Source organism: Chloroflexota bacterium (assembly GCA_013152435.1).
Taxonomy (GTDB): Bacteria; Chloroflexota; Anaerolineae; order DUEN01; family DUEN01; genus DUEN01.
The window spans coordinates 1-57671 of sequence record JAADGJ010000074.1; the positions used below are offsets into that span (position 1 = coordinate 1).

Here is a 57671-nt window from a genome sequence, read left to right on the forward strand (position 1 = left end):
CAAGCGCATGGTATCAGTTCCCGGCCGGTTCATCGCAACGCGCTCATAGCCCCTCCTCCCTCCAGGGTGATCTCGAAGTCGCCGCAAGCCCATTCACCAATCCGCACTCAACCGTGGTAGGGCGACACATGCGTCGCCTTCCACAGTTCCATGCGGTACCACCGCCGCTGCCAGGCCTCAGAGATGCCGAAAAGGCCCAGTTTTTAACAGAGCGTGTTTGAAAATTTACCGGCAAGATGTCTGAGGGGTCTCCCTCAACGACCAGCTCCACAGGGGGGGAGTGGAGGGGACCTCCCCTCCACGGAAATCCCACTTTTCCGGCCTGTACCTGCCTTTCTCAGCCCTTCCCGAAGGACTCGGGCCGAGGCCAGGCAGGTCGAGGGCAAAAGAAAGGCTTCTTCCGGAGGGGCTCCGCCCCTCTGGGCCTCCCCACAGCAGAAGCAACGGCACTGTTCAGACACACCCTAACAGGGACACGACGGCGCCGTGTCCGCTACGATCGATGCTCCGCCGATGATGAATGCCCGGATGCTCTCTTACGGTTGAGGTTCGTCATCAATGAGGAGAAGCTCAGAATAGCCACCCAACTGCCATCATTGAGGTCTATCAGAGGGGTAAAGCCAACTCATCCTGATCGCTGGTTAAGGGTGGTGGCTGGAAGGAAGAGGTCAAACGTGGTCACCCGGCCGTCCGCGTTGGCATCCCCTGCCCGCAATACACTATTCCTGGCGTCCTCGACGCCTCTCTGCGGTTTTTGGGTTCTCCAGATGTCACTCGCCAGACCGGTCAGGCTGTGGGGACCGCGGACGAACACGGTGTAGGTAGTGAGGACAAGGTCGGGGAAGACGAACACGCCGTTCTCGTCGGCTGAACCCTCAGCCATGAACCTTAGTAAACCGACCACAAGACGTGCGTTTCCTCATAAAAATATACCACAGCATATCCACCAAGTCAATGTTGTCATCTGAAAAGCGATACGCCTTTTCGCGTGGGAGCGATCGCCGGGAGGCTTTTCGTGCATTCCCAACGAATTGCCCGGCGGTGTGGCCTCAAGTATAATTCAGTGAGCGAACGCCACAAAGAGCATTCTCCTAAAGGAGGCCAAAGCCCCCTAATGATGACGATCCTGAACCTCCCGCCCGCCACGTGGCGGCTGATCATCCACGGCGCGGCCGACGGCGCCACCAACATGGCCATCGACGAGGCCATCGCCCGGGCGGTGGCGCAGGGAGAGGCCCCGCCCACGCTGCGCTTTTACATGTGGGAGCCCCCCTGCATCTCCCTGGGGCGACACCAGAAGCTGCGAGACATCGATCTGGAAGCCTGCGCGGCGCGTGGGTATGACGTGGTGCGCCGCCCCACCGGCGGACGCGCCATCCTGCACACGGACGAGCTGACCTACTCCGTCGCCGCGCCGGACTCCGATCCGCGGGTGGCGGGCGCGGTCATGGACGCGTATCACCGGCTGAGCCAGGGGCTGGTGGCCGGGCTGCGCATCCTGGGCATCCCCGCCGACGAGGCGCCCGGCACCAACCGGGCGGGGGCGGACGTCTCCGCCGCTTGCTTCGAGATCCCATCAGCCTACGAGATCTGCGTGGACGGCCGCAAGATCATGGGAAGCGCCCAATACCGCTCCGGCCGCATGGTGCTGCAACACGGGTCGCTCCCCCTGTACGGGGATCTCACCCGCATCGTCGACTGCCTGGCCGTGCCCAGCGAGACCCGTCGCGAGGCGCTTCGCACCCTGCTCCGACGACGCGCCCTGACCGTGGAGGCCGTCCTGGGACGCACGCCCACCTTCCGGGAGGTGGCCCAGGCCCTGGCTCAGGGATTCGCTCAGGCGCTTCGCCTGCGCCTGGAGCCGGGGGACCTGCTTCCCCTGGAACGGGAGCTGGCGGCCGATCTGCGCGCCAGCCGATACGCCAATCCCGAATGGACCGGCCGCGTGGGAGCCCCTGAACGGCCGGCCGAGACGAGATGACGATGGTCATTGGAGTGCTCACCCTGGAGCTACGCCTGCCGGGGAACGGCTCGCTAAAGGGGAAACGCGGCATCCTGAAGCCGCTGATGGCCCGCCTGCGCCGGGACTTCAACGTCTCCGTGTCCGAAGTGGACGCACAGGACGTGTGGCAACGAGCCGTGGTGGGAGTGGCCTGCGTCTCGCCCAGCGCCGACTACGCCCACGGGCTGCTCACGGAGGTCGCCCAGGCGGTGGAGTCATGGCGCATGGATCTGGAGGTCGTGGACTTCTACATCGAGCTGATCCACTAGCGCGAGGAGGAACGCCCACGCCGGAAAGCGGAGAAGGCGCGGGCTCCCGGGGAACGGTTCAGGGATCTCCATCGAAAAGCGCTCACCCCGCCGCCGTGGCCTCCGGAGCGTACCGGGCGACCATCTCCGGGGTCAACGCGTTGGCCCGGGCGATCTCGCCGTAGAAACGGCCGCTGGGACGCACGCTCCCCGGTGGCCACATCCAGCTCGATCAGCCCGAAACGCAAACCCCATCCCTCCGCCCACTCGAAGTTATCCACCAGCGTCCAGTGGAAGTACCCGCGGATGTCGACGCCCTCGCGCAACGCGCGATGCATCTGCGGCAGATACGTGGCCAGCAAGAGAGGCCGCACGCGATCGGCGGCGTCGGGGATCCCATTCTCCGTCACATAGATGGGCTTGCCCAGCCGCGCCGCCCGCTTGAGCACACGATAGAATCCCCGAGGCGACAGCGCGGCATACGGCTCGCCATCCGCCTTGATGTCCGACAGTGGCGCGCCCGGAGGGAGCAGGTACCGGGCCAGCGCCTGAGTCGGCCGCCTCGGATCGAAGCGCACCCGATAGTGCACGTAGTAGTTGACGCCGATGAAGTCCTGGCTATCCACCAGAGGGCCATGGACCAGCCCGGTGCCGACCGGGAAGCGGATCTTCCCATCGTGTGGGGCATACAGGGAGACGGCGTTGAAGACGTGGTCCTGCAACGCGGTCATCGCCCGGTCCAGGGCGGAGCCCGGATCGGCGGGTTCGAAGAGGGCGATGTGATGCGCCAGGCCGACCTGAGCCCGGCCGTCCATCTGATGGATCACCCGATACGCGGCCGCGTGGGCGCGCAGCATGTGGTTCAGGACCCTCAGCCCCCGCAGAGGATCGTGGCGGCCGGGCGGGAACTCCCCCAGGAGATAGCCGAACGCGATGTAGATGTTGGGCTCGTTGATGGTGCACCACAGCCGCACCAGATCGCCCAGCTCCCCGACGACGTACCGAACATATCGCCGGAATCGATCGATGATGCGGGAATTCTCCCAGCCTCCGCTGCGGGCCACCCATAGGGGATCCGTGAAGTGATGGAGCGTGACCATCGGCTCCATCCCCCGGTCCCGCATGGCCTGCAGGATCTCCCGATAGCGGGCAACAGCCCGGCGGTCGTACGTCCCCTCGTCAGGCTCGATGCGGCTCCACTCGATGGACAGGCGATGGGCATTCTGCCCCATCTCGGCCGCCCGGTCCAGGTCCGCCTCCGCCCCACCGGGCTCCCACCAGCCGCACGCCCGGCCGGAGCGATCGCCGCGCCAGATACGACCGGGCTGCTCCTCCCACGCCCACCACTGATTGTTGCGGTTGTCCCCCTCCACCTGATGGGCCGCGGTGGCCGTGCCCCACAGGAAACCGTCCGGGAAGGAAAGCGTCTTCATGGAGGTCCCCTTCGCCCGTCACTCGGACGCCGGAGGATCTGCCGATCCCTCGACGCCCGCGTCCTCGATCTCCGGCCTCTTCGGCGGCGGCCACGGGAAGTGCTGCAATCCCACGCCCGCCTCCGCCAGAAATACCCGCGAGTACTCATCGGGATAGTTCCCTGCGTAGACGACGCGCACGATCCCCGCGTTGATGATCATCTTGGCGCAGGTCAGGCAGGGCTGATGGGTGACGTATATGGTGCCCCCCTTGACGCTGACGCCATGGAGCGCCGCCTGGATGATGGCGTTCTGCTCCGCGTGGAGGGTGCGCACGCAATGCCCATCGACCATCAGATGCCCCACGTCGTCGCAATGAGGCAGCCCTGCCGGGGCACCGTTGTACCCCGTCGTCAGGATCCGCCGATCCTTGACGATGATCGCGCCCACGTGCGCTCGATCGCACGTGCTCCGCTTTGCCACCTGAAAAGCGATCCCCATGAAATACTCATCCCAGGAAGGACGGAACATAAGCGACACTCCTTTCGACAGGCCCATCACCCGGCGATTCGCCGGCATGGACGACATGCGGGGAGGACGAGATCGTCTCGGCCCCGCCTGCCGCGGGGCCGCTCAACAAAAATAGGGGCGGCGTACCCATGGGACACCCACCCCTTGTCATGCGCTTCCTGACTCTTCCCCCGACGGACGCATTCGCGATCGCTCACAGCCTAGGTCGCGCCCACATATGCGGCGCAAGGCGCCCTCGCATCTTCCCTCTTACACCGCGCCAGGCGGTCGATAGAGCCCCCGCTTGATCAACTTCTCCACCTCGACCTGGCACTGGACGCAGAGGGTGGCGTCGGGCTTCACCTCCAGGCGTTCAGGGGGGATAGGCTGACCACATCGCTCACAGATGCCATACTGTCCTTTCTCGATCGCCCGCAACGCGGCCTCGATCGACTTCAGCTTGGCCTCCAACGCGGCCAACAGCGCCGCACTCTTCTCCCGTTCGATCAGGTCGGGGTCGCCCTCTTCGGCGTCGATATCCACCTCGCCCTTGAGCGACTCCTGCAGCATCTCGATATCTGCCAGCACCTGATCGCGTTCCGCCTCCAGCCGTTCTCTCTCTCGTTGTGTCACTTCCTCTCTGCTCGGCATCTTTCACCTCGCCGGCCCACCACCGGTTGGGTTCTTGCAGACGTCACGTCTGCAGGTATACCAATTTGGATCTGTTATCCACCATACATCAAACGGGGAAAACTCCCATCTCAACCCGATTTCGACCTTCGGATGCACACCCTTGAAATTGTACCCCCTTATACCAGCTTTTCTTTTGGAAGTCAAGACATTCTGCGCGATGCCAGCCCACAGACACAGATTTGACGAACATCCGCCCCGGCAGGATGCACGTCCCCTCCCATGAGCGTTTTTCCCTCCGCGCCCGCATCTGGTATAATGCCGTGGGGGAACAAATGAGCGAACGCATGATCTCACCGGATGCAAAGTCGGAGGAGCGGGCCCTGGACGCCGCGCTCCGCCCCAAACGGCTGGACGATCTGGAGGGCCAGGATCGCCTGCGGGATAACCTGCGCATCCTGATCGAGGCGGCGCGGGCCCGCGGCGAGGTCCTGGACCATATCCTGCTGTACGGGCCGCCGGGCCTGGGCAAGACGACGCTGGCGCACATCATCGCCAACGAGATGGGCACCAACATCAAGGTCACGGCCGGCCCCGCCATCGAGCGCGCCGGCGATCTGGCCGCCATCCTGACGAACCTGCGCCAGGGCGACATCCTCTTCATCGACGAGGTGCACCGGCTGGGCCGGGCGGTGGAGGAAGTCCTCTATCCCGCCATGGAGGACTTCGCCCTCGACATCGTGATCGGCAAGGGGCCCTCCGCCCGCTCCATCCGGCTGAAGCTGCCGCGCTTCACGGTCATCGGGGCGACGACGCGCCTGGCGCTGCTCACCGCCCCGCTGCGGGCGCGATTCGGCGCCGTGTATCGCTTCGACTTCTACGATCAGGCCGCGCTGGAGTCCATCGTGCGGCGGGCCGCCCGGCTGCTGGGCGTCCCCATCACCGACGACGGGGCGGCCGAGATCGCGCGACGCGCCCGGGGGACGCCGCGCGTGGCGCTGCGGCTGTTCCGCCGCGTGCGTGACTACGCGGAGGTACGGGCCGACGGAGAGGTCACCGCCGAGGTGGCCGATCAGGCGCTGCGCCTTCTGGAGGTGGATGAGCTGGGGCTGGACTTCCTGGACCACAAGGTGCTGGAGGCGCTGATCCACAAGTTCGGCGGGGGCCCGGTGGGGCTGGAGACGATCGCGGCCGCCATCAGCGAGGAGCCGGATACCATCATGGACGTGGTGGAGCCGTACCTGCTGCAACTGGGCTTCCTGGATCGAACCCCGCGCGGTCGCGTGGCAACTCGCCGGGCCTACGAGCATCTGGGTGTGCCGTTCCCGGAACGACCCGAACAGCCCAGCCTGTTCAACGAGGGGGACACACCGCCATGAGACCCAAGATCGGCGTCACCGCACGTTCCCTGGAGCCCGCCTCGCTGGAGCGGCTGCGCTGGTACATGGAGAGCGTCCGCCTGGCGGGCGGCGATCCGGTGGTGCTGGCCCCCGACGGCCCACACCCCCATCAGGAGGCGATCGACGGGCTGCTGCTGTCCGGCGGAGGCGACGTCCACCCACGATACTACGGCCAGCCCATGGCGGGCGCGGAGGCCGATGGCGTCGACGAGGCTCGGGACGAGATGGAGATCGAGCTCACCCGGGCGGCGCTGCGAGACGACCGGCCCATCCTCGCCATCTGCCGGGGGATCCAGCTCCTGAACGTCGCCATGGGCGGCGCGCTGATCCAGGACCTGGGCGAGGGGCACCGCACCCCCAAGGGCGCCTACAAACATCACCTGATCTGGGTAGAGCCGGGGACGCTCATGGCGGCGACGTTGGGGGCCTCCGGCCAGGTGGCCGTGAACACCTACCATCATCAGGGCATCCGGGCCGACATGCTGGCGCCGGGGCTGATCGCATCGGCCCGAGCCCTGCCCGAGGAATGGCTGATCGAGGGGGTGGAGAGCCCCGACCACCGTTTCGTCCTGGGCGTGCAATGGCACCCCGAGCGGCACCGGGAGGTGCCCCACCTCCATCGGCGCCTGTTTCAGGCGCTGGTACGAGCGGCAGCCGATCGGGCATCGAGATCCTGACGGGAACGCTATCCTGAAAGAACGAGGCGACACATGGGATCACTGTCCTTCCTGGGACCCTTCCTGATCAACCTGCCCCTCCTGCTGGCCTATCTGGTCGGCATGGGCGCAGGCGCTATCCTGATCTCCCGAGGCCGATTGGCGGCCGGCATACTGGCCCTGATCGGCTTCGCGCTGTTGGAGCTGCGCGCGCTGTTGGGAGCCATCATCGCTTTGTCGCCCATCTATCTCTCCCGCATGATGCCGGCCTTTCAGATCGGCCAATGGCTGGCCGGGATCACCTTCGTCACGAACCTGATGGCCGCGCTGGCGATCTGCCTCATCGCCGTGGCGCTGGTCCGCGCGGCCGAACGCTCTGAGACGTGAGAACCGCGGATTTCGATTACGAGCTACCGCCTGAGCTGATCGCACAGACGCCGGTAGAGCCCCGAGATAGCTCCCGCCTGCTGGTCGTGCACCGGGAGACGGGCGATCTCGAACACCGCATCTTCCGGGATCTGGTGGAGTACCTGCGGCCCGGCGATCTGCTGGTGTGCAACGAGAGCCGGGTGATCCCGGCCCGATTGCACGGACGCAAGCCCACCGGCGGCCGCGTCGAGGTCTTCCTGCTCACCCGCCGGGACGACCGCACATGGGAGACGCTGGTGCGCGGCAAGGGGCTGCGCCCGGGCACGCGCATTCACATCGAGGACGCGGCCGGGCGGGAGGCGGCCGTGGCGCATATCCTCGCCGAGACGGAGGACGGGGGGCGCGTCGTCGAGTTCGACCGCCCTGTCGACGCGCTGCTGCCGCAGGTCGGGGAGATCCCCCTGCCGCCCTACATCCACGAGCCGCTACAGGACCCCGAACGCTACCAGACGGTGTACGCCCGCATCGCCGGCTCCGTGGCCGCCCCCACGGCCGGGCTCCACTTCACGCCGGAGCTGATCGATCGCCTGCAGGCGAAAGGGGTCCGCTTCGCCTTCGTGACGTTGCACGTAGGACTGGGGACCTTCCGGCCGGTGAAGACGGAACACGTCGAGGAACACAAGATGCACGCCGAGTGGGGGCAGATCACAGCCGAAGTGGTGGAACAGGTGCGGGAGACGCGAGCGGCGGGCGGGCGATGCGTGGCCGTGGGGACGACGTCGGTGCGGATATTGGAGACGGCTGCTCGCGAGGGCGAGCTGGCCCCCTTCTCCGGATGGACCGACCTCTTCATCAAGCCGGGGTTCCCCTTTCGGGTCGTGGACGCCCTGATCACCAACTTCCACCTCCCCCGCTCCACGCTGCTCATGCTGGTGAGCGCCTTCGCCGGCCGGGAGCTCATCCTGCGGGCCTATCGGGAAGCCATCCGTCTGCGCTACCGCTTCTACTCGTTCGGCGACGCGATGTTGATCCTATGACGAAGAGAAAAGACAAGGGAACAGAGCCCCTTTATTCATCGTCGATCGTCCATCGCTTTTCATCGCTCGCCCTTCGTCAAAATGAGAGCTTTTAGCGTGACCCGTACCCGATCCAATCTCCAACTCCCGCACGGTCTCCTGCAACTCCCCGCCTTCCTGCCCGACGCCACCCAGGGCGTCGTCCGATCGGTGGACAGCACGGATCTGGAGCGATGCCAGGTCCAGGCCGTGGTGATGAACATCTTCCACCTGATGCAGCGCCCCGGCACCTCCACTATCCGGGCGTTGGGCGGGCTCCACGCCATGTCCGGATGGCGGCGCCCCATCGTGACCGACTCAGGCGGGTTCCAGGCGTACTCCATGATCCGACAGAACCCGAACTACGGCCGCCTGACGGACCAGGGGATCGTCTTCCGGCCCGAAGGCGCCTCCCGCCGGTTCCATCTCACGCCCGAGAAGAGCATCCAGCTGCAGCTCCGCTACGGCGCCGATGTGGTCATCTGCCTCGACGATTGCACCCATGTGGATGATCCGCCGGAGGCACAGCGGGAGTCGGTCCGGCGCACCATCGACTGGGCCCGGCGGTGCAAGGCCGAGTTCCAGCACCTGATCGAGCAGAAGGGGCTGAGCGAGGATCAGCGCCCCCTGATCTTCGCGGTGATCCAGGGGGGCGGCTCCCGGGAGCTGCGCAAGCGATGCGCCGAGGCGCTGTTGGAGATCGGCTTCGACGGGTTCGGCTACGGCGGCTGGCCCCTGGATGCGGAGGGAAACCTGTTGGTCGACCTGATCGGGTACACCCGGGAGCTGATCCCCTCCGACTTTCCCATGCACGCGCTGGGCGTGGGGCATCCCCCCAGCGTGGTGACGTGCGTCCGGCTGGGATACGACCTGTTCGACAGCGCCATGCCCACCCGGGACGCGCGCCACGGCCGGCTATACACCTTCGCGACCGACCCGGCCGCCGGGCTGACGGGCCCATGGTTCGCCTATCTCTACATCGGCGACAACAAGCACATCAAGAGCGCCGATCCCATCTCCCCATTCTGTGACTGCTTGTGTTGCACCCGATACTCCCGGGGATACCTGCATCACCTGTTCAAGATCAACGACAGCTCGTTCCTGCGGCTGGCGACGATCCACAACCTTCGCTTCATGACCCAGCTCATGGAACGCCTGCGCGTGGAGCAAGATGACCACGAATCCTGAGGAGACGCTGGATCGGCTGGTCGAGCGGGTGCTGGCCAGCGCCAGGTACAGGCAGATCGCGCCGGACTTCGTTCGCCACGTGGGCGCTCGTGAGCTGGCCCGGCGGCGCAATCTGAAGGAAGCGGTCAAGGCGACCAAGAGCAAGCTGCATCAGGTGGCCGGGGCCTATCTGGCGGGAACGCCTCACTACGACGAATGGCTGCGCACCTTGCGGACGGCCGCCGAAGCCGGGGAGGCGGCCCTGCGACGGGCCTGCGTGGAGATCATGCGACACCACGCGTCTACACGGGAGCGGCTGCCCATCCTGGACGAATTCTACGCGACCACGCTGGCCGAGATCGCCCCCGTCCGTTCCGTGCTGGATGTGGCCTGCGGGCTGAACCCTCTGGCGATCCCGTGGATGCCACTGGTCGAGGGCGCCACGTACATCGCCTACGACATCTACCGGGATATGGCCGACTTCCTGAACGAGTTCCTGACGATGATGCCTGTGAAGGGCCGAGCACACGCGGGCGACGTCCTGCAGGTCCCCCTCGATCGGCATGTGGACGTGGCCCTCGTGCTGAAGACCATCCCCTGCCTGGAGCAGGTGGATCGAGAGTCCGGGGCCAGGCTCCTGGAGGCGCTGGCCGCGGACCACATCCTGGTCTCGTTTCCGGTCCGCAGCCTGGGAGGGCGGGACAAGGGGATGCTCGATCACTATGAGGTCGCCTTCCGGGCGCTCACGGCCGGGAGGCCGTGGACTATCCGCCGGTTCGAGTTCGCCACCGAGCTGGCCTTCCTGATCTCTCGACGATGAGACGGCCGATGGAAGGAGCGATAGCCTCGACGCAGGCCAAAGCAGAGGCGATGCACATGGCAATGTTGAAATCCGTGAAACAGCCCAGGGAGGGCAGATATAGAAATCTGCCCTCCGCCCATCGGGCGGCTCGGCCTGGTTCAGGCACATAAGGCCGAGCGAGGCAGGTAAAGGGTTGCCGTAAGGGCGACCGGCCGGTCGCCCTTACGGGGCTGCGCCCCTCAAAGCCTCTCCATAGTAATCCACCGAGAAGGATACATTTACCGCGGGAAGGAGCCGTTTCGACGGGATCGGAGACTGTGGTAAAATGCTGCGGGGTTCCAGCATCCCCCTCGGACGATGCGTCGGATCGTTCCCCACCAGGAGGTAGCGATGCCCCTCTCACGCGATGGTCTGATCGCCGCGCTGCAGGAGGCGATGGGCCCTGATGCCGTGCTGCACCGACCCTACGACCTCATGCTCTACGAATACGACGGCTACGTCGAGCGGGCGACGCCGGACGTGGTCGTGCTTCCCAGGACGACGGAACAGGTGGTCACGGCCGTGCGCCTGGCCAACGAGGCGGGCATGCCCTTCGTGGCCCGCGGCGCCGGCACCGGGCTCTCCGGCGGCGCCATCCCCACCAGCGGCGGCATGGTCATCAGCCTGGCCCGCATGAAGAAGATCCTCCACATCGACCCGGTGAACATGCGCGCTGTGGTCCAGGCAGGCGTCGTCAACAGCGACCTCGGCGAGGCGGTGGCGCCCCACGGCCTCCAATACCTGCCCGATCCCTCCTCCCAGCGCGCCTGCACCATCGGCGGAAACGTGGCCGAGAACAGCGGCGGCCCCCATTGCCTGGCCTACGGGGTCACCCTGAACCACGTCCTCGGCGTGAAGATGGTGCTCCCCAACGGCGAGGTCGTCACCCTGGGCAGCGCCGCCCTGGACGCGCCCGGCTACGACCTGCTCGGCCTCGTCGTCGGCAGCGAGGGCACCCTGGGCATCGTCACCGAGGTTACCGTGCGGCTCGCCCCGCTACAGGAGGATGTGCGCACCCTGTTGGCCGTGTTCGACGACCTGCAATCGGCCTCGCGCGCCGTCTCCGCCATCATCGCCGCGGGCATCATCCCGGCCGCGCTGGAGATGATGGACCAGCTCGCCCTGCAGGCGATCGAGGCGTACGTCCACGTGGGCTACCCCCTCGACGCCGCGGCCGTGCTCCTGATCGAGGTGGAGGGGCTGAGCGAGGGCCTGGACGAGCAGGTGGAGCAGATCGAGGAGATCTGTCGAGCAGAGGGAGCGCGCAGCGTGCGTCGGGCCCAGACGGCCGAGGAGCGGGAGCTCCTGTGGAAGGGCCGCAAGAGCGCGTTCGGGGCCATCGGCCGCCTGTCCAAGTCCTACTTCACCCAGGACGGCGTGGTTCCCCGGACCCGGCTGCCCGACGTATTGAAGGAGGTGCAGGCCATCGGCCAACGGCTAGGGCTGCGCATCCTCAACGTGTTCCACGCCGGCGATGGCAACCTGCACCCTCTGATCCTCTTCGACCCCGATGATCCGGACGAGGTGGCCCGCACGTGGAAGGCCACCGACGAGATGATGGCCGCTTTCGTCAAGGCCGGCGGCTCCATCACCGGTGAGCACGGGATCGGCATGGAGAAACGGGACTATATGCCGATGCTGTTCAGCGAACGGGAGCTGGATCTGATGCAAGATCTGCGACATATCTTCGATCCGGCCGAGCGGAGCAACCCCGGCAAGGTGCTGCCGACCGGCCGGGCCATGACCGGAGAGGCCACCCCGCTGCACAAATCCCGCCCATGGAGCCCGACATCATGACGGACCTGTCCTGGCTGAAGGAGCGGCTGCCGAGCGAGGACGTCGGCGACACTCCGAATCTTCGCGCCGAGTACGCCCTCGACGATGCGACGCCAGCCGTGGTCGTCCGACCGGGTGAGGCGCAGGCCATCGCCGACACGCTGCGCTGGGCGTCCGACCAGCGGCTGGCGGTGGTGCCCTGGGGCGGAGGCACACAACAGGCCGCCATGCCCGCCCCCACGCGCTACGATGTGGCGCTATGCACCACCCGTCTGAATCGCGTGCTCGACTACGAGCCGGCCGAGCTGGTGATCACCGTGGAGGCCGGGATCACCCTGGCCGCGCTGTCCGAGGTGCTGGCGCCTCAGGGGCAATTCCTGCCCATCACGGTGGCCACGCCGGAGCGGGCCACCATCGGCGGGCTCATCGCCACCAACGCGGCCGGCCCCGAGCGGCTGCGCTACGGGTCCACCCGCGACATGGTGCTGGGCGTGACCGTGGCCCTGGCCGACGGCTCGCTGATTCGCGGGGGCGGGCGCGTTGTGAAGAACGTGGCCGGTTACGATCTCACCCGGCTGTTCAACGGCTCATGGGGAACGCTGGGGGTCATCACCGCCGCCTCGCTCCGACTCTACCCCATCCCCCCCGTCCGGCGGACGGTGGCGGTACGCTGCACCTCCTGGGCGGAGGCCCAAACGATCGCCCTCCGGCTTCACAGCTCACGGTTGGGCCCCCAGGGGCTCACCATCGCACCGATCGGCACGGAGGAGGCCGGCGTCCCTCCGGTGGACCTCTTCGTGCGCTTCGGTGGGCCACCGGCCACGGTCGAGCGTCAGATCGCCGAGACCCAGGCGATGGCATCCGCCGAGGGTGCTCAGGCGGATCGCATTCTGGAGGGCGATCAGGAGGAAACGCTCTGGAGACACCTGGCAGATCCCTCGCTCCACGCGCCGGGCGTCCACCTCCAGGCCAACGTCTTGCCCTCCCGCGTGGTCGAGGCGGTGCGTACGCTGACGACGGTGGCCGAGGTGCACGGCTGGCCGAGTCGCTCATGGGCTCACGTCGGCGCAGGCACAGTGCTGACGGTTTGGGACGCGCCGCCGGATCCATCCCTGGCTGGGGCGGTGCATTCGGCGCGTGAGCGGATCACGACGATGGGCGGCTGGCTCTTCGTCCGGCAGGCCCCGCGCCGATCGCCCTCCCTGGACTACTGGGGCACAACCACCGAGGGGGCGTTGCCGTTGATGCGAGGGATCAAAGCGAAGCTGGATCCCGCCGGCATCCTGAATCCCGGCCGATTCATCGTCTGAACCCGCATATCGCTTCTCATAACGCATCGCTGGATGGAGATCCTATGCCCGAGTCGCTCATGGCGTTAGGCAATTACCTGCCCGGAGAGGCGCCCAGCCTGGACGGGCTCGACAAATGCACTCACTGCGGCCTGTGCCTGAACCAGTGCCCGACCTATCGCGTGCTCAGCCTGGAGATGGACTCCCCGCGTGGCCGCATCTATCAGATGAAGGCCGTGGCCGATGGGCGCCTGACGATCTCGCCCGACTTCGCCCTGCACATCAACCAATGCCTGGACTGCCGAGCATGCACGACCGCCTGTCCATCCGGCGTGCCCTATGGCAGCCTGCTGGAGAGGGCCCGCGGCCAGGTGGAGCGGGCGCTGCCCCGCTCCCGATGGGAACGTGGGCTGCGTCGCCTGATCTTCGACCATCTCTTCCCCTACCCAACGCGTCTGAGGCTGGTGGCGACGGCGCTGCGGTTCTATCAACGCAGCGCCCTCTCCCGGCTGTTCCACTGGCTGGGCCAGCGCGGCCTGATCCCCCAGGCGCTGCTGTATGCGGAGAGCCTGGCGCCGACCCTCTCATCTCAATTCTTCAGCCCCAGGGAAGCCTCCCACACACCCGCCCAGGGGGAGCAGAAAAGGCGGGTCGCCCTCTTCTATGGGTGCGTCATGCCGCTGGTCTATCCGGATACCCACCGGGCGACCGTCCGCGTGCTCGCCCGCAACGGCTGCGCGGTGGAGGTGCCGGAGGGACAATGCTGCTGTGGCGCGTTACACATCCACGCCGGCGAGCGGGAGGCCGCCCGCCGGCTGGCCCGGCAGAACATCGCCGCCTTCGCCGACGCCGAGGTGATCGTCGTCAACGCGGCGGGATGTGGCGCGGCCATGAAGGAGTATCCGGAGCTGTTCGACGATCCCGCCGAGCGTGCCCAGGCCGAGGCGTTCGCGGCCAAGGTGCGAGACGTGACCGAGTTCCTGACGGAGATCTCGTTCGAGCCGCCGAAGGGCCGCGTGAAGGCCCGGGTCACATACCACGACCCCTGTCATCTGGTCCATGCCCAGGGCATCCGGGAGCAGCCACGGCAGATCCTGCGCAGCATCCCGGGCCTGGAGTTCGTGGAGATGCGGGCGTCCGATCGATGCTGCGGCAGTGCCGGGATCTACAACCTGACCCACCCGGAGCTATCGCAGCAGGTGTTGGCGGAGAAGCTGGAGACGATTCGGGAGGTCGAGCCGGAGGTGGTGGTCAGCGCGAACATCGGCTGTATGCTACAGATCGAGGCCGGGCTGCGCAAAGAGGGTGCCCCGATCCGGGTCATGCACGTCGTCGATCTCCTGGATGCGGCGTACGCCGCGTCGGATGGGCAGAAAGGCTGATCACGCCACCCCGCAGAGGGGATCCAGGGACACCAGGACAGTGGGGTCAAGGCAAGCAGACGAAGCCTTGCTCAACGAAGTGACGATCAAAAGCAAACGCGGTGCGAATTCCCAAACGGTGCATGAGTTCAAAACTGGTGCAATCCACCAGGCTAAAGCTACGTCGTCCGGCAGCAAGAAGCGTCCCGAGAGCGACCGCGTGGACCTCTGGGGGCACCCAATGGACGTCGAAAAGGGGAACGATCCCCCGCTGAAACTCCCGAACGGCAGACATCCCAAGCCGTCTCTGGATAAGCGCTATGCTCTCCAGTAGCACATAGTTAGAACAAATGAGACGAGTGGACTCCCGAAGTAGCCGGCCCCAAACGTCCTTAGCCTGTTCGTGATTCGCGTCATCGGCGTCGAGTAGAGCATACAGAGCGGACGTGTCTACAAAAACGGTCATTCGCTATAGGCCTCGGCCAAATACTCGTCATGCCGCTCGGAGACATCCGATTTTCCAGAATGGAACTTGCCGACAACGGCGAGAGCCCTCTGGCGTTGCTCTTCCATGGAAACCGGACCTACCGTCCGCAACCAGTAATCCACTGCCCGACGGATCAGTTCAGCCATCGACACGTTTTCCTTAAGGGCTAATTCCTTTAGTGCCCTCGATTGTTCCTCTGTCAACTGGACCTGAGTCCGAATCACCTTTCTCCTCCATGCACTCATGACATCACTTTTGACATCATGATAACACCACATCTTTCGACTGTCAATCTCTTCTGCCGGTGATATATTCCTCTCGTGTGGAAATAGGACAGGTACAAGGCGGAAAAGAGGATATCCTAGCGGAGGGAGATCCCTCCACATCTCCCCTGAGGGCTCGCGATAGGGCTGGCGAGATCTCCACCGTTTCGGATACACTACTGGGTCCTCAACAACAGATCCTCTAGCGCCCTGGTGACGGCTTGCGCCATTCGATCCGCCGTGAATCGCTCTTCCACCCGGGCCCGGGCGGCCTGGCCCATGACCTCCCGCCGTGTGGAGTCTTGCAGCAGGGCACCCGCCGCATCGGCCATACGCCCCTCGTCGCCCGGCGGGATCAGTATCCCCGTCTCGCCATCCGCCACGATCTCCGGCAACGCACCGTGGGCAAAGGCCACCACGGGCCTGCCCATCGCCATCGCCTCCAGATTCACCAGGCCAAACGGCTCCGGATCGCCCGGGTGCACGAACACGTCCATCGCCGCCAGAGCCGGACGCACGTCCTCCAAATGCCCAGTGAAGACGAGACGGTCCCGCAGATCCAGCTCGGCGGTCAGGCGCTCCAGACGCCTAGGATAGTCATCCTGCACTTCGAACGGGGAGCCGCCGACGATCACACCCCATACATCCGGCATATCCTGACGGATCCGGGCCAGCACGCGCAGAAACCGATCCTGTCCCTTCCAGGGGCGCAGCCTCCCCACCATGCCCACCAACGATGCGCTCAAGGGAATGCCATAGGCAGCTCGGAACGCCTCCCCGTCCAGACTGGGATCGAATCGTTCCACCTCGATCCCGTTGTACACGACCACGACCTTCCCCGGGCAGGGGAGATGAGCGGCGGTGGCACGAGAGTTGGCGATGACCCGGGTCGCCGTCGCGCAAAGCAGGCGCTTGCCCAGCCCATCGGCCCAGAGACGCCTGGGGCGGGATTCCGAGAGCCAGAAGTCACGCATGTGCCACACGAACGGGCACCGGGCCAGGCGAGCGGCGAGGGAGGCGTAGAGGGCGGAACGGACCGTGTTGGCGATGAGTAGAGCGGCGTCGATCTCCTGGGCCAGCCGGGCGATCGCCAGGGCGCCGATCAGCCAGTTCAACGGGGCGCGGGGGGAACGACGCAGACGGGGCATGGGAGCCTGATGCACCGGGACGCCCAAGGCGATGGCCTGTTCGGCCAAAGGGCCTCCGGCACAAGCCAGATGGGGCTTCCAGCGGGTACGATCCAGATGCTTGAGGAGGAGCAACAGGCTGCGCTCGGCGCCGCCCAGCGCGAGCGCATGGTCGAGGAAGAGCACTTTCAAGGTCACGAGGGTGTCTCCAATGCTCGGAGTATCCCCTTCGCCGCCCGATCCCAGTTCATCTCCTCCTCCACCCAGCGGCGGCCCGCCTGCCCCATCCGACGCCGCAGGGCCGCATCCCCCAGGAGATCTCGCAGAGTTCGCGTCAGCGCCTCAGGATCGTCCGGGGGCACCAGGAGGCCGGTCTCGCCCTCCCGAACGGCCTCCACAGCACCGCCGCTGCGCCCGGCCACCACGGGGAGTCCACTGGCGCTGGCCTCCAGATACACGATGCCGAACCCCTCCATGCTGGCCGCCTCTCGCTCCTCACGAGCGGGCATCACGAACACGTGGGCGCTGCGATACAGATCGGGCAGCCTCTCATCGGGGACGCGGCCGAGGAACTCCACCGCATGGGCCACGCCCAGATCACGCGCGATCCGCTCCAGGCGTGGGCGATCCGGGCCATCACCAGCCACACGATAGCGCAACCCCGGGAACTCGGCCAGCAGGGCGGGCAACACCCGCAATACCATGTCGATCCCTTTGCGCGGGACCAGACGCCCCACGGTCAGGAGGACGAAGGGGGACTCCGGGGGAGAGGGTGGGGGCCGGAAGCGGGTGGGATCGGTGCCGGGATACACCACCACCGGGCGGGGCAACCCCAATCGCCGCAAAAGCTCAGCATTGGCCCGGGTGATGGTGACCAGGGGGCGAGAGCGCCCCAACAGCCAGTTGAAGAGGGGACGATGCCAGCGGCGCTGCGCGGCCAGATAGTCGTTCCCGTACGCGATCGCCCCATACCGTCCCCGCGCCACGAGGGCGGCGGGCACGAGCAGCCGGGGATGGGCATGCCCCACCAGCACACGGTCGGGGCGCAGCGCGCCCAGGGAGCGGGCGAAGGCCCACGGGGTCGACGAGGGAAGGACTACCCTCCGAAAGGGCTCCTCCGCATCCGGAGACGCCCCCACCGGGGTCACCACGATCAGCTCGTGCCTCTTCGCCAGACGACAGGCGATCTCATAGAGATACGTCTGTACCCCGCCTACGCCCGGCGGGAAGTCCAACGTGAGCAGAGCGATGCGCATCGCAGTCACCCCAAATATCCCAGATCCCTCAACTGCCGCTCGATCTGCTCCATCTCCTCATCCGTATACGCCTGCTCCGCGCTCCGCCCGCCGAGGGTCGCCTCTCGCGCCACCGGCCTCCGCCGGGGTTCCGCATCCTCAGAGAAGAGATCCAGCAACACCCAGCCGTCCGCCTCCTCCGGCACCGGCGCCCCCAGCAGGTGCAACACCGTCGGGGCGATGTCCATCAGGCCCGCGTCCATCCGCTGCCCGGCCGGGATCCCTGGCCCCCGGGCGATGAACAGCCCATCGAGAGCGTGGGTGCCGCTGCGCACCGGGTCAGCGAAGGGCATCCCGGTCCCCATCTCGGCCATCACCTCCGTCCGATAGTCATCCATGACGACCGTAAGCTCCGGGGCATCCCGCAGGAAGGGGCCGCCATAGATCTCCTCCTTGCGGTACAATCGTACGGGCATCGGGTCCCCCGTCGTGGGATCGGAGATGTGGCGCAGTCCATCCTCGATCTCCGCCAGCAGACGTTCTGCCTCTTCCCCGGGCTCCACGATCCCCTCCGGATCACGCCCGCGCAGGTTCAGGTAGAGGCTGGCCTCGTCGGGGCAATAGGCCCGGGTGCGCCCCCAATCCACAGGGAGGTGGTTCAACCGCACCAGGCCACGCCGCTTTGCGCGCACGTACTCATCGCGCAGGAAGTTGGAGAGGGCGCGCTTCTTGAGCGGATCGGCCAGGCGACGGAAGGTGGGCGATGCCTGATTCAGCCAGAAGAGCGGGGCGGCGAGCTTCCCCATTAGACGCGTGCGCCAGCCCACTTTCCCCACCGGCTTCTCGCTCTTCAACACCAGGTATCCCCGCTCCCGCAGCCACTCGTTGAGATAGAAGACGCGATAGGCAGGGCCAAAGCCATGATCGGAGACGATGAACACCCAGTCATCGTGATCCAACAGATCCAACAGACGCCCCACCTGCTCATCCGCATCACGGTAGACCTGCAACAGGGCCTCGCCGAAGCGGGCGGCCAGGGCGGGATCGTGCCGGGGATGCTCAGGATCTATATGCCGCCAGAACTGATGGCTGGCCTGGTCCAGCGGAGTCAGCACCACCAGGGCCACCCGCCAGGTGTAGCGGTGGAGCAGATGGAAGGCCACGTCCCCATGCATACGGAGGAAGCGAAGCTGCCCCTCCAATATCTCGGCGTCATCGTCCTGGCCGAGGGGCTTGGAGCTGACGAACTCGAAGGGGCGCCCCAGGAAACGATCCACCTCCCGACTGAGCTCAGGAGGATGGGTATACACGAGATTCCCCCGGTTCAGCGGGGCAGGCCAGCCGGAGAGGAGGAAGCCCTCGACCGGGCGGGGAGGGAACGTGCCTGGCACGTGGACGATGCCCGTGGAAATCCCTCGCCGGCTCAGCAGTTCCCAAAAGGGAGGAGCCTGACAGTAGGAGAAATTAGCGAAGGTGTAGTCGTACGTCCCCGAGAGGCGCTGGCTGAAGCCGAAGACGCCGATCTTGGCCGGGTTCATCCCGGTGGCGAAGCAATACCAGGCGGGGACGGAACGCGGCGGGATCACGCTCCACAACGTCCCGCTGGTCCCCTCCTCCATCAATCGGGCCAGATGGGGGAGATGAGCACGCCAGCGATGCACCAAATGAGGCGACGCGCCATCCAAGCCGATGATCAGAACCCGCTCACCCATGTGCACTCCCTTGCAAGCCGTCTGCAAGTGCCCCGCGATAAAGCCGGGCGGCCCGAAGCTGGCCCAGCGCATCGGCCACGTCGCTGAGGACGATGACGCCAGCCACCGCCCCGGGCATCTGCAGCAGATGGGGGAAGAAGAGCAGCGTCCGTTTGATCAGACGCAACAGGATACGCCCCACGGTAGGCGCCCTCGCATGTTTGGCCTCGAAATAATACGCGCCGATGCCCCGTCGAACGGAGGCCCGCCATTGGGCGCGGAGCGTGTACTCCCGAAAGTGCTCCACCTTCAACGGCAGATACAGCAGGAGATGGCCGCGCTGAGCGACACGGAGCTTGAGATCCACATCCTCGCCGGCGGCCACCGGGAAGCGCTCGTCAAACCCGCCCACATCCAAGAGGACATCCCGGCGGTAGGCGACGTTGTTGGTCCCCAGCCCCGGCACATCGCGCCCGGCCTCCTCCCTCGCCGCCCGCGCCCCCCACCGTCGCAGTCGCCGCAGGTGCTCGGCGCGGGCGACCGCGTTGGTGCGGATCAACGCCTCGGGCGGGTCCTGGTATCCTCCCACGCCTGCCACGCCCGGGTGTCGCCGGAACCCGTCGTGCAGGCGCCGCAGCCAATCGGAGGGGACCACACAATCATCGTCGGTGAAGGCGACGACCTCTCCCGTGGCGACCTCGATCCCCCGATTCCGGGCCGCGGCCGGCCCCCGGTTCATCTCCCGGCGGATGTAGCGCACCTGAGGGAACTCTCGCCGCACCATCTCCGCCGTGTCATCGGTGGATCCGTCATCCACGACGATGACCTCGTGCTCCAGGCCGTCCTGCCGGATCACCGCGCTCAGGCAGCGCCGCAACGACTCACTTCGATTGTAGGTCGGGATCACAACGGAGAAGACAGGAGAACCTGCCACGGTTCCGCCACTCCCCTTCCAAAGCCCCTCAAGGGGCCGAATGTCCACTTCCTAATTTGAGGGATCGATAGAGGAGATGCCAGCCCGCCCTCAGCTGCTCCCGCTCCGTGAGCCAGAGCAGGCCGCCGTACAGGACGCTGACCGAGACGCATTTGAAGGCCAGCCGTCCCCACAGCGACCAATCCCTCCCCACGTCTACCCCCATCAAGGTCGCCGGGGCGATGAGCGCCACCGCCACCGTCGGCCATAGCCACATCGCCCTCCAGGAATAGTCCACCAGATGTCGGGTTTGGGCGAACAGCAGGACCAACCCCACCAGCACCATCAGGTCGGCGGCCAGCGCCACCCCCTCGATGCCCCACCATCTCCCTAACACGACGACCGCGGGGACGAAGACGGCGAGCTGCACGGCTCGCGCCCGGGTGACGCGACCCGGGTGCCCGGCCGCCACCAGCAGGTTGCCGGCCACCACCGTGAGCGGATCCGCCAGCGTATACACCAGCATGAGCTGGAAAGTGGTCAACATCGGCAACCATCGCTCCCCGATCAGCAGACGGATCAGCTCCGGAGCCGCCAGGATGAACATCAGGCCGAACCCAAACCCCGCCCGAATCATCAGACTGGTCACGCGAAAGAAAGCCTGGGACAGGCGAAGACGGTCGCTCTGCAATCGGGCGAAGGTCGGGAAGAAGACGGAGGCCAGGGGGTTGGCGATGATGCGCCGGGGATAGCGGGCGAACTCATAAGCCCGTGAGTAGTACCCCAGCGGCGTCTTCCCCAGCGCCGTGCCGATCCAGAAATCGTCAAAACGATCGAGCAGGTAGGAGAGATTGGTTCCCCACCAGACCCGGATGCCAAAGCGCCAGAACCAGCGGAGCGCCTCTCCATCCCAACCCAGCCGGGGCGTCGGCGCAACGGGAAGGATCCAGCACACCGCCGAGCGGGCGATCTGCCCACCGGCCTGCTCCAGGATCAGGCTCCAAGCCCCCCAGCCATACCATGCGGCGAGGGGGGCCGCGATCGTCATCGTGACGGAGCTCACCACATCGGCCAGGGCCAGCCGGCGAAAGTCCAGATCACGGCTCAGAAACGTCTCCTGATACGCGTTCAGCCCCTTAATGAGGCTGACGCCGACGAGCGCCCACAGGATATACACCAGCGACGGCATCCCGGGATAGGCACGGGCGAGCACGGGGGCCAGGGCCGCCAACGTCATCAGGCTCCCGAGCAGCAAAGCCATCTGCAGGGTGAAGTAGGTCGAGACGACCCGGTCATCCACCTCCCGGCGATGGATCATCGCCCGGCCGAGCCCCAGCGCCCGGAGCCTGTCGGCCAGCTGGACGTAGAACAGCGCCAGCGTCACGACGCCGAAATGTTCGGGCAGAAGCAGCCGGGCCAGGAGCACCGCCCGCGTGAGCCCCAGCGTCAACGTGATCGCGGACGCCCCGACGCTGTAAAACGACCCCCTCACGGCCCGAGCCGCGATCGATAAGCCCTCCGGCGGAGCGCCGCCCGGGGCGTCTACCCCATTACAAGCAGACATACTCCCCCATCCATTCCCCCAACGCGAGTATATACTCGCCGCCGCCATTTGTCACATCTGCTTCTTCCTATGACCGTTCAGCGCCATTCGCGGGGCCAGACGGCCGGCCACAGAACGATGCTCGAGTACACTACCTATCCGAAATTCCTTTGACTTCCCATTGGACTTGGGCTATAATCGCCTCTTGGGGGGATGACCAGCATGCATGAGGGAACACAACCATATGTCAGATCGCATCGGGAATGGGTTCATCCCGGCATGCAGGTCACACGTCGGACGGCGCCCCGATTTGAGGAAGTGGCCACGCTCGATCTCGGGCTGGCCGCATTGTTTGATCAGGCTCCGTCATCCTTGCACCTTCGACAACCGATCTTACAGCGTCAAATCGCCAAGGAGCGCGTGATTCACACGATCCCGTCCGGTCATGCCGCCACCGTCGACGCCATCCCGCGGCCGTGCCAGCAACATCCACGGCTCGCACGCGCGCCGATCGCCTGGTCCAACGGTGGGTACCGTGAGTGAGCATCACCATCACGGGGATGGGCCTAAGGTCGTCGCACTCGGCGGCGGGACAGGCCTATCCACCCTGCTGCGAGGATTGAAAGCGCACACGGACCACATCACGGCCATCGTAACCGTGGCCGATGACGGTGGAAGTTCCGGCCGCCTGCGAGAGGAATTGGGCGTATTGCCGCCGGGGGACTTCCGCAACTGCATCGCCGCCCTGGCCGACGATGAAGCGCTCATGACGAAGCTGTTCCAGTATCGCTTCGGCGAGGGCATGGGGCTCGGCGGGCACAGCTTTGGGAATCTGTTCATCGCCGCCATGACCGCGGTGACCGGCAGCTTCGACCGGGCCCTGTTGGAGTCCAGCCGGGTGTTGGCCGTGCGCGGGCGGGTGCTCCCATCCACGTTGAAAAGCGTGGTCCTGTGCGCAGATGTGCGTGAGGAGATCCCCGGCCAGGAGCCACGCTGGAGGCGGGTTTGGGGGGAGTCTCACATCCCCAAACAGGCCCATGGGCACATCATCGAACGTGTGTTCCTGCAGCCGGAGGATCCGCCCGCTTACCCGGAATCGGTACGGGCCATCCTGGAGGCCGACCTCATCGTGGCCGGGCCGGGAAGCCTGTTCACCAGCGTGCTGCCCAACCTGCTGGTCACGGACATCGCCCAGGCGATACGAGCCTCCCAGGCCGTCCGGGTATACGTTTGCAATGTGGCCACCCAACGCGGCGAGACGGATGGCTTCGACGTACATGAACACGTGCAGGCGCTGCAATCCCATGTCGGCCGGGACCTGTTCCCCCTGGTACTGGCGAACAACGACTTCGCCACATCGCGCTCCATCGGCAAGGGCGTGTCCTGGGTACGCCCGCCCTCCCAGGAGGACATGGCCGTCGGGGGATACCGCGTGGTAACGGCCAGCCTCATCGATCCAGAACGACCCTGGCGGCACCATCCCGGCAAGCTGGCGCAACATCTGCTGGCGCTCTACCGGGAAGAGACCGCCGCTAGAGAGGAGATGCCCCTGGACGCCGGAGACCTCTCCTCCTCGTCGTTCTTCCACTGAGCTAGCGAGGAGAAAGGACGCTCCAGGCGCACTCCCCTCTGCTACGACAAACTCGCTTCAATGCAATACGGTAAGGAGGTTCTTCCATGGCTGTCAAGGTAGGTATCAATGGGTTCGGCCGCATCGGGCGGCAGGTTACCAAGGCGCTATTTGAGAAGTACGAGGGGGAGCTGGAACTGGTCGCCGTCAACGATCTCTTTGACGTGGAGACCAACGCTCACCTGTTCAAGTACGACTCCAATTACGGGATCTTTCCCGGCACTGTCGAGACCAAGGACGGAAACCTGGTCATCAACGGCAAGGTCATCAAGAACCTGTCCGAGCGAGATCCCAGCAAGCTGCCCTGGGGCGAGCTGGGCGTCGACGTGGTGGTGGAGTCCACCGGCGTGTTCCGGAAGCGAGAGCAGGCGGCGATGCACCTGACCGCCGGCGCCAAGAAGGTCATCATCTCGGCTCCGGCCACCGAGCCCGATCTGACGGTCGTGCTGGGCGTGAACCAGGATGAGTACGATCCGGCCAAGCACAGCATCGTCTCCAACGCGTCCTGCACCACGAACTGTCTGGCGCCGGCCGCCAAGGTGCTGCAGGACCTGGCCGGGATCGAGAAGGCGCTGATGGTCACGGTTCACTCCTACACCAACGATCAGCGCATCCTGGACCTGCCGCACAAGGACATGCGCCGTGCTCGCGCGGCCGCCCTCAACATCATCCCGACGACCACCGGCGCTGCGCGTGCGGTGGCGCTGGTCATCCCCGAGCTGAAGGGCAAGTTCGACGGATACGCGCTGCGCGTGCCCACGCCGACCGTCTCCATTGTGGACTTCGTGGCCGTGACCAGCCGTGAGGTCACCCTAGAGGAGCTGAAGGAGGCCTACAAGGCCGCCGCGGCGGGCCCGATGAAGGGCATCCTGGGATACACGGAAGAGCCGCTCGTCTCCATGGACCTGAAGGGCGACGAGCGCTCCAGCGTCATCGACGGCCAGCTCCTGCAGGTGATCGGCGGCAACCTGGTCAAGGTCGTCTCCTGGTACGACAACGAGTGGGCTTACTCCGTGCGCGTGGCCGATCTGATCGCCCTCATGGCGAAGAAGGGGCTGTAATCACGAGCCCGTAATCGGCTCACCCGGGTAGGATACCGTGAGCTGGAAGCTGGGAGAAGATGCTGGTGTCCGGCCAGCCTCCAGCTTCCAGCTCTTTACGTTTCACAGATGAGAGAGGGTCCCATGAACAAGAAGACCGTACGCGATATCGACGTCAAGGGGAAACGAGTGCTGGTGCGAGTGGATTTTAACGTCCCGCTGTCGGACGGCAAGGTGGCCGACGACACACGCATCCGGGCCGCCCTTCCCACCATCCAGTACCTGATCGACCAGGGGGCCAAGGTCATCCTGATGTCCCACCTGGGCCGCCCCAAGGGCCAGGTGAAGCCGGAGTTCAGCCTGAAGCCCGTGGCCGAGCACCTGAGCCAGCTCCTGGGGAAGCCGGTGAAGATGGCCCCCGACTGCGTCGGCCCGGAGGTGGAGGCGATGGCGGCCGAGCTACAGCCGGGCGACGTGCTCCTGCTGGAGAACACCCGCTTCCATCCGGAGGAGCGGAAGAACGATCCCGCCTTCGCCCAGCAACTGGCCAAGCTCGGGGATATTTATGTCAACGACGCCTTCGGCAGCGCCCATCGCGCCCACGCGTCCACGGAGGGGGTCGCCCACTACCTGCCGGCCGTGGCAGGCTTCCTCATGGAGAAGGAGCTGAACTTCCTGGGCAAGGCGCTGGAGGCTCCGGAGCGACCGTTCATCGCCATCCTGGGCGGCGCCAAGATCTCCGATAAGATCGGCGTCATCCAGAACCTGTTGGGGAAGGTGGACGCCCTGCTGATCGGCGGGGGCATGGCCAACACCTTCCTGCAGGCCCAGGGGTATGACATGGCCGAATCCCTGGTGGAGGAGGACAGCCTGGACACGGCGAAGCAGCTCCTCCAGGAGGGCGAGGGGAAGATCTTCCTGCCCGTCGATCTCGTGGTGGCGGACGCCTTCGACGCGAACGCCAACCACAAGGTCGTGCCGGTGGACGAGGTCCCGGCCGGCTGGCGAGCGCTGGACATCGGGCCGGCCACCGTTGCCCACTTCAGCAACCGGCTGGCGGGCGCCAAGACCGTGGTCTGGAACGGCCCCATGGGCGTATTCGAGTTCCCGGCCTTCGCCAAGGGGACCGTCGCCATCGCCCAGGCGCTGGCCGATCTGAAGGACGCGGTGACCATCATCGGCGGCGGCGACTCGGTGGCTGCCGTCAAGCAGGCGGGGCTGGCCGATAAGATCACGCACATCTCCACCGGAGGCGGCGCCAGCCTGGAGTTCCTGGAGGGGAAGACGCTGCCGGGCGTGGCCGCCCTGCTGGATAAGTAGCCTGTCCACTCACGTGCGCAGGCCCTGACCGAGGATGGTCAGGGCCTGTTTCTATCTCGCAAGCAGGCCTTGGGAGCGGCAGAGGAGGCGAGGCAATGGGCATATTGACGGGCAAGACGGCGGTGATCACGGGCAGCACCCGGGGGCTGGGCCTGGCCATCGCCCGGGCCTACGCACGAGAGGGAGCGGCCGTGGTCATCTCCTCCCGCTCAGCCGAGGCGGTGGATCGAGCCGTCACGCGCCTGCGGGCGGAGGCCAGGCGGGTCACCGGCCTGCCATGCGACGTAGGGGACATGGAGCAGGTGCAGACGTTGGCCGCGCACGCCGAGGAGACCTTCGGCGGGTTTGACATCTGGGTGAACAACGCGGGCGTCGCCGCCCCATACGGTCCCACCGCCCACATCCCGTCTGAAGGCTTCCTGCGGGTCTACCAGACCAACATCCTCGGCGTCTACCACGGATCCATGGTCGCCATACGACGATTCCTGGCCCAGGGGCACGGGAAACTGATCAATGTGCTCGGGCGTGGAGCCCGTCGGCCGGTGCCCATGCAGAACGCGTACGCCGCCAGCAAAGCCTGGGTTCGAAGCTTCACGCTGGCCCTGGCTCGCGAGTACAGGGAGAGCGGCGTCGGCATCTACGCGTTCAGCCCAGGGCTCATGGACACCGACCTGTTGCGGCGCGTGGAGGCCGTCGCCGGATACGAGGGGCGCCTCCAGCCGCTAAAGACGGTGATGCGGCTATGGGCGAACCCACCGGAGGTACCCGCCCGCAAGGCGGTATGGCTGGCATCGGACGCCACCGACGGCCGCACGGGGCTGGAGGTCCGCATACTGGGCCCCGCAGGCATGGCCCGGGGCGTCGTTCGGGACCTTCTGCGCAGGCTCTTGCGCCGCCCGGCGCCGCCCTTCGATCTGGAGATCACGACGATTCCCCCGGCCATCCCTGAGATCGACCGGCCCGGTTGAGGCTTGGCCGGCAAGGGCATGGCTCACCGAAGAAGAGGAGTCCATATGGAGCGAGAAGACGCACGATCCGACGCCCCTCATTCGGAGCGGATCCCCCTGGGGCCCACCGATCTGCGCATCAGCCCTATCGGCATCGGCACCTGGGCCTGGGGCGATCGGATATGGTGGGGTTACGGACGCGGCTACACCGATGCGGACCTGCGAGCGGCGTTCCAAGCCAGCCTGGAGGCCGGGATCCACTTCTTCGACACCGCCGAAGTCTATGGACTCGGCCGCTCGGAGCGGCTCCTGGGGCGATTCATCCGGGAAGCCGGCCGCCCCGTCGTGGTGGCCACCAAGTTCTTCCCCTTCCCCTGGCGTCTGGGACGTCGTAGCCTGCTCCGGGCGCTGCGCGGCAGCCTGAAACGCCTGGGAATGCAGCAGGTCGACCTATACCAGATCCACTGGCCGTTTCCCCCCGTGCCCATCGAGACCTGGATGGACGCGCTGGCCGACGCGGTGGAGGCAGGGCTGGTGCGCGCCGTAGGCGTCTCCAATTACAGCGTGGAGCAGATGCAGAAGGCACACGAGGCGTTGGCCCGGCGCGGCGTGCCGCTCGCCTCGAACCAGGTGGAGTACAGCCTGTTGCAGCGAGGCCCGGAGCGCAACGGGCTGATGGCGCTCTGCCGGGAGCTGAAGGTCACGCTGATCGCCTACAGCCCGCTGGGGATGGGGCTGCTGACCGGGAAATACACGCCGGAGCGTCCACCGGCAGGGCTGCGCGGCCGCCGACTGGGGCGCCAACGGCTGATCCAGGCCCAGCCGCTCGTCGGCCTGCTGCGGGAGATCGGACAGGCGCATGGGGGCAAGACGCCAGCCCAGGTCGCCCTGAACTGGGTCATCTGCAAGGGGGCGGTGCCCATCCCCGGCGCCAAGAACGCCCGTCAGGCCGAAGACAACGCGGCGGCCGCCGGGTGGCGGCTGACGGAGGAGGAGATCGTCGCTCTGGACGAGGCCAGCGATCGGATCGCTGCCGGCCGATAGCCCCGGTGGCGCCCGGCTCAGGTCAACGCCTCGCCCAGCTTGACCGCCTGGAAGACCCGCAGCCGGGAGAGCAGCCCCACGACCACGCCGGTGGTCAGCGTCGAGACGGCGATCAGGGCGGCGACCGCATATCCCGTATCGCGCCAGGCGACGATGACGGCGAAAGGCGGGATCAGATCCGCCTCCGTGTGGCCGATCTGCAGGAAGGGGATGAAGAGATGGCTGGTCACCAGCCCCAACACGGCGCCGCCCAGGATGCCGAGGCTGGTGAGCAAGATCTGCTCCCCCGCCAGGGAGGCGGCCACCTGCCCCGCCGAAAGGCCGATGGCCCGCATGATGCCGAGTTGAATGAAACGCTGGCGATATACCAGGAAGGCGTGTAAGCCCAGCGCCAGCATGCTCAGGAGCGTCGTGATGACGAATCCCAGGGAGAGGAAGCCGAACAAGCCGATGCGCTCCGGACGCGCCCGCTCTTCGGCGATCTGCTGGCGAGCGTCATCCATCTCCAGGATCCGGAACCCGACCTCCTCCAGCTGCCCGACCAGCGTGGGCGCATCCACCCCCTGATCGACGGACAGCCAGACGTAGTACGGCACCGGCCCACCCAACTGATCGAAGATGTACTCCAGGTTGGCGATGAAAAACTCCCCCTCACCCGGGTAAGCCGTGGGGAACAGATCCACCACTCCCACGATCGTGAACAGGAGGGGCTGGTTGCTGCCAGCGATCAGCCCCCGCAAATGCAACGCGTCGCCGATACGCAACCCTGTTTGGGACAGGAACTCCGATCGCACCAGGATCCCCGACGGGTCCACAGCCAGCGCGTTCATCAAAGCACCCAGCGAGGTAGGGGCGAAATCCCGTCGGAAGTAGGCGACGCGAGGGAAGTCAAGGCGATCGATCCCGTACAAACGCCCGGTGACCATCTCCCCGCCCACGCGGGTGGTCGCCTTGAACACGCCCACCCGGGCGGCCGCCCGCACCGCGGGGGCGCGCAGATGCTCGGAGACGGGAAGGATGGCCCAACTCGGGAGCTCCTCCAATCCCCCCGCATCCGAGGCGGCTCCGGACGGGCCTCCCGAGGTCACGCTGACGCTCCGGCCGATCACTCCCGCCGCCTCCGCCAATGCGACGTCCGCCCCGACCTGATAGTACGTGCGGGCCACTAGATTCTCATCCAGCGTGCGGGCGACGGAGGCGGTGAACGTCCCCAGACCGACGGTCAGGACCAGCAGCATGATCAGGGCGGCGTAGTGCCGGCTGCTCCGGGCCAGATTGCGCACGGCCAGAAGCGTCGCCACGCCGGGCACCCGGGCGACCAGGATCCCCAATAGCCGCATGGCCGGCGGAAAGAGGCGTACATACACCCGCGCCCCGGCCAGGAGAAAGATCGCCGGGGCCAGGAAGAGGATCGGGTTCTCCCAGGGATCCCCACCCTCTCCAAACTGGAGCTGCGCGATGCGCCCCTGCCCCCGAAGCAGATAATATCCGTAGCCCGCCGCGGAGAGCAGCGCCAGGTCGCTCAGCACCTGCCACCACGAGGGCCGATCGTCTGATCGGCCGACCGCCTGCTTGGCGATGACGATGGTGAAGTGGGCAGCTCTCCACGCCGGCGTCATGGTGGCCCCCAGGGCCAAGACCAACGCTCCCACGGCGAACGTGAGGCTCTCCCGCGTCACGGCCACGACCAAGGGAACAGATCGCTCGAAGGCAAGGAATCCCCGCGTGCCCCCCACCGCCTGAGCCGCCCACCGTCCCAAGGGAAGCCCCAACAGCAACGCCAGAACCCCCAACGTGATGCCTTGAAGAAGGTACGTCACGACAATCTGAGCGCCGGTACTCCCCCGGCTCTTCAGGATGGAGATCTCCAACCGCTGGCGCTCCACCATGTTGTCCGCGATCAGCACGATAAAGAGGAGCACCAAACCCACAATGGGCAGGGTGAGCAGCAGGATCAACAGGGACTGCGTGGAAACCGCACGCTGATACCGTCGCAGCGCCGACACGGGCGAGAGGGTCAGCCGGGTGCCCGGGAGCAATGTGTCCACACGCGTCTCCACCGAAGCCACCCGCCGGAGAAAGGCCTCCACATCCTCCGCCCGCACGCTCCCGCCGTCGAGGACCTGGTACCAGCCCACGTCGAACAGGGGCTGGGGGATGCTCCCGCCCACCGAGCGGATGTACGCATCTCGGGAGACCAGCAACACACGGTCGAAGGACTCCGGTGGGATATACCAGAAGGGGGCATCGGGATCATAAGCCTGCCAGACGCCAGCGATCCGCACGGGGATCGTGATAGCGGAACGCTCCGAGCCGGAAGGGGAGATGCCGCCGGGATCGAAGAGCACGTACGTCTCCCCCACCTGAAGCCCCAGGTCCGTGGCCAGGGTGGGGCTGATCAGCACATCCAGATAACGCCCGGTGCCGTCGTCCTGCGGCTCCTGTCCCTCCGCCAGGACGAGATGCGGCCCCAGATCCGTGATGAAGCCCAAGGCGACGTGGCTCAGCGGTTGATCGCCGCGCGAATACGCCCCATCCTCTGAGGGGAAGAGCTGAAAGAGGTCACTCTTGACGTAGTGCATCCGGACCCGGACCGGAAGCTCGAGGTCCGAGGACAATCCCGTCTCCAGATATTGATCCAGTGCCCAATAGTGATCCCAGACAGGGAAGTCCTCTCGTTCACCCGTGTAGTGGAAGAAGAAGGCGAAAGCCGGCCGGCGCCCCGTCTGCACCGTCTGCAGCTCTCGCCGCAGCAGCGACTGATGGATCGCATCCGTGTACATGGGGATGGCGGAGACCAAAGCGACCGCCACCACCCATCCCAGCAACAGGGCAAACGCCAGGGCGGGCTCGTGCAGCAATCGCTGATGGGCCAGCTTCCACAATCCCAGGAGCCGTCGGATCGGATTCAGCAACGCGGTGAGATACCTCCGGGTACACGGCAACGTTCCACAACGGCACAGGCTGAGCGTGAAGGCTCAGCCCGTGACCGGATCGTCCAAGTCTGGCACAACGCCTCGCGTTACGCCTTGATCGCCCCCGATGTCAGGCCGGCGATGAAGTAGCGCATGGTGAACAGGAACAGGATGATCAGGGGGATCGACGCGATGACGAATCCGGCGAACATCGGCCCCCAACTCTCCAGCCCTCCGTAATGGCTGCTGAAGCTGACGATCCCCACAGAGATCGTCCAGCGGCGGCCGTCCGGGATCGTCACCAACGGCCAGACGTAGTCATTCCACGTGCCGAGGATGTTCATGATGGCGATCGTCACCAGGATAGGCTTCGATAGGGGCAGGACGATGTGCAGGAAGAGCTGCAACGTGGAAGCCCCATCCAGGCGGGCGGATTCGAAGAGCTCCTCCGGCAGTGAGGCGATGAAGCTGCGCAGGATGAAGATGGCGAAGATCTGGCCGCCGGAGATGTACGGCAGGATCAGGGCCCAGTACGTGTTCAACAATCCGAAGCTCTTGATCAGGAGAAAGGCGGGCACCAGCGTCAGCACGCCCGGGATCATCAACAGCGAGAGGATAGCGAAGAACAGGAACTCTCGCCCGGGGAAGGAGAACCGGGCGAACACAAAGGCGGAGATGCTGGAGATGGCCACCACACCGGCCACGGACACGCCCGAAACCAGGGTGCTATTGGCCAAGTACACGCTGATCCGGCCCCACGCATCCCGATAATTGGCCAGCGTCGGCGGCCAGGCAACCCCCCAGAAATTGTGAATGAATTGGGGCGACGTCTTGAAAGAGGTGATCACCATGAAGATGAACGGATAAAAGGTGAGAATGGCAAGGAACCCCAGGACGAGATGAATCGGCAGGTCATGCCTCAACGTGCGGCTCATGGACGCTCTCCTTGTAGGTTACACACCCGTGAACTCCACGCTCGACTTCAGGTATCGGGTATTCAGGTAGGTCAGGATCAGGGTCACGATGAACAGCATGGTGCCGATGGCACAGGCATATCCCATCTTATTATAGTACATGGCATTCCGATAAAGATACAGCCCTGGCACCATGGTGGACACTCCCGGGCCGCCGTTGGTCATCACCATGATGGTGGTGAATCCCTGAAACGATCCGATCACCGTCAGGATCACGATCAGCTTGACCTGGGACATCACGAGCGGCAGCTCCACGTGCCAGAAGCGCTTCCAGGTGGACGCGCCGTCGATGGCCGCCGCATCCAGCAACTCCATAGGGATAGCCTGGAATCCGGCCAGATAGATCAGCGTCGAGATGCCCGCCACCCACGGGAACCCGATGAACATGATCGCATAGAGGGCCAGATCGAAGTCCCCCAGCCACGGCCGGGCCAACGACCCCAGTCCGATCGATCTCAGGATCTGGTTCAGCAGGCCGATGTTGGGGTTGTAGATGAAGCGCCAGATCATCAGGGTGACCATGCCCGGCACCACCATGGGCACGACGAACAGCACGCGATAGAAATAAGCCAGCCGGAGATCACGCAGATGGAAGATCAACGCCCCAGCCATCAGTGGGAAGGTGAGGTTGATGGCCAGCGCCACCAATGTGAGCTTCACCATGTTGCCTAGGGACAACCAGATGGTTGGATCGTGGATCATCAGGTTGAAATTGCTCAGGCCGGAGAAGCGCTTGAAGTTCGCCCCATTCCAGTCGAAGAAGCTGTGGTACAGGGCCGACGCGGCGGGGTAATAATTGAAGAGCAAGATCAGCGTGAACGTGGGCAGTAGCAACAGATAGCATTCCTTGCACCGGGCCGCATGCCGCAGGGTGACCGCGATCTTCGACGGGGAAACGGCGGCGGGTCTTGCACGTTGGGCCGTCAACTGTGTCATCTCTCCTCTCCCATGATAGCGAGTCAGGGGGAGCCGGCTCCCCCTGACTCGTCTCATCGTGCAGGGTGCTAAGGATCAGCTTCCCTCTGCCCAGTCCGGATGCTCGGCCAGGAGCTGATCGGCTGCCCGCTCCATCTCCTGCTGCACCTGATCCGTCATCTGCTCGGCGTCGATCTGGTCCGCCAGGAACTGCTGCAGGAGGTTCCACAGCGTGTCCACAAACTCGCGGGTCAACATGCTGTCGAACGGCTCGATCCGCTCCGTGCCGTACTTGACCATCATGTCCGTGTACACGGAGAGCGTCGGATCGGCACCCGTGGTGTCCACCGTGCCGGGGGCGAATCCGCCATGATCGTTCAGCAGCGCGATCAGGTTCTTGGGAGCCGTGATGAAGCGCATCCAGTCGATGGTCTCATCCAGCACGCCGCGCTCCTCGGCCACGCTGGCGATGGCGTACTGGAAGACGCCACCCACGCCCGCCATGGCCGGGAAGTCCACGCCGCCGAACTCGGACGTCTCCTCGGTGATCTTGGGGATCTTGGGGAAGATGCCCCACTCGAACTCGATGAGCGGGTCGTTGCGGACCGGCTTGTTCATCCAGCTGCCCATCCAGGCCACGGCGGCCTCTCCGGTGGCCCACAGCCGGTACACATCATCGGGCGGTACGGCCCAGAACCCGTCAGGCCAGTAGTTGGACCACCCCTTGATGATCCGGAGCATCTCCTTCCATTCGGGATCCTTGGCGCCATAGCGTCCGGCCTTGATGGCACGCACCATCACCGGCGGAGGCAGGTTCTCACCGGGCTTCCAGGTTCGCGAGACGGTCTTGTTCGCCCCTTCCTCACCCCACTTAATATACCCCATCTTGCGATCATACATCACATCCTGGACCTCGCGAGTGCTCCAGCTCCCATAGAGCTGCACCCCACCCGCCAGATCCATGCTGATGGACATGGGGATATGACCCGCCTCCTTCAGGGCCTGCTGGACCTGCTCGTACTCGGCCCAGGTCTCCGGCACATCGGCGCCGATCTCCTCGAACATGTTCTTGTTGTAGAAGAAGCCCGTGCCGACGATGTCGCCTGTGATCATGTAGATGTGGCCATCGGGCGCCGTGCCGCTGGCGATGACGGGCGGCTGGAAGATATCGATCCAGCGCTTGTTGCCGTCGACGTAGGGATTCGGCTGTTCCAGATACGGATCGAGGTTGACGAACCACCCCTTCTGGTAGTCACGGGCGATGTACCCTCGCTGATACCAGACGATCTCGGGGGAGGTCCCGCCCGACATCTGGGTGACGAGCCACTCCTCATAGCCGGTGGGGATCTGCGGGATGAACTCGATATCGACGTCGGGGTGGGCCTCCTCGTAGGCCTTCTCCATGTCCCACATCTTCTGGGGCGGATCCCAGCGGTCCGTCTCCAACCGCTCGCGAGGCGTCAGGCCCTGCGCATACATACGAACCTTCTTCTTCGCCGTGGTCTGCTGGGGCGCTTCCGCGCCCGGGGCGGTGGAGGGCGCCATGGGCGCGCAGGCGGCCACCAGGGCCCCGGCGGCTCCTACACCCGCCGCCTTGAGGAACGCTCTACGAGACAAACGCTTTGCTTCCATCTCTCCACTCTCCTTGGAATAGAAGATTCTGAGAAATGAACACGGACACGCGCTTCAGGATAGGATCGCGTCCAGGCTATCACCTCCCCTCCTTGCTCACAGGATCCTCCACGACGAAACGGACCGTTGGTTGACCATCGACGTAATGGATACGCTCAGAATGGCACGATGAGGACCTATCAAGCGGACATGGTCAGCGGGAACCCATCTTCCTCCCGTTGACGAACAGAGGCGCTTCATGCCGCCCCAGTGGGAAAGAGGGCAATGCCGGCCACGCCGGATATCCACACTTCACTTGCGGATGGGCCGCCCCCCTTGTATACTTCACCGTGACGGCAGGTAAATCACGCAAAGAGGAATCGACCACGCACACAACGCGCGACACCCCATTCATGATACCATGCCGCCCACGAAAGGGGATACGATTTTGCCCAATACCGGCCAAAAACCGGCAAGGAACAGGACACCTTGAATCGGGAGCAGTTTACCGCCGCGTTGCGCACAGCGCTTATGCAACTCGATGATCTGCAAAGCCTGCGCCGCAGCCCTCTCCTCACGATCCTCGCGGGCGATCGCAACGCGGCCAATCCCGTGAGCCTGCAAAGACTCCTGTTCAAGGAGATCGAGTCCCTGAAGCACGCCCCCGGGGTCCGCCCATCTCGCATGTATGAGATCCTGTACTATCGCTACGTGGAGCAAATCAGCCAAAAAGAGGTGGCCTACCAGCTCGGGATCAGCGTGCGCCAGCTTCGTCGCGAACAGGCGAACGCGATCGAATACCTGGCAGACCACCTGTGGAATCGGTACAACCTGACTGAACGATCGTCTGAGGCTACACGAGAGGAAATCGCACCGTCGCCCTCCTCCGCCCAGGGGACGGGCTTGAACGAGGAGATCGCCTGGCTGCGCGACGGCTTTCGATCGGAGGCGAGTGTTCTCTCCGCCGAGCTGGCCGAAGCCCTCCGGGACGCCGCTATCCTGGCGAAACGATACGGGGTGACCCTGCGGCAAGCTCCGATCCCCGCCTTGCCCAAAGTGGCCGTGCCCCCCATGGCGCTGCGGCAGGCTCTGCTCACGGCTCTGACCGCCGTCATCCCCCCGACCACCGGGCTCTCCCTGGACATTCAGGTCGCATCATCGGAGACAGGGGCGACCATCACGCTTCAACAGGCGGCCATCCCCTCCAAGAGCCCCCCACAACCCAGCTACGATCTGGCATCCCTGGATGTCGTCTCCACGCTGATCGCCCCCTTCGGCGGCCACGTGATCGCATCCGACATCCCGCCGCTGCGTGTCCAGATCGTTGTCCCCAAGGTGGGCAGCATCCCCGTGCTGGTGGTCGACGATAACCCGGACGCCCGTCAGCTTCTGGAACGCTACGCAGCCAACTCCCGCTTTCGCGTGATCGCCACGGCGGATTGTGCGCAAGTGGTGGCCCTCGCCCGGAAATTCGGGGTGCACGCCATCGTCCTGGACGTGATGATGCCCGGGGTGGATGGATGGGACATCCTGGCCCAGCTGCGTCACCATCCGGACACCCAGAACATACCCATCATCGTCTGTACCATACTGCCGCAAGAGGAGCTGGCCAATCTGCTGGGAGCCACGGCCTTCATTCAGAAGCCCGTCAGCCAGCAGGCATTTCTGGAGGCTCTGGAGCGCGTGACGGCCACGCCGGAGCGAGGGAACGGCTGAGCCCCATCGCGCACATGAGGATATCCCGAGCGGACAATCCACCGGTCAGCTCGACCCGCAGACGACTCGCCACAACGGGTTCCCCCCACGGATCACGAGCGGACACGATCACCACCGGGATGTGTCGAATCCGAGGGTCGGCGTTCTTCTCCTCCAGGACCTGATAGCCATCCCGGTCGGGCAGCCCCAGATCCAGGAACACGGCATCCGGCTGGCGCTCCCGCATCAGCGCCAGCGCATTCGCCCCATCGCCGGCGCGCAACGTCCGATATCCCCGGCCGGCGGAGGCGAGCTGACGTGCGATCAGGCGCGCCATGGTCTGGTCGTCCTCGACGATCAGGATGCTGCCACGCATGGGCGCCACCCGCTCGGCCGCGGCCAGAAGAGCCGCCCGGGTGACCGGCTTGACCAGATAGTCGACCACGCTCAGACGCTCGCACGCCTCCATCTTCCCCGGTATGTAGCAACTCACGACCACCGTGCGGTCCGGCAGATCCACCAATCGCCGGATCAACCCCCGGGTCTCCATTACCCGGGCATCGTTGATCAGAAGCACTTCCGGCGGATCCTCCACCAGCTCTCGCTCCGCCTCCTCCAGATCCCGCACGGCGACGACATCCACTCCCTCGAAGAGGACGGGGGCCTGTCGGGAGAGCACCGGGTCCCGCTCCACGATCAGGAACCGGGGCTTCGGCTTGGGCAACTCCACCTGCGAACGCCGGAGGCGAGACTCATGAGCCGCATATGGGTTCACCCACCGTTTTGCCCCTGACAACACACGGCCGTTGGAGGGCTCATCTGGCCTCAATGGCAGGGAGAAGAAGAACGTGGTCCCCACCCCGGGCTCGCTCTCCAGCCACATCTTCCCGCCGTGCAGCTCCACCAGCCGTCTGCTGATGCTCAGCCCCAGACCGCTGCCGTCATGCGGCCTCTTGGTCGAGCCATCCAGTTGCTGGAAGGGCTCGAAGATGCGGTCCTGATCCTCCGGGCGGATCCCCGGTCCCGTATCCCGCACACGGATCACGACGTAGTCCTGATCCATCGTCACGCCGACGGTGACGCCGCCCGTCTCGGTGAAGCGCCCCGCGTTGCTGAGGAGGTTCAGGATCACCTGACGAGCGCGCAGTCGATCGCAATACACCGCCGGCAGGCTCGACGGCAGGTCCACATCGAGATAAAGCCCCTTTGCGCGATAGAGCGGCGCCACCGCCTGGGCAGCCTCATCGATGATGCAGGAGAGGTCCGTCCACTCCCGGCTCAAGCTGAAGCGCCCCGCCTCGATCTGGCTCAAATCCAGCACATCGTTGATCAATTGGGCCAGGTGCTGCGCGTTCCGATAGATCACCCCGATGTCCGACAGCAGGGCCTTGGGCAGCCGGGACCCATAAGTCGAAGGGGAATGGGCGATCATCTCGCTGAAGCCGATGATCATGTTGAGCGGGGTGCGCAGCTCATGGCTGACGTTGGCGACGAACTCCTCCTTGGCCCGTCGGGCCTCCTCGGCCTCCATCCGGCTGGCCCGCAGTAGCTCGTACAGGCGGCTCAGTTGGGCATACGCCTCGGCCAGGTCCTCGTTGGCCTGATTCAAGGCCAATCTGTGCTCGCGAGCCTCCTCCAACAGGGTGTGCGCCCGCTGATAGTACACGAACAGTCGCTCGAGGATCATCAACCGGGGGGCCTCGCTGATCCATCCCAACGCCCACGTGACCCCAATCAGAAAGATCACGGCCACACTTTCCGTTGTGACCACATGCAGCGGGACTCCCAGCGGCCGCAGCAGGAGGGCGGCGATCATGGGGATGCCCACCAGTACACCCGCCCGCCATCCCAGAGCAAAGGTCGCCAAACTGACCGGCAGGAGGAACAAAGTGGCAGCCCCCGGCCCCGGCCACCAGAGCGTCGCCAGCCAGGTGGCTATCGCGACGCCTGCAACCAGCCCCACGATGCCCAGGCGGACGTTGATGCGAGAGAAGCCATAGCCAGCGATCAGGGCAGCGAACAAGAGCAATGCGATCGGGGTCACCTGGTGGGGTTGTAAGAGCCAGCGATCCAGAGCGATGGGGAAGACTCCGCAGAGGGAGAGGAGCGCCCAAAGCCTCCAGAAGCTTTCATCCTTCAAATACTCCCACTCACGCTCTATCCGGCTGGCGGCATAACCATCGGAGGATCGAAACCATTTCATCGCCCCGCTCCATGAGCACGCCTGTTGATCGCCTGCAGCGATCTGAACCCTTCCCGCCTGAGAAGATTGTACCCAACCAGATGGCAATTGGGAAGTTCCCAAGTCCAGGGCCTTTTCAAAGTCCAGCATTCATACATATTAGCACACGTGACACTCACAGGGACAAGGATTGTCTCGCTCCATCTCGATTTCCACCGCTGACCTTGAAAGAGCCCTGTCTCCATCCCCCCGTCCACCTGAATCAGACCGGGGGAGAGGAGTGAGAAGCTGAGAGGAATTCCCCCCTCCTTTTGGACACACCACCACAGCGGCGATATATTTGACACCGCGGCCCGGTTGCATACAATGGAGTTGTGGAATTCGCGCGATGAGGCTCGTGCCAACGATTGCTCGGCGGTGGATAGCCTCTACCCACGAGAACGGCGAGTGGTAGGGGCTTTTTTGTTGTGGCCCCGCCATCTCTCATGGGCTTAAGGGAAGTGAAGGGATGTGTGCCTTGACGGATATCACGATGGTAGGAGAGATCGCCCGAGCTGTGCGGGAAAACGTCAACCGGGTGATCGTCGGCAAGGAAGATGTGATCGATTTGCTCCTGGTGGCGCTCTTCTGCGAGGGCCATGTGCTATTGGAGGACGTGCCCGGCATCGGGAAAACCACCCTGGCCAAGACCCTGGCTCGTTCGCTGGGATGCACCTTTCAGCGCATCCAGTTCACCCCCGACCTGCTCCCCTCCGACATCACCGGCGTAAGCGTTTTCAACCAGAAGACCGGTGAGTTCGAATACCGCCCGGGCCCCATCATGGCCCAGATCGTGCTGGCCGATGAGATCAACCGGGCCGGGCCGCGCACCCAGTCGGCGCTGCTGGAGGCCATGGAGGAACGCCAGGTAACGGTGGACGGCGTCACCCGCCCCCTGCCCCGCCCGTTCCTGGTGCTGGCCACCCAGAACCCCGTGGAGCTGGAGGGCACCTTCCCGTTGCCCGAGGCCCAGGTGGATCGATTCCTGCTGCGCGTGGCGCTGGGCTATCCGGAGCGAGAGGAGGAACGGCAGATCCTGCACCGTTTCCAGACGGACAACCCGCTGGATCACATCGAGCCGGTGGTATCGGCCGAACAGATCCAGGAGGCCGGCAGGTTATGTCGACAGGTCTACGTGCATCCCGCCCTGGAGGACTACCTGCTCGACCTGGTGCGCGCCTCCCGGACCGATCCCGCCATCACGCTGGGGGCAAGCCCGCGCGGCAGCCTGGCGCTCCATCGCACAAGCCAGGCGCTGGCCGCCATTCAGGGGCGCGACTACGTAATCCCCGATGACATCAAACGGCTGACGATCCCCGTATTGGCCCATCGATTGATCCTCAGCCCGGATGCCCGACTGCGCGGCCGATCGGCTCAGGAGATCATCGGCGAGTTGATCGAGCGCGTGCCCGTGCCGGTGGAGGAGATCTGGCAGGAGCAGGAGGAAACCGCCTCATGACCCGACGCCTTTCGGGGAGCGAAACGGAGCGCATCCCGCCGCCGAGCGCCACCTCGCGATCTCAACGTGGACAAGGCCTGGCATGAACTGGCGTCGCTGGCATTGGCTGAACGACATCACGTTGCCGCTCCTGACGGCGATCCTACGGCTCTGTTGGATGTGGCCGTGGCTGCAGCTCATCCAGCGCTGGCTGACACCATCGTATCAGGGGAACCTGCTATCGCCCTGGCAGATCATCGGGCTTCTGCTGGGCGGCATGGCGATGACGCGCTGGGTGCTGGGGCGATCCTGGAGCATCGCTCGGGCTCGCGCATGGATCGCCGGCACGGGGATCGGGATCATCTTCGGCCTGCTGTGGTGGCTGTTCGCTCGCGCAGGATACGCGCTCTGGGACGTGCGCTGGCTGATCGCGCTGGGGCGGATGCTAAGCCACTGGCAGGTGGAGGTGCCCCCACCCCTCATCACGCTGCTGGCAGCCGCGTACCTGTGGCTACGCGGCGTGCTGGACGGCCGGCTTCCCCCCACCCACGAGCGCGTGTGGGGTACGTTCGCCTCCGGCTTCCTGATCCTGGCGCTCCTCCTGCTGGTTGGCTCGTCTGATCCCAACGGATTGCCCGCCGGCACGGAACAATGGATGCTGGCCTTTTTCGCCGTGGGCATGGCCGCGCTGGCTCTCTCCAGCCTGGAAGTCGCGCGCCAGACCGGTCGAGGGGACGCCGAGAAGCAACCCCGCCTCAGCCGATATTGGCTGGTCAGCGTCCTCTCCGTCATCGTCGCGCTGCTGGGAGTCGGGCTGCTGTTGAGCGCCCTCGTCACACCGGAGGCCATCGCCCGGGCGTTCGGCTGGTCCTCCGCCCTGTTGCGGATCCTGGGGATGGTGCTGTACTACACCGTGTTCGCCGTCGCCTACGTGGTCTTCCTGGTCCTGACCCCGCTTATCCACTGGCTCCAGTCGCTGGTCAGTTCGGCCCCTCGCAACGAGCCATTACAGATGCCCGACTTTCAAAAGCAGCTGGAGGAGATCTCACGGAATCCAGGCCCTACCCTCCCACCTGCTATCGGCGAGACGGCGCGCTGGTTCGGCGTGATCGGGCTCATCGTGGCGATCGCCCTGGCCTTCGCTCTGGCCCTACGCCGCTTCTGGGGGAACGAGGCGGAGGAGGTCGAGGAAACGCGTGAACTGATCCTATCGCGGGATCTACTGGGAGAGCAGCTCTCCGCCCTGTGGAGAGGGTGGGTAGACCGCCTTCGCTGGGCACCCCGGAAGGCGCTGAGCCCATTTCTGCCCCTGGACGGCGAGCCCCAGACGCGCCGCGTGATCCGGGCGCTCTATCAGGCGCTGTTGATGGCCGCCAAGGAGCGCGGGCTCCCTCGCCTGCGGGGTCAGACACCCGTTGAATACGCGCAGGCGCTCAGCGCGGCGGTGCCGGACTCCGGAGAGCCGCTGAGCGTGATCACGCAGGGATACATCCAGGCCCGTTACGACCTGGAGCCGCCCTCCGCAGAGCGGGCGGAAGAGGTCCGGAGGGCCTGGGAGCGATTGCGAGCGACCCTGGAGGCATGGCACGATGGCACATCTCCAGAATCGGACGCATAGCGCTCCCCGCCCGGGCGGGACGCGGACACGATATGCGAAAGACCCCACGAGGATGTGGGGAAGGACATCACGCGAATAGCCCGACGGCTTCACCGGCCGGACGGAGACCCTGCCGGGGCCGTAAGTCGCCGGATACGCAGACCGATACGAGGAAGAGAGCATGGCAGCACTGCTGGTCATCGTACAGCTGATCTTTTTGGAGGGCATCCTCTCCCTGGACAACGCAGCCGTTCTGGGGGCGATGGCGGCCTCGCTACCGGCCGACCGCTCCGTCCCCTGGCCCAAATGGATGGCCCCGTTTGGCCATCGCCTGGACCGGCTGTTGGGCCCCCAGCGACAGGCAGCCCTGAGGGTGGGGCTGTTCGGAGCGTACGCCGGGCGGACCCTCATGCTGGTGCTGGCGGCGTGGGTGGTGCAGAACCCCTGGCTGAAGCTGGTTGGCGCCCTGTACCTGCTCAAGCTGGCAGCGGAACACCTGAGCCAGCCAAGCCATGAGTCCGAGTCCGGCGCCCCCCAGCCGAAGGACGGCCGCTTCTGGCGCGTCGTGCTGTCCATCGAGCTGGCCGATCTGGCCTTCAGCCTGGACAACGTGGTGGCGGCCGTGGCCCTGTCCCGCCATCTGGCCATCGTGATCCTGGGCGTGGCCATCGGCATCCTCACCATGCGCTTTGCCGCCGGCATCTTCGCCAACCTGGTCACCCGGGAGCCGATCCTGGCGCCGACGGCGTTCATCCTGATCCTGAACATCAGCGTCGAGCTGCTGTTGGAGGACTTCGCCGGAGCGCACTTTGGCGACCTCACCAAGTTCGCCATCTCCGCCGGTACCATCGCGCTGGCGCTGCTCTACGCGCACTGGTCGGTCATGCACGTCATCGATCCGCTACTGCGGGCGGCGAAGTGGGTGCTAGGCCTGGTGAACAAGATCATGGATGGGATCTTCTACCCGTTCAAGCTGGTGCTGATGGGGATCGCATCCCTCACATCCGGGACGGTCAGCCGCGTCCACCCGCCCGCCGGCTGACACCGAGCGCCGAGACACAGCCTGATCCATTCCAACGACCCCCAGGGCCCCGGAATCTGCGAGATCCCGGGGCCTGATCATGCACCCGACGTGGTGGAAGCCCCGCGGAACGGCCCATGATGCCCACTCCGCTGCGCCCCTCCATGCAGGTGATACACGGGAGCACCACCCGCCATGACATGGGAATCGCCGTGTCGATTCCGACCCGTTCGCATGCGACAGCGTTTCCACGGAAAGGGCCCGTTGCCAACGCCGCGCTTGCTTGCGCCCACCCACCGCCCTGCTATAATGCAGGCCGACGGCACATCTCCCGAGCACTGCCCGAGAAGATCCCCTTCCGGTGAAATGCCCTTCACCTCACAGGAGTGTGACGATGGACCCAACCATCGCCTTGCTTCAGGCTATCCGGTCGCTTTGGCCACAGCTCCCCGACCTCATCGGAGATGATTGGCCTCAATTCAGGAGCCAGCTGGAGGGATATCTGGAGCGGTTGGAGGCCGATCCGGCCCAGGAGTCCATCACCCGGGCGCTGATCCTGGATCACTTCAGCCAGTATCCCGAGGCACACCAGCGCCTCATCGGGGAGATGGTCGCCTTTCAGAGCCAGCAACTGCCCTCCACATATGGCACCTTAGAGCGCACCACGCCTGCTCTCACACGCCTGCTCCATCCCACCATCACCCGCTATGCCGAGGTCACCTGCCCGCGCCGGGTATGGGTCCAGACGCCGCGCGTCCCCGTCGTCGTCCGACTGACGATGCGCCCGCCGGGATACGGCGCAGACATCGTGGAGCTGGCCGCCTATACGGGGATGCCCGTACGCGTGCGCATAGACGCGCCCGCCTTCGATATCCTCAACTCGGCGGAGCAGGAGACGCTCATCCTACCCAATGCCGATAGCACGCCGGATCTGGCTTTCGATCTACGCCCGCGCGACACCGGCTGCACCCGCATCTACCTCGACTTCTTCCAGGCCGGGAACCCCATCGGGACGGTCAGCGTGCCTGTGGAAGTCACGGCTCACGAGATCAGCGCGCAGGAGGCGTCCAGGTTCGGGAGGGTGCTACGCGCCGAGCCCGATGCGCCCCCTCCTGATCGCATGCTCTACATCGCCTATGAACGATTCCAGGGGCAGCCAGCGCTGCGATTCGAGCTCAGGCGGGGAAGCGATGCCGGGAGAAGGTTCTACCCCACCCTGCTGGGAAGCGATCCGAAGACCTACATCGAACAGCTATACGAGAGGCTTCTCACGGCACACGCGATCGATCCCGCCCGCTCGGCCGGGCCGGAACGCCGACAGGTGCTGCCGCCGGAGGACCCGGAGCAAGTCCTCCGGACCCTGGGCCAGAACCTGTGGCGCGAGCTCATCCCGGAGGAGTTGAAACGCGCTTACGCGATCGAGCGCGGAAGCTGGCACGACGAGACCCTGCTCATCGTCTCCGACGAACCTCATATCCCGTGGGAGCTGATCTGGCCCTATGGACACGGCTGGCAGGACGATGGGCCCTGGTGCATCACCATGCGCCTGGCACGCTGGCTCCGCCGGGGGCCCCAAGGCGATGGGCACGAGGCCCCGCCCGTCCTCCTCCGCTTCGGCGCCCTGGCCTGTCTGGCCCCCACCGCCCCCGATCTGGCCGTCGCCCGGGAGGAACGGCGCCTTCTGGCCGAGCTGACGTCACGGTATGCCCTCTCCGACCTGAGCCCGGACCCGCCCACCTGGCCTCAAGTAATCGAGCTGCTGGAAGCGGGCGGGTACGATTGGATCCACGTGGCCGCCCAGGACCGCTTCCACCCCACCGCCCCCGATGCGGACTCGGCCGTCTGGCTCCAGGACGGAAGAGCGCTTACGCCGGAGGCCATCGTGGGATCGGACATCGAAGAACGGATCCGCGAACGCAGGCCCGGGTTCGTCTTCAACGCCTGCCACGGCGGACGACAGGGCTGGGCCTTGACGCGTCTGGGGGGCTGGGCCAACCGGCTCATCGGCAACGGCGCCGGACTCCTCCTGGCCCCCCTCTGGGAGGCCACCGATGACCGGGCACTGGACTTCATCCGAGCATTCTACCAGGGCTTGCTCGACGGCGAGACGGTGGCGGAGGCAACGCGCCAGGCCCGGCTGGCCGTGCGCCGCGCCGGCGATCCCACATGGCTGGCCTACAGCCTGTACGCCCATCCCAACGCGCGAGTGGTGCTCAGCAGCCAACAGGAAACCTGATGCGTTCCCGACATCCAAGGAGGATCACGATGCCATTCAGTTGCGATACGATGGTCGCGCTGCCGAACGCGACAAAGGGAGGACAGACCCTCTTCGCCAAGAACAGCGACCGCCCTCAGGAGGAGAGCCAGCCCCTCGTCCAGCGGGATCGAGAGGCCCATCCGGGCGGAACCTTCGTTCGATGCCAATTTCTGGAGATCCCCCAGGCGGCCGTCACCTACCGACACGTCGGCTCCAGACCTTACTGGTGCTGGGGCTACGAACACGGCTTCAACGAGCACCAGGTCGCCATCGGCAACGAGGCGTTGGCCTCCAAGATCCCCGTATTCGAGGAGCCGAAACTGCTGGGCATGGACCTGGTACGCCTCGGCCTGGAGCGCGGCCGGACCGCCGCCGAGGCGGTGGAGGTCATAACCGACCTGATCACCACATACGGACAGGGCCGCTTCCAGGGGGGCGCCGACGTGGGCACTTACGACAACGGATTCCTGGTGGCCGACCCGCATGAGGCATACGTGATCGAGACCGCAGGCCACGAGTGGGCGGTGAAGCGGGTCGAATCCACGCTCGGCATCAGCAACATCCACTCCATCGGGACGGACTGGGAGCGGCTGTCCCCCTCGGCCGAGCGCCACGCCATCGAGCAGGGCTGGTGGCAACTGGAGCAGGGACGGCTCCACTTCGCCGAGGCTTACTGCGACTTCTCCAGCAGGCAGTTCGGAGGCGGCCCCCAGCGCAGAGCCCGCTCCTGCGCGGTGCTGAAGAAGCACCGAGGAGAGATCGACGTCCGCACCATGATGGCCCTGCTGCGCGATCACTCCAACGGTGAGGATCCGGAGGAGCCCTTCCGAGAGGAGCCCCCTAACGGCATCTCCATCTGCTGGCACTACACCGAGGAGGTCGGCGTGAACACGGCCGCCAGCCTGGTGGCAGATCTCTGCGCCGACGGGTCCCGGTTGCCCGTCTACTGGTGCAGCTTCTACTCCCCCTGCCTGGGCGTGTTCCTCCCCGTCTTCATCCAGGGTCAGATCCCGGCAGCCCTGACCATTGGCGACGCGGAGCCCAGCGATAAGAGCCTGTGGTGGCTGTTCCGCAAGCTCGAACGCGCCGTGCGGCAGGACCCCAGCGGCGAGGCCGCCGCGGCTGTACGGGCCGTGTGGCGGGGCTTCCAGGACAAGCTGCTGGAGACCGCCTACCAGATCGCCGCGGAGGCCCGGCAGATGATCGATGCCGGCCGCGACGAAGAGGCCGCGCAGAAGCTGACCGACTACATGCACCGCAACGTACAGCAGGCACAGTCTACGCTGCAAGACATGCTCACCCGAGGTCCGCTGACGGTGGCTAACTCTCGGACCGGGCGATCCACGTGAGCTCCAAGCAGGGCGATCCTCCACATCCGCCAGCTCATCTGGCAAAAGCGCCCACTATTTTCTGAACCGTCCTCGATATCCATGGAAGCGTCATGAGAAAGCCGACGGAGACCGTCACGCTCCATTACTTTGGCCATTGCGCCTTTCTGTGGGACCTCCCCACCAGCGCGCGGCTCCTGATCGATCCCTTCCGGAACCCGGCGGACCGCACGTGGTTCCTGCGGCCGTCCCCCAAAATCGAATGCGACATCGTGATGGTCACTCACCCGCACTTTGACCACGACGCCATCGACGAGTTGCCGGGGCGGCCCACCATCCTCCGGCATCCCGTGGAGCTCCGGGGCGAGGGCTTCCGGATCCGCGGCGTCATGTGGCAGCACGCCCGACACTACGGACAGGAATTCAACCAGGAGAACCTCATCTTCGCCGTCGAAGCGGCCGGGCTGCGCTTCTGCCACCTGGGCGATGGCCGGCCGGATCCGCCTCCATCCCTCGTCCAGACGATCGGCCCCATCGACATCCTGATGATCCCGGTCGACGATTCGTGCCACCTTCTCTCCTTCGAGGAGGTGGATCGGCTCATCCGCCAACTGGATCCGGCCGTGGTGATCCCGACTCACTATCTGATCCCCGGGCTGACCGCCCCGGAATCCACGCTGAAGGGCATCGAGCGCTGGCTGGAAGGGCGGACCAACGTGCGCCGAATATCGTCCATCCGGCTGTCCAGAGCCGACCTTCCCGAAACACAGGAGATCTGGATCTTCGACGCGCACGTCACCGCTTCACCGCCCCCTGATTAGGGGACGTGCCCTGATCACCCAGAGGGGATACAACCCCTCCGAGGAAACCCCGCTTTGACGGATCGGGGATACGCATTTACAATACCGCCGCGGGAGATCGTCCAGAAATAGGGTAACGTTTTGCCCCTCGCGAGGCGGTTTGGAGTGACGCGAGCCACTCCCCTCTGGCAGCGATTTCCCAATCTCATTGGCCCAACGGAGCGAACACTGATGGCCCAACTGCGTATCCGACCGGGTAACCCGCTGCGCGGGCGGCTACGTGTACCCGGTGACAAATCCATCTCCAACCGATTCCTCATGCTGGCCGCGCTGGCCGAGGGAGAATCCCGTGCCCGCGGCTGGCTGGCTTCTGACGATACGTTGGCAACCCTGCGTTGTATGGTCGCCCTGGGAGCGGAGATCGAGCGCCCGGAGGAGAACGAGGTGGTCGTGTGGGGAGGCGGGCTGCATTCCTTGCGAGAGCCCACCGACATCCTCTACTGCGAGTCCTCGGGCACGACCATGCGGCTCCTGTCCGGTCTGGTGGCCGGACAGCCGTTCACGACCATCCTTCACGGCTCGGAGCAGCTGCGCCGCCGCCCGATGAAGCGTGTGGTCACCCCCCTACGCCAGATGGGCGCCACCATCCTGGGGCGAGACGACGGCAACTTCCCCCCGCTGGCGATCCACGGCGGCGATCTGTCGGCGATCGAATACGAGCTGCCGGTCGCCTCCGCCCAGGCGAAATCCGCCATTCTGCTGGCCGGGCTGTTCGCGGGCGGCACCACGACCGTGCACGAGCCCGCCCCCAGCCGGGATCACACCGAGCGCATGCTGCAGGCCATGGGCGTGTTCATCGCCCGGGACGGACAATCCGTGCGGATCACGCCGCCCACCACGCCGCTGGCGCCGCTGACGATGGCCGTCCCCGGCGACATCTCCTCGGCCGCCTTCCTGATCGCGGCGGCGCTGCTGGTCCCCGGCTCCGACATCACCCTGGAGAACGTCGGGGTGAACCCCACCCGGGCGGGACTGCTGGAGGTCTTACCCCCCATGGGCGCCGAAGTGGAGCGACTGGACGAGCGGATGTCCGGCGGGGGAGAGCCCGTCGCGGACCTGCGTGTGCGCGCCGCCGAAGGTATGGAGGGCGTCACCGTCGAGGGCGAGCGGGTGCCCCGCATGATCGACGAGTTCCCCATCCTGGCCGTGCTGGCCACCCAGGCGGAGGGGGAGACCATCGTCCGGGGCGCGTCCGAGCTGCGGGTGAAGGAGTCGGATCGGGTGGCCACGGTCGTGGAGGAGCTGCGCAAGATGGGGGCGCAGATCGACCCGGCCGAGGACGGGTTCACCGTGCGAGGCCCCACCCCGCTCCAGGGCGCCACGGTGGACGCGCACGAGGATCACCGGCTGGCGATGGCTCTAGCGGTGGCCGGGCTCATCGCCGAGGGGGAGACGGTGATCGAGGGGGCGGAGTGCATCGACAAATCGTTCCCGCAGTTCCCCGAATGTCTGGCCGCCCTGGGCGCCAGCGTGGTCGGATAAGCCGCGTGTGACGGGCGCCATGGGAGGCACGATGATCGACGGACGCACACGGCTGGTCGGCGTCATGGGCTGGCCGGTGGAGCACTCCCTCAGCCCCCCCATGCAGAACGCGGCGTTCCAGGCACTGGGGCTGAACTGGTGCTACGTGCCGCTGCCCGTCCCGCCGGATCAGATCGCGGCGGCGCTCCGGGGGCTGCGGGCCCTGGGCTTCGCCGGAGCCAACGTGACCGTGCCCCACAAACAGGCCGTCATCCCCCACCTGGCCGATCAAACGGACGCGGCGCGGGCGATCGGCGCGGTGAACACCATCTGGGTCGAGGAGGACGGGACGCTCCACGGGGATAACACGGACGCCTACGGGTTCCTGGCCGCCCTGCATGAGGTCGATTTCGCCATTCAGGGCTCGCACGCGGCCATCCTGGGCGCCGGGGGATCCGCCCGGGCCGTGGCCTATGCGCTGGGATCCGCCAAGGCCGAGCGGGTGGGCCTGTGGAATCGCACGCCGGAGCGAGCGGAGGCCATCGCCCGGGACATGAGCGCCCTCTTCCCCCAGACGAGGTACGAGGCCCACCGCCTCCCCGACGATCTGCACCTGATCCGAGAGCCCACACACCTCATCGTCAACTGCACGCCGGTGGGGATGTGGCCGCACACGGACGCATGTCCATGGCCGGAGGATCTGCCCTTCCCACGCCAGTGTCTGGTCATGGATCTGATCTATCGCCCGGAGGAGACCCGGCTGTTGGCCCGGGCGAGGGAGGCCGGCTGCACGACGCTCAACGGGATCAGCATGCTGGTCCACCAGGGGGCCGCCTCCTTCCGCCGCTGGACGGGCATCGAGCCGTCCGCGGAGGTCATGACCCGGGCACTGCTCGCCGCCCTGCGGCAATCCGCTCGAGAATAGCATGTCCCAGGCCAACGACCTGCCCCCCGATCCCAAGCGAGCCGTGGCCTCCGGCTACGACCGCATCGCGGAGCGCTACCTGCGCTGGACCCGGGAGCGCCCCGCCGCGGTCCGGCGGCGATACCTGGAGCTGCTGATGAGCCGGGTGCCCGCCGGGGGCCGCGTGCTGGACCTGGGCTGCGGCGCCGGCGATCCCATGACCCGGACGCTGGCGCAACGGTACGACGTCGTGGGTGTGGACATCTCCGCCCGGCAGCTCGCGCTGGCCCGTCGACGGGTTCCGACCGCCCATCTGGTGCGCGGGGACATCGCCTGGCCCTGTTTCTCCGCCTCCGCCTTCGACGCCGTCACCGCCTTCTATGCGATCATCCACGTGCCTCGCTCGGAACACCCAGAGCTGCTGGCGGACATCTTCCGCATCCTGCGTCCCGGGGGGATCTTCCTGGGCACCATGGGGGCACACGATCTGCAGGACCTCTACGAGCCGGACTGGCTCGGGGCGCCCACCTTCTTCAGCCACTTCGACGGCGAGACCAACCGACGCCTGGTGGAGGCGGCCGGGTTCCGGATCGAGGTCGCCCAGGTGGAAGGGGAGATGGAGGACGGAGATTATGTCGAATTCTTGTGGATCATGGCCCAAAAGCCGGCGGAGCCCTAGCGAAAGCGCCCTATCCGTAGGGAGCAACACACAACATATAGAGGTCTCCCACCGCATCAACCACAAGATAGCGGGTAGGCGATCCGCCTTACGCGCTGGCCGGTCCGACCCGATGAGCCCCCCTCCCGACGGTCGGCTTCCATCGCTCCCCTGATGCGCCATGAAAGCCCTCGCCACGCATCCGATGCTCCGCCCGTATCGCGCACTGGCCGCCCGGCTGAGCGCCAGGACCGCCCACTGGCGCTACGACGCCCGGGGCAGCCGGCGGGACCTGCGCCTGGATTTCCTGCGCGGCCTCTGCCTGGCCGTGATGGTCATCGATCATCTATGGCCCTCCGCACTGCACCTGGTCACCAAGGAGTTCATCGGCACGGTGACCGGGGCGGAGGGGTTCGTCTTCATCTCCGGCCTGGTGGCGGGGATCGTTTACACCCGCCGACTGCGGGAGCGGGGATGGGGGATGGTCATCCTCCGGCTGTGGCGACGCGCCGGGCAACTCTACCTGGCCCACCAGGGGTTCCTGTTGCTCTTCCTGGTCTACCTGACCGTGGCGGGGTTCTGGTCCCCGCGGGAGATGGGATCTCTGGGAACGGCCATCTGGGACCTCGTCACCCTGCGCTACCAGCCGGCCCTGTTCGACGTGCTCCCCATGTACATCGCGTTCCTGCTGGTCACGCCGGCCGTCCTGTGGCTGCTGGCCTCCGGCCGCGTCGTGTGGGTGGTGGCGGCCTCCGTCGCCGTTTACCTGTACCAGCTCCTGCACCCTTACGCGCTCTCCCTCCCCATCCTCCTGGGCGAGCGCGGCTCCGATCCCGTCTTCCCGTTCGCATCCTGGCAGCTCCTGTTCTTCCTGGGGCTGACCGCCGGCCATCACCGGGATCAGATCGGTCGGTGGTGGGCGAGGACGCCGCGCTGGCCGTTTTACGGACTCCTGCTCGGCGCCTTCGCCGTCTTCTTCGTCTACCGACAATTGCTCAACGTGGGCTACCTGTACCTGGACCGCCCTACCTATCGCTTCTGGTTCGACAAAAGCCTGCTGGGGCCTGGGCGGGTCGCCAACTTCCTGGTGGTCTTCCTGGTGGCGTTCCTGACGCTGGATCGCCTGTGGGAGCCGCTGGCCCGAACGGTGGGCCACGTGCTGATCCCGCTGGGCCAGCATTCACTCTACGTGTATCTTATGCACATCATCCTGACCTATGTGGCGCTGAACATCCCCCGGGCATGGGTGCCCCCGATCGGGCGGAGCGTGCTGGAGATCGGGGCCGTGCTCCTGCTGTGGGTCATGGTGCGTCGGCGTTTCCTTTTCAGGCTGGTGCCTCGGTGATATACTGGGTGATATACTGTATGGAAAGCGTAAAGAATAAAACCCTTGGTTTGGCCCTATGGGTAGCGAAGGGCACTGCCCTTCGCTACCCCGCTCTGCATCTCTGGGGTGGCTCGGAGGGGCGGTAGCCCCTCCGAAGAACTCTATTTTCAGCCCTTCACCTGCCCCGTGGGGCCGGAGGCCACCGGCCAAAGCCCCAACCAGGCAGGGAAAAGGCGAGAAAAAGAGTTTTCCTGCGGAGGGGCTTCTTCCCCTCCGCACCTCCCCTTTTCAAGTGCGACCGCCCGTGGAGGGAAAAAGCGACAAGCGGGGGCCTCGCTCATGCTGTTCAGTTGATGCGAATAGGCAGTGCCCTTCGCTACTCACATCAAGATATAGGGGGATGCCATAAAAGAGGCCGTATATATAGGGCCTCAAAGAAAAAGACCAAACTCCAGTAAAACGTAAACGGGGAAGGAACATGCTGCGCTTTTTGACGGCCGGGGAGTCCCATGGGCCATACCTGACGGCGATCCTGGAGGGGATGCCGGCGGGGCTCCCGCTCTCGCCGGATGACATCAACCGTGACATGGCGCGCCGCCAGAAGGGGTACGGCTCCGGCGGCCGCATGAAGATCGAAAAGGACGCGGTGGAGATCGCCGCGGGGGTGATGAACGGGCGCACCACCGGCGGGCCTATCTCCTTCCGCATCGTCAACCGGGACTACGCCCAGTGGCGGGACCGGGACGTCAAGCCCATGACCGTGCCCCGGCCGGGGCACGCCGACCTGACCGGGGCCATCAAGTACGGATACCGGGAGCTGCGGCTGGCGCTGGAGCGGGCCAGCGCCCGGGAGACGGCCGCCCGCGTCGCCGTGGGCGCGGCCTGTCGTCGGCTGCTGGCCGAGTTCGGCATCGTCGTGGGTTCCTATACCCTCGAGATCGGCGGGGTGGACGCCAGGCCGCCGGAGGACATGCCGTATCCGGAGCGGTTCGCCGCCGCCGAGGGGAACGACGTGCGGGTGGTCCACCCGGACCGGGTGGAGGCCGTGCGCGAGCGCATCCGCCAGGCGATGGAGGACAGGGACACGCTGGGTGGCGTGATCGAGGTGGTGGCGCTGCACGTGCCGCCGGGGCTGGGCTCTCACGTCCAGTGGGATCGGCGGCTGGACGCCCGGCTGGCCTGGGCGCTGATGTCCGTGCCCGCCATGAAGGGCGTGGAGATCGGCCCCGCGTTCGAGAACGCCCGGCGGCCGGGCACCCAGGTGCACGATGAGATCTTCCTGGAGGACGGCCGGCTGGTGCGGCGGACCAACCGCGCCGGCGGCTTCGAGGGGGGGATCACCACGGGCGAGCCCATCGTCGCCCGCGTGGCCATGAAGCCCATCGCCACCACGCTGAACCCGTTGCGATCGGTGGATCTGGCCACAGGGAAGCCGGCCACGACGAGCTACGAGCGGTCAGATTTCTGCGCCGTGCCGAGGGCCGGCGTGGTATTGGAGGCCATGGCCTGCTTCGTCCTGGCCGACGCGCTGCTCGAAAAGCTGGGAGGAGATGGCCTCGAGGAGATGCAGCCCCGCTTCCAAGCGTTGCGTCAGGCCCGGCTGGAGGACCTTCCCATGGACGGCGAGCCGTGGCGATTTGGGTATACGACCCTGGAGTAGCTGACAGCAGGTAGGGGCGACGCATCCTCAGAGATCTCGCTGAGACAGGCGCCAGTGTCTCCGATGTAGGGAATTCGCGTCATACAGCCGGCGTCATAGGATGCGTCGCCCCTACTACTTGAAAAGGCCAGACTTCAGGAGAGATCAAAGAGGTAGTGATGAGGGCGTTGACGGTCGCCTCCCTGTGAAGGTGCTGCGCTTACGGAGCGTCCTCCCCCGACAGTTTCTGGAGCACCTCCACAGCCGGCGCCAAGAGTTCCTCATCCGGTTCCTGGCCCGCCGCCCGGCAGGCCTCAAGATAGTCGCGAGTCATGTACGCCATGCGGCGGACGAACGCCGCTGGAAGGCGCACGAAGAAAGGTGCAAGTATGCGTACCGCTTGCTCGTAGGCTCTCAGCGCCTCCTTCGACCGATCCAACTCGGAGAGGCGATCTCCTAAGTTATTGAGACTGGTGGCTAAGTAAGGCAAGAAGGCGTCCGGATTCCGACAAGCCAGATCCCGATACCGCTCGACAGCTTCCTCCGTGGCCCGTAAGGCCGCCTCCCGCCGCCCCAACTCGGAAAGCCTGTTGCCCAAGTTGTTGAGACTCATAGCCAGGTCCGGCAAGAAGGCGTCCGGATTCCGACGAGCCAGATCCCGTCTGATCTTGACGGCTTCCTCCGTGGCCTGTAAGGCCGCCTCCCGCCGCCCTAGCGCCGAGAGGGCTACCCCCAAATTGCTTCGCCACCTCGCCTGTTCAGCCTCATCACGGGTTACGGCCAGGAAGGCCTGATACAGTCCGACCAACATCTCCCGGTGGGCCAGGGTGCGCTCGGGATGGTCAGGCAGGTTGGCGCGCCAGGTTTCCATCCAGTCGCGGGCTGCTTCCGGATTGTGCGCGTCCAGTTCCCTAGCCGTTTCCTCCAGCCAAGCGGCCAGCGTCCCGGCCACGGCTCGCGCGGCCTCCGGATACGCGTCACACAGGCGAGGCAACACCTCTCGGGCAGTGATCAGGGGCCATAACAATGGCACAATGTCCTGTGCCCCTACAGCGAGAATCTCAGGTGGTCGAGAGGATACCTTCAAGCGCTGGAAAACCGCCTCCATCTTCCCAGGTGTGGGCAAGATCGCGCGGGTGAGCGCGGCCAGATCCTTGCATCGCGCCAACACGAAGTCCGCCAGAGGGTCCGGGGCGACAGGCGAGAGCAGGGAGGACGGCCAGAAACGCTCCTCTGCGGGGAGAGAGGGGACGATATAAGGCACCTGCTGCGCCAGCCAGGGGAGATCCAGCGTCTCCCTCCGCGGGTGACGCACGCCAACCGGTGGACATCGCTCCCAAAACGCGGCCACTTCCTCGGGCGTGAAGAAGGGACGGCCCAGGGTAGCTGCAACCAGGGCCTGTTCTACGCGCGCCTGGGCCATCTGCACCAGGTGGCCATCCAGGCTCCCCCGGGCGATTTGGTCCAAGATGCGGGCCCACTTGTCCCGCTCCCAGTCCCACACATTCTGATAAATGGCTTCTTCGTCCCGGCTGTCAAGCACCCTGTGCCCCTGTGCAGCCAGGAATGCCAGCAGGATCAAGGCCAGAGGACGACGAGGCAGCGCGTCGTCCTCATACTCTACCCGGGGCACATCCTCTCCCACGGCCAGGCGCCTGCGAAACGCGTTCACGGCCACGTCGAAGAGCTCCCGGCGCTCGGCTTCCTTGAGGGAAGGGATGGATCGAGGGGCCATGTCCTCGACCAAGAGGCTGCACAGGTGCTCGACACCCCGGATACTCCACTGACGCAGGTCCTCGTAGAACGGGCTACGTCTGGTAGGGTCCTCTGGCGACGTGGGGGCCTGACGGGTGAGGAAGACCAGCGCCAGGGGGGCCTCCCGCCCCTTCACGGCCACCACCGCGTCCAGCAGGGCCTCCAGATGACCAAAGGGACGCATCTCCGCGTAGTCCACGATGAGGAGTGTGGGGCGCTCCGGGTCGGCCCATACCTGTATATGCTCCTCGCTCCACCCCTGAGGGGAGCGAGGCAGGAAGCCCACCCGCCAGCCGCTTTTCTGCAAAGTCATGCCCACCTCCAACAGGAGACGGGTCTTGCCCGCGCCGCCAGCGCCGTGGAGCCACTGCAGCCTTACCCGGGCCTCCTCCCGATCCAAGCCTTGGGCCCAGGTCACCAGATTGTCATGAAGGGAGTGAAACTTTTCCCCGATGAGAGGAATGAGATGATACAGGTACTGGGCCTTGAGCTCGTGGAGGGTAAAGCGAGCCTCAGGCTCGACCTGTTCAATTCTCACCACGGGATCGAGAGCGTCCCAGGCCCTCGCCCTGGGGGATCGCGCTTGCTCTTCGAGCTGTTGCTGCAGCGCAGTCAGCGCCCCGTCGAGGTGATCCAATCGCTCCAGCGTTACCTGCTGGAAACCCAGATCTCGAATCTCCGGATACCTCAGAAGGGTCTCATAGTATGTGCGCACCAGATGTTTGATAGCAAGGAGCGCCCCCTCTTCCACCAGTTGCAAGCGCTTTTCCCCCGCCTTGAGGGTTGCTTCAGCGGCTTTCCGGGGGTCGAAGTTCAGGTCCGCCAGCGCTCGTTCGTCCAGGCCGTGATCCTGCAGCAAAAAGAGGGCTTCGATGTAGGCATGTTGCGCCAGATCGCGACCGGAGGAAGACATCTCCCTTTCCAGGAAACATGCCCAGTCCTCACACGCCTTCTCCAGGGCTCGGCAAGCCTGCGCGTCAGCGGAGACGTCGGAGAGCCAATCTTCATAGATCTGATACAGGGTCTGGGCCACGTCCAGCCCGCCCAGCACCTCCCTCAGGATGGGCACGCGTCGGGCGGCAACGACAAAAACGGTCAGACCAATGGTGTGGATGCCCCTGCGCCTCGAGGACACGGTTCCCTCCAATGCGGAAACGCGGGCGAGAAACTATACGGATCTTGCCTGCCCCATTTTACTACGACAGCGGCCATCGACGCAACGGCCGGCCAGCGACAAGGGCTCGCGGGCATCCCTGACCAAGGTACGCCATATCCCCGGCAAATTCCCATACCTGGCGGCCCGAACTTTTTGTATAATATTCTTAAGGTAGATCCCGGCCGGGCGACCCGCCCACGGAGGGATCCTACCCTTGGAGGCTTACGTCGGAGGGGCTCCCCTCCACGCTTCCCTCCTCAGGGACAAGCGCCCCTGAAGAGAGAAAAGCTCGAGGCCCGAGGCAGACGGCGGAGGAAGGGCGACGACGCGCACACCCCCTCCCCAAAACCCGGGCATGGCGCTCCAGTCCCCGCAGCAACGCTCCAAAGAGTGCGTTTGAACACCCAACCAAAGATGGGCTACCCGAAAAATCGAACAGTACATGAATAGCCGCGGAGGCCTCTCCACGGCCCATATCCCCTGGGGAGAGCGCCTCGAAGGCGGACATCAGGAGGTATTGTCATGCACATGGAGAAGCTGCTCCGCTCCCCCCTGTTCCTCCTTTTCATCGTCCTCGTCGTCCTGGGGATCACGCTCGTTCCGCCCCTACCCTCATGGGGTGTAAGCGATGCCGCACGGGCCGCGGGGATCTCCACCCCTTATGCGATCAGCCAGGGCCAGTGGACAAAGGTCGATCTCGGCACCCTCATCAGCGACTTTCGCGCCATATGGGGGACATCCCCTAGCGACATCTACGTCGTAGGAAGCCGCTACACCATCCTGCATTACGACGGGACCTCATGGAGCCGGGTTGGACCCAATAACCTCTCTTACTATCTATACGACGTTTGGGGCTCCGCCTCTAACGATGTGTATGTCCTGGGCGAATATGGAGAGGTATATCACTACAATGGCAGCACGTGGTCCAACTTCCAGCTGACGCAGGCAGGTAGCTCACTGGGGCTGAGCCGGGCATATAGCATTTGGGGAACAGGACCGGATAACATCTTCATCGTCGGAGGCAATGACTCAGGAACCGCCAGCACTGAGGGACGTATCTTTCACTATGACGGCAGCACCTGGTCACTCCAATTCGTCGTCTCAAGCCTGGGATACCTCTGGTTCAACCACGTATGGGGCCTATCTCCCACGGAGGTCTATGCTCTGACGAACACGGGGGAAATCTACCGCTATGACGGCACCCTATGGCAACCCATGTCCTCTCCCACGACATCCGCGCTCTTCGGCATGTGGGGGACCTCATCGAGCAACCTCTACATCGTCGGAGAAAGCGGAAGAGCATACCACTACGATGGCTCCTCCTGGAGTCCTCTCACCCTTCCCCTGAACCGATCGACCGACTACATCTACGGCATTTGGGGCACCTCTGCCACAGATATCTACGCCGTAGGAGACAGCGGGTCTATCGTCCACTATGACGGAAGCACCTGGTCATCCATGAACAGCGGGGTTACCAATGGGCTGCGGGATGTATGGGGCACGAGCAGCATTGTGTACGCGGTGGGCAATGAAACAACGATCCTGTACCACACAGCCTCTGCCGCCACTCCTACCCCGACATCCACGCCCACGTCCACATCCACACCCACGCCTACCCCGACGAGCACGCCGACGGCAACCCCTACACCTACAACCGAATATATCGTGGTCACCGACACCCCTACGCCTACGCCGACCCCCACGCCCACGACCACACGTGAATATCACTTTGAGGGAGCGGTGAAGGACTCTGCCGGCAATCCCTTGATAGGCGTGCTCATCCGGCTCCTCGCGCGCACCACCGAGGAGGAGGCCTGGAATGCCATCCAGGAAGTGTATACCGATCGGCAGGGACTGTACGCCCTCTACCGGCAGGAGGTTGCAGGCTATCGCGACTATCGCGTCGTCGAGGTGGACCCGCCCGGCTACGTGTCCACGGGGGCGGAGGCAGCTCCCGGCGGCACGGTCATCGATTACAACACC

General features: G+C 65.4%; 45 protein-coding genes and 1 pseudogene (1 of these 46 running past the window's edge). 29 read left to right on the forward strand and 17 right to left on the reverse strand.

The window, feature by feature from the left end; all coding sequences use genetic code 11:
* Positions 1-625: 625 nt before the first annotated feature.
* Entirely contained in the window at positions 626-883 is a 258-nt protein-coding gene (locus GXP39_10295; protein NOZ28426.1) for a hypothetical protein, read from the reverse strand.
* 231 nt (positions 884-1114) lie between these two features.
* On the opposite strand from GXP39_10295, the gene GXP39_10300 reads away from it, so the two are divergent.
* Together GXP39_10300 and GXP39_10305 are read left to right on the forward strand one after the other, a co-directional pair.
* Positions 1115-1981, forward strand: coding sequence for a hypothetical protein (locus GXP39_10300; GenBank protein ID NOZ28427.1), 867 nt, complete (start codon positions 1115-1117; stop codon positions 1979-1981).
* A 2-nt stretch (positions 1982-1983) separates the two neighbouring features.
* Positions 1984-2271: a DUF503 domain-containing protein gene (locus tag GXP39_10305; GenBank protein NOZ28428.1), complete on the forward strand. Its 288-nt coding sequence runs from the start codon at positions 1984-1986 to the stop codon at positions 2269-2271.
* Between the two features lie 82 nt (positions 2272-2353).
* Here the strand turns inward: GXP39_10305 and GXP39_10310 are convergent.
* The 3 genes and pseudogenes from GXP39_10310 to GXP39_10320 form a co-directional block, all read right to left on the reverse strand.
* Positions 2354-3683, reverse strand: a pseudogene (locus GXP39_10310) (glycoside hydrolase family 1 protein).
* Between the two features lie 18 nt (positions 3684-3701).
* Complete coding sequence (locus GXP39_10315) at positions 3702-4193, reverse strand: dCMP deaminase (protein NOZ28429.1); 492 nt, start codon at positions 4191-4193, stop codon at positions 3702-3704.
* Positions 4194-4442: 249 nt separating this feature from the next.
* Complete coding sequence (locus GXP39_10320) at positions 4443-4823, reverse strand: conjugal transfer protein TraR (protein NOZ28430.1); 381 nt, start codon at positions 4821-4823, stop codon at positions 4443-4445.
* Between the two features lie 314 nt (positions 4824-5137).
* Here GXP39_10320 and ruvB point away from each other — a divergent pair, with 314 nt between their 5' ends.
* The 9 genes from ruvB (at position 5138) to GXP39_10365 (ending at position 14737) form a co-directional block, all read left to right on the forward strand.
* Positions 5138-6181, forward strand: a complete 1044-nt coding sequence (gene ruvB, locus GXP39_10325; GenBank protein ID NOZ28431.1) for a Holliday junction branch migration DNA helicase RuvB — start codon at positions 5138-5140, stop codon at positions 6179-6181.
* Complete coding sequence (locus GXP39_10330) at positions 6178-6879, forward strand: gamma-glutamyl-gamma-aminobutyrate hydrolase family protein (protein ID NOZ28432.1); 702 nt, start codon at positions 6178-6180, stop codon at positions 6877-6879. The genes ruvB and GXP39_10330 overlap by 4 nt, the downstream gene beginning before the upstream one ends.
* A gap of 33 nt (positions 6880-6912) precedes the next feature.
* A complete protein-coding gene (locus GXP39_10335; GenBank protein NOZ28433.1) occupies positions 6913-7245 on the forward strand; it encodes a hypothetical protein in 333 nt (110 codons plus the stop codon).
* The gene (queA, locus tag GXP39_10340; protein ID NOZ28434.1) at positions 7242-8264 is read left to right on the forward strand and encodes a tRNA preQ1(34) S-adenosylmethionine ribosyltransferase-isomerase QueA; all 1023 of its coding nucleotides are present in this window, start codon (positions 7242-7244) and stop codon (positions 8262-8264) included. Before GXP39_10335 ends, queA begins: the two co-directional genes overlap by 4 nt.
* A gap of 81 nt (positions 8265-8345) precedes the next feature.
* Positions 8346-9470 carry a tRNA-guanine transglycosylase gene (locus GXP39_10345; GenBank protein NOZ28435.1) on the forward strand — a complete coding sequence of 375 codons (1125 nt, stop codon included), beginning with the start codon at positions 8346-8348 and terminating at the stop codon, positions 9468-9470.
* Positions 9454-10269, forward strand: coding sequence for a 16S rRNA methyltransferase (locus tag GXP39_10350; GenBank protein NOZ28436.1), 816 nt, complete (start codon positions 9454-9456; stop codon positions 10267-10269). The genes GXP39_10345 and GXP39_10350 overlap by 17 nt, the downstream gene beginning before the upstream one ends.
* A 372-nt stretch (positions 10270-10641) precedes the next feature.
* A complete protein-coding gene (locus GXP39_10355; GenBank protein ID NOZ28437.1) occupies positions 10642-12087 on the forward strand; it encodes an FAD-binding protein in 1446 nt (481 codons plus the stop codon).
* Entirely contained in the window at positions 12084-13376 is a 1293-nt protein-coding gene (locus tag GXP39_10360; protein ID NOZ28438.1) for an FAD-binding oxidoreductase, read from the forward strand. The genes GXP39_10355 and GXP39_10360 overlap by 4 nt, the downstream gene beginning before the upstream one ends.
* A gap of 44 nt (positions 13377-13420) precedes the next feature.
* Positions 13421-14737: a (Fe-S)-binding protein gene (locus tag GXP39_10365; protein NOZ28439.1), complete on the forward strand. Its 1317-nt coding sequence runs from the start codon at positions 13421-13423 to the stop codon at positions 14735-14737.
* Positions 14738-14783: 46 nt separating this feature from the next.
* On the opposite strand, the gene GXP39_10370 is transcribed toward GXP39_10365, so the two are convergent.
* The 7 genes from GXP39_10370 to GXP39_10400 form a co-directional block, all read right to left on the reverse strand.
* Positions 14784-15182 carry a PIN domain-containing protein gene (locus tag GXP39_10370; GenBank protein NOZ28440.1) on the reverse strand — a complete coding sequence of 133 codons (399 nt, stop codon included), beginning with the start codon at positions 15180-15182 and terminating at the stop codon, positions 14784-14786.
* Positions 15179-15427, reverse strand: coding sequence for a CopG family transcriptional regulator (locus GXP39_10375; GenBank protein NOZ28441.1), 249 nt, complete (start codon positions 15425-15427; stop codon positions 15179-15181). The genes GXP39_10370 and GXP39_10375 overlap by 4 nt, the downstream gene beginning before the upstream one ends.
* A 215-nt stretch (positions 15428-15642) precedes the next feature.
* A complete protein-coding gene (locus GXP39_10380; GenBank protein NOZ28442.1) occupies positions 15643-16791 on the reverse strand; it encodes a glycosyltransferase family 4 protein in 1149 nt (382 codons plus the stop codon).
* Entirely contained in the window at positions 16788-17849 is a 1062-nt protein-coding gene (locus tag GXP39_10385) for a glycosyltransferase family 4 protein (protein NOZ28443.1), read from the reverse strand. Before GXP39_10385 ends, GXP39_10380 begins: the two co-directional genes overlap by 4 nt.
* 5 nt (positions 17850-17854) lie before the next feature.
* Positions 17855-19540, reverse strand: a complete 1686-nt coding sequence (locus GXP39_10390; protein ID NOZ28444.1) for a hypothetical protein — start codon at positions 19538-19540, stop codon at positions 17855-17857.
* The gene (locus tag GXP39_10395; protein ID NOZ28445.1) at positions 19533-20453 is read right to left on the reverse strand and encodes a glycosyltransferase family 2 protein; all 921 of its coding nucleotides are present in this window, start codon (positions 20451-20453) and stop codon (positions 19533-19535) included. The genes GXP39_10390 and GXP39_10395 overlap by 8 nt, the downstream gene beginning before the upstream one ends.
* A gap of 28 nt (positions 20454-20481) precedes the next feature.
* Positions 20482-21996, reverse strand: coding sequence for an oligosaccharide flippase family protein (locus tag GXP39_10400; protein ID NOZ28446.1), 1515 nt, complete (start codon positions 21994-21996; stop codon positions 20482-20484).
* A gap of 424 nt (positions 21997-22420) precedes the next feature.
* Here GXP39_10400 and GXP39_10405 point away from each other — a divergent pair, with 424 nt between their 5' ends.
* From GXP39_10405 to GXP39_10425, 5 genes are all read left to right on the forward strand, one after another.
* Positions 22421-23566: a YvcK family protein gene (locus GXP39_10405; protein ID NOZ28447.1), complete on the forward strand. Its 1146-nt coding sequence runs from the start codon at positions 22421-22423 to the stop codon at positions 23564-23566.
* Positions 23567-23652: 86 nt separating this feature from the next.
* Positions 23653-24666, forward strand: coding sequence for a type I glyceraldehyde-3-phosphate dehydrogenase (gene gap, locus GXP39_10410; protein NOZ28448.1), 1014 nt, complete (start codon positions 23653-23655; stop codon positions 24664-24666).
* Positions 24667-24789: 123 nt separating this feature from the next.
* Positions 24790-25965 carry a phosphoglycerate kinase gene (locus GXP39_10415; protein ID NOZ28449.1) on the forward strand — a complete coding sequence of 392 codons (1176 nt, stop codon included), beginning with the start codon at positions 24790-24792 and terminating at the stop codon, positions 25963-25965.
* A 95-nt stretch (positions 25966-26060) separates the two neighbouring features.
* Positions 26061-26933 carry an SDR family oxidoreductase gene (locus tag GXP39_10420; protein NOZ28450.1) on the forward strand — a complete coding sequence of 291 codons (873 nt, stop codon included), beginning with the start codon at positions 26061-26063 and terminating at the stop codon, positions 26931-26933.
* A gap of 45 nt (positions 26934-26978) precedes the next feature.
* Positions 26979-27956, forward strand: a complete 978-nt coding sequence (locus GXP39_10425) for an aldo/keto reductase (protein NOZ28451.1) — start codon at positions 26979-26981, stop codon at positions 27954-27956.
* A 17-nt stretch (positions 27957-27973) separates the two neighbouring features.
* On the opposite strand, the gene GXP39_10430 is transcribed toward GXP39_10425, so the two are convergent.
* The 4 genes from GXP39_10430 to GXP39_10445 form a co-directional block, all read right to left on the reverse strand.
* Complete coding sequence (locus GXP39_10430; GenBank protein ID NOZ28452.1) at positions 27974-30871, reverse strand: ABC transporter permease; 2898 nt, start codon at positions 30869-30871, stop codon at positions 27974-27976.
* A 107-nt stretch (positions 30872-30978) separates the two neighbouring features.
* Entirely contained in the window at positions 30979-31806 is an 828-nt protein-coding gene (locus GXP39_10435) for a carbohydrate ABC transporter permease (protein ID NOZ28453.1), read from the reverse strand.
* Between the two features lie 18 nt (positions 31807-31824).
* Positions 31825-32781: a sugar ABC transporter permease gene (locus GXP39_10440; GenBank protein NOZ28454.1), complete on the reverse strand. Its 957-nt coding sequence runs from the start codon at positions 32779-32781 to the stop codon at positions 31825-31827.
* Between the two features lie 75 nt (positions 32782-32856).
* Entirely contained in the window at positions 32857-34392 is a 1536-nt protein-coding gene (locus GXP39_10445; GenBank protein NOZ28455.1) for a carbohydrate ABC transporter substrate-binding protein, read from the reverse strand.
* 468 nt (positions 34393-34860) lie between these two features.
* Between GXP39_10445 and GXP39_10450 the strand changes: the two genes are divergently transcribed.
* Positions 34861-36087: a response regulator gene (locus tag GXP39_10450; GenBank protein NOZ28456.1), complete on the forward strand. Its 1227-nt coding sequence runs from the start codon at positions 34861-34863 to the stop codon at positions 36085-36087.
* On the opposite strand, the gene GXP39_10455 is transcribed toward GXP39_10450, so the two are convergent.
* Entirely contained in the window at positions 36020-38269 is a 2250-nt protein-coding gene (locus GXP39_10455; protein NOZ28457.1) for a hybrid sensor histidine kinase/response regulator, read from the reverse strand. The two genes, GXP39_10450 and GXP39_10455, sit on opposite strands and share 68 nt — an antisense overlap.
* 511 nt (positions 38270-38780) lie before the next feature.
* On the opposite strand from GXP39_10455, the gene GXP39_10460 reads away from it, so the two are divergent.
* The 11 genes from GXP39_10460 to aroC all read left to right on the forward strand — a co-directional run bounded on the left by GXP39_10460 (position 38781) and on the right by aroC (position 52798).
* On the forward strand, positions 38781-39746 hold the full coding sequence (locus tag GXP39_10460; protein NOZ28458.1) for a MoxR family ATPase: 966 nt from the start codon (positions 38781-38783) through the stop codon (positions 39744-39746).
* An 82-nt stretch (positions 39747-39828) separates the two neighbouring features.
* A complete protein-coding gene (locus GXP39_10465) occupies positions 39829-41343 on the forward strand; it encodes a DUF4129 domain-containing protein (protein ID NOZ28459.1) in 1515 nt (504 codons plus the stop codon).
* 160 nt (positions 41344-41503) lie between these two features.
* Positions 41504-42364, forward strand: coding sequence for a tellurium resistance protein TerC (locus GXP39_10470; protein NOZ28460.1), 861 nt, complete (start codon positions 41504-41506; stop codon positions 42362-42364).
* A gap of 373 nt (positions 42365-42737) precedes the next feature.
* Positions 42738-44579: a CHAT domain-containing protein gene (locus GXP39_10475; GenBank protein ID NOZ28461.1), complete on the forward strand. Its 1842-nt coding sequence runs from the start codon at positions 42738-42740 to the stop codon at positions 44577-44579.
* Positions 44580-44608: 29 nt separating this feature from the next.
* On the forward strand, positions 44609-45949 hold the full coding sequence (locus GXP39_10480) for a secernin-3 (GenBank protein NOZ28462.1): 1341 nt from the start codon (positions 44609-44611) through the stop codon (positions 45947-45949).
* A gap of 92 nt (positions 45950-46041) precedes the next feature.
* A complete protein-coding gene (locus tag GXP39_10485) occupies positions 46042-46749 on the forward strand; it encodes an MBL fold metallo-hydrolase (protein ID NOZ28463.1) in 708 nt (235 codons plus the stop codon).
* 210 nt (positions 46750-46959) lie between these two features.
* The gene (gene aroA, locus GXP39_10490) at positions 46960-48270 is read left to right on the forward strand and encodes a 3-phosphoshikimate 1-carboxyvinyltransferase (protein NOZ28464.1); all 1311 of its coding nucleotides are present in this window, start codon (positions 46960-46962) and stop codon (positions 48268-48270) included.
* 19 nt (positions 48271-48289) lie between these two features.
* Positions 48290-49174, forward strand: coding sequence for a shikimate dehydrogenase (locus GXP39_10495; protein NOZ28465.1), 885 nt, complete (start codon positions 48290-48292; stop codon positions 49172-49174).
* A gap of 1 nt (position 49175) precedes the next feature.
* Positions 49176-49832, forward strand: a complete 657-nt coding sequence (locus GXP39_10500; GenBank protein NOZ28466.1) for a class I SAM-dependent methyltransferase — start codon at positions 49176-49178, stop codon at positions 49830-49832.
* A 160-nt stretch (positions 49833-49992) separates the two neighbouring features.
* Positions 49993-51156 (forward strand): succinyl transferase OpgC, encoded by a 1164-nt coding sequence (OpgC, locus tag GXP39_10505; GenBank protein NOZ28467.1) that lies wholly within the window; start codon positions 49993-49995, stop codon positions 51154-51156.
* A gap of 463 nt (positions 51157-51619) precedes the next feature.
* Positions 51620-52798 carry a chorismate synthase gene (gene aroC / locus GXP39_10510; protein NOZ28468.1) on the forward strand — a complete coding sequence of 393 codons (1179 nt, stop codon included), beginning with the start codon at positions 51620-51622 and terminating at the stop codon, positions 52796-52798.
* A 199-nt stretch (positions 52799-52997) separates the two neighbouring features.
* Here the strand turns inward: aroC and GXP39_10515 are convergent, their stop codons facing one another.
* Complete coding sequence (locus tag GXP39_10515) at positions 52998-54716, reverse strand: tetratricopeptide repeat protein (GenBank protein ID NOZ28469.1); 1719 nt, start codon at positions 54714-54716, stop codon at positions 52998-53000.
* A gap of 1494 nt (positions 54717-56210) precedes the next feature.
* Between GXP39_10515 and GXP39_10520 the strand changes: the two genes are divergently transcribed.
* On the forward strand, positions 56211-57671 hold the beginning of the coding sequence (locus GXP39_10520) for a PKD domain-containing protein (GenBank protein NOZ28470.1). 4908 nt of this gene lie beyond the right edge of the window; 1461 of the gene's 6369 nt are visible here — the first part of the coding sequence; it begins with the start codon at positions 56211-56213; its stop codon lies off the right edge, out of view.

Excerpts from the sequence above, each read along its gene's own strand:
- GXP39_10295 (NOZ28426.1), bottom strand. The coding sequence starts at position 883 with ATGGCTGAGGGTTCAGCCGACGAGAACGGCGTGTTCGTCTTCCCCGAC.
- GXP39_10300 (NOZ28427.1), top strand. The coding sequence starts at position 1,115 with ATGATGACGATCCTGAACCTCCCGCCCGCCACGTGGCGGCTGATCATC.
- GXP39_10305 (NOZ28428.1), top strand. The coding sequence starts at position 1,984 with ATGGTCATTGGAGTGCTCACCCTGGAGCTACGCCTGCCGGGGAACGGC.
- GXP39_10315 (NOZ28429.1), bottom strand. The coding sequence starts at position 4,193 with ATGTTCCGTCCTTCCTGGGATGAGTATTTCATGGGGATCGCTTTTCAG.
- GXP39_10320 (NOZ28430.1), bottom strand. The coding sequence starts at position 4,823 with ATGCCGAGCAGAGAGGAAGTGACACAACGAGAGAGAGAACGGCTGGAG.
- ruvB (NOZ28431.1), top strand. The coding sequence starts at position 5,138 with ATGAGCGAACGCATGATCTCACCGGATGCAAAGTCGGAGGAGCGGGCC.
- GXP39_10330 (NOZ28432.1), top strand. The coding sequence starts at position 6,178 with ATGAGACCCAAGATCGGCGTCACCGCACGTTCCCTGGAGCCCGCCTCG.
- GXP39_10335 (NOZ28433.1), top strand. The coding sequence starts at position 6,913 with ATGGGATCACTGTCCTTCCTGGGACCCTTCCTGATCAACCTGCCCCTC.
- GXP39_10345 (NOZ28435.1), top strand. The coding sequence starts at position 8,346 with ATGAGAGCTTTTAGCGTGACCCGTACCCGATCCAATCTCCAACTCCCG.
- GXP39_10350 (NOZ28436.1), top strand. The coding sequence starts at position 9,454 with ATGACCACGAATCCTGAGGAGACGCTGGATCGGCTGGTCGAGCGGGTG.
- GXP39_10355 (NOZ28437.1), top strand. The coding sequence starts at position 10,642 with ATGCCCCTCTCACGCGATGGTCTGATCGCCGCGCTGCAGGAGGCGATG.
- GXP39_10360 (NOZ28438.1), top strand. The coding sequence starts at position 12,084 with ATGACGGACCTGTCCTGGCTGAAGGAGCGGCTGCCGAGCGAGGACGTC.
- GXP39_10365 (NOZ28439.1), top strand. The coding sequence starts at position 13,421 with ATGCCCGAGTCGCTCATGGCGTTAGGCAATTACCTGCCCGGAGAGGCG.
- GXP39_10370 (NOZ28440.1), bottom strand. The coding sequence starts at position 15,182 with ATGACCGTTTTTGTAGACACGTCCGCTCTGTATGCTCTACTCGACGCC.
- GXP39_10385 (NOZ28443.1), bottom strand. The coding sequence starts at position 17,849 with ATGCGCATCGCTCTGCTCACGTTGGACTTCCCGCCGGGCGTAGGCGGG.
- GXP39_10390 (NOZ28444.1), bottom strand. The coding sequence starts at position 19,540 with ATGGGTGAGCGGGTTCTGATCATCGGCTTGGATGGCGCGTCGCCTCAT.
- GXP39_10400 (NOZ28446.1), bottom strand. The coding sequence starts at position 21,996 with ATGTCTGCTTGTAATGGGGTAGACGCCCCGGGCGGCGCTCCGCCGGAG.
- GXP39_10405 (NOZ28447.1), top strand. The coding sequence starts at position 22,421 with ATGCCGCCACCGTCGACGCCATCCCGCGGCCGTGCCAGCAACATCCAC.
- gap (NOZ28448.1), top strand. The coding sequence starts at position 23,653 with ATGGCTGTCAAGGTAGGTATCAATGGGTTCGGCCGCATCGGGCGGCAG.
- GXP39_10415 (NOZ28449.1), top strand. The coding sequence starts at position 24,790 with ATGAACAAGAAGACCGTACGCGATATCGACGTCAAGGGGAAACGAGTG.
- GXP39_10420 (NOZ28450.1), top strand. The coding sequence starts at position 26,061 with ATGGGCATATTGACGGGCAAGACGGCGGTGATCACGGGCAGCACCCGG.
- GXP39_10425 (NOZ28451.1), top strand. The coding sequence starts at position 26,979 with ATGGAGCGAGAAGACGCACGATCCGACGCCCCTCATTCGGAGCGGATC.
- GXP39_10435 (NOZ28453.1), bottom strand. The coding sequence starts at position 31,806 with ATGAGCCGCACGTTGAGGCATGACCTGCCGATTCATCTCGTCCTGGGG.
- GXP39_10440 (NOZ28454.1), bottom strand. The coding sequence starts at position 32,781 with ATGACACAGTTGACGGCCCAACGTGCAAGACCCGCCGCCGTTTCCCCG.
- GXP39_10445 (NOZ28455.1), bottom strand. The coding sequence starts at position 34,392 with ATGGAAGCAAAGCGTTTGTCTCGTAGAGCGTTCCTCAAGGCGGCGGGT.
- GXP39_10455 (NOZ28457.1), bottom strand. The coding sequence starts at position 38,269 with ATGAAATGGTTTCGATCCTCCGATGGTTATGCCGCCAGCCGGATAGAG.
- GXP39_10460 (NOZ28458.1), top strand. The coding sequence starts at position 38,781 with ATGGTAGGAGAGATCGCCCGAGCTGTGCGGGAAAACGTCAACCGGGTG.
- GXP39_10465 (NOZ28459.1), top strand. The coding sequence starts at position 39,829 with ATGAACTGGCGTCGCTGGCATTGGCTGAACGACATCACGTTGCCGCTC.
- GXP39_10470 (NOZ28460.1), top strand. The coding sequence starts at position 41,504 with ATGGCAGCACTGCTGGTCATCGTACAGCTGATCTTTTTGGAGGGCATC.
- GXP39_10475 (NOZ28461.1), top strand. The coding sequence starts at position 42,738 with ATGGACCCAACCATCGCCTTGCTTCAGGCTATCCGGTCGCTTTGGCCA.
- GXP39_10480 (NOZ28462.1), top strand. The coding sequence starts at position 44,609 with ATGCCATTCAGTTGCGATACGATGGTCGCGCTGCCGAACGCGACAAAG.
- GXP39_10485 (NOZ28463.1), top strand. The coding sequence starts at position 46,042 with ATGAGAAAGCCGACGGAGACCGTCACGCTCCATTACTTTGGCCATTGC.
- aroA (NOZ28464.1), top strand. The coding sequence starts at position 46,960 with ATGGCCCAACTGCGTATCCGACCGGGTAACCCGCTGCGCGGGCGGCTA.
- GXP39_10495 (NOZ28465.1), top strand. The coding sequence starts at position 48,290 with ATGGGAGGCACGATGATCGACGGACGCACACGGCTGGTCGGCGTCATG.
- GXP39_10500 (NOZ28466.1), top strand. The coding sequence starts at position 49,176 with ATGTCCCAGGCCAACGACCTGCCCCCCGATCCCAAGCGAGCCGTGGCC.
- OpgC (NOZ28467.1), top strand. The coding sequence starts at position 49,993 with ATGAAAGCCCTCGCCACGCATCCGATGCTCCGCCCGTATCGCGCACTG.
- GXP39_10515 (NOZ28469.1), bottom strand. The coding sequence starts at position 54,716 with ATGCGTCCCTTTGGTCATCTGGAGGCCCTGCTGGACGCGGTGGTGGCC.